The sequence below is a fragment of the Actinomyces bowdenii genome (assembly GCF_017592395.1).
Taxonomy (GTDB): Bacteria; Actinomycetota; Actinomycetes; order Actinomycetales; family Actinomycetaceae; genus Actinomyces; species Actinomyces bowdenii.
In genome coordinates, this window is the sequence record NZ_JAGFOU010000026.1 from 1 (window position 1) to 50,006 (window position 50,006).

Consider the following 50,006-nt stretch of genomic DNA (forward strand, 5'->3'; position numbering starts at 1 on the left):
GGTTCTTGGGCATCGTGGGACACTCCTAGTGATTCTTGGTCGAACAGCTGGGCTCCCACGATGCCCACCCCAGCCACCCTCGCCGGCCAGGCCCGCAGGAATTGCCACCACACTACGAGACGCACCCCAACCGGAGCGCCGCTGCACATCTTCAGCCCGCAGCAGGCCGCCCCGGACCAGACGAGCCCCGGAATCATGCGGATCGACCAGGTGGTCGATTCTTGAAGATGTGCAGCACCGGGGGCGCCTCAGGGCACGCCCCGCCGATCTGGACGACCCTCCCAGCGCTCCAGAGCACTCCGGCCAGCAGGCCGCGCGGAACACACCAGCAGGATGCGGGGGTCGTCGGCAGAACGCCGGGGTCGTCGGTAGAACGCATGCCTCCCCGGGGTGCGATGTGCCGGCATCCCCCGCGAACTGCGGCGCCAACGAGGACATGCCCCTGGTGGCCGAGGAGCTCGGGGCCTGACCTGAGTCCTGCGGAGCCGGGTCAAACGTTTCCTGCTGGGTCACCCGCATTCCGCCTGCCGATACCCGCGCATATGGCCCAGCGGGATGCGGGTAAGCCAGCAAGCAGCGCCCTATAGAACTGCCGACGGAGCCGGGGCGGAGGCGCCCACGCGGTCAACGGCTACCCTCCCGTGGGGGCCGCGGAGGGCTCTGCAGGAGTAGTCTGCGCATCGGCGGTGGGATGCGCGTAGGGCGGTCTGGCCTCCTCCATGGTTCTGCCCCAGCCCGGGACCGGCTCCTCCCCGCACAGCCATGGCAGAGCCGATTGCGTGAGATTGATCAGATTCACCTTCGGATCCCCCTTCATCAGCGACAAGTCATGAGCGCGCAAGGCCAGGTAGTGATCCCCGCATGTGAAGAGGGTCGACCCGTAACGGACATCCGGACCCTTATCCACATTCGCCCGACCACTGCCCTCAACACCCTCGAAGGAGAAATCACTACCATACCGACCCATGGCCAGTTGCGCAGTATCCCACGGATCACGGCCATCATAGATGTACCAGAACTTCACATAGAGAGCAGAGCCACGCTCCCCCCAACTTCATCCAGCAAACGTACGCATCCTGCCCATTCCTTGGATAAGTCGTGACGTAATACCGAGAGCCGAACATGGCCTCCAAGGCCTCATCGGGAATACCGGGGCACCTACTGTAGCTCCCCTCATCGGTGGGCGCCTGCGTGCTCACCACCGCCTGCGTCGAGCGAGCTGACGGCGACGCAGCCCCATCAGCCCAGCCATTACAGGCACTCAGCATCACGCACAGCGCAGCAGCCGCCACACCACGCACACCAGACCTCATCCGCATATCCTCAACGCGACCGACATACCGCTTCTTCTCAACTGCCCCACCTATGTGACGGAGGGGTCATCGATTCAGGCTCTGCAGCGTTATATCCCTCATCAAAAGCATCCGAAATACTATTTCGGAAATCAAGCTCAGGACGTAACGGACTGGTCAACTGGCCAGCGATGCGCCGCAAGCCGTCCTGCACGTCAGCAGAATTAAGTTGCTCAGGACTCATCTCAGAAGTCAAAGGCTTCCCACTCGAATCGACAATCTTATCAACATTCTCATTAAAGCGACCAAGACCCCCGCCCGTGCGTGACGCCGCACCTTGGAGATCCTCAACATTGTACAACCCACTATTGAGGAGAGCCAGAGCGACCTGCCTGGAATTACCGCTCTTCGCTTCACTCTCTATATCCACCCCCTTATCCCTCGCCCCATCAAGACCATCCACCGCAAAAGGCTTCCCCTCGGAGACAGCCAGAGAGGCCACCGGACCCGCCACCGGGATAAGTCCAGCCGCGAAAAAGGTGACCGTTATTTGCGGAGCCCCTAATTTACCGCTACGCTCCCCGTGGACCATCAGCAGGTGACTGATAGCGCCGGCGAAGAAGCCATTGGTAGCACTCTGCTTCTCAATAGCCTCTTGAATGAGCTCCGGATCCCCTGTGGCGTTATAGACGGCGACCGCTTCCTGGAGCCGCTTGTCATGGTGATTGGTCATCACCTCACCCAGGTGCGACGACGCCTCGGGGCTCTGGGAGATCTGGCCCACGAGATACGTCAATGCCCGGTCGGCCAGCAAGGGGTTATATGATTTTTCCCCCGTGGCGGCATCGACCAGGCCCTCGATCGCCCCAATAGGATTTCCTGGCTTCACGGAACGATCAACCGCCTCAGGATGGCGCGCCACTATATGGGAGACCAGTTGGCGCCCTTCCTCCGATAGCGGGGGCGCTTCATTACCTGACCCCAGCCCATTGAGAATACCGGACACTGCGGTCGCTGTCGCAGACTTATCGAAGTCCCCCGTCTTCTCGTCGGGCGGCACCAGGCTCAATGGAGCCCCGTCATGACGATCGATCCGGTCCCCCAGGCGAGCCCAGCCGGTGGTCCACTGCTCATCCGTTAAGGCACCTTTCTCAATGAGCTGTTGAATGCGGTTGGCATACACCACCGACCCTCCATCACTGATGGCGTCCGGAGTCGCAGGGGCCGCCGGGGTGGGAATCAGCCACTCGCGACCAGCCTCCGGATTCCCCGTCATCGCATGAACCACACTACTCAAAGGATGCAGACGCACTGGCATCGCACTGCTTCTGACCCCCAGGCCATGCCCGGACACCAGTGGAGGCTCAACGTTTTCGAGCCGCTGGGCCAAGGCCACGAGCATCACGTCGCTGTAGTCCAGCCCAACACTCTCCAGAAGTCCATCACCATCACTGTCGACCTCTCTGGAAGCGGACAGTATCTCAGTCACAGCAACAGCACGACCACCGCCCCTCAGCACAGCATCCGCAAGGCCACCTGCGAACTCCTCGGAGTCATCATCCGCCCACATCACCGACGCGCTGGACAGGATCCTCCCCATCACCTCAACTACATCATTTCCCGCCGCAGGCCTGGGAGACGGCACATAACTATGGGGCAGATCATTAGACGCGAACCTCCCGCTCACACCCACCACGCAGTCAACAACCCCAGCCGCCCCCAGGGCATCCACCACCCCGGTCGCATACTGAGCATCATCCCCACCAGCACGCAAAGCCCCCAGCACCTCATCCCACTGCTCACCGGAGCCGCCCCACCTCACACGATCCGCCAACCGCGCCGCATCACCCCAGCCCCGCTCCGTCACTGACGAGACCCCGTCCGGTGCGCCACCCCCAGCGACCACACAGCCCCCACCAGGCCGCCAGCCCACACCCACAACACCACCCACCACCAAAGCGACAGACAGCACCACCCACACCACGCCACGCCCACCAGAACTCACACTCATGCCGTCATCCTGATCCTCAACACGGCCAGCATCTCATTCCTCTGTATTCCATTTATGCGAAGGCGGAGCAGCTTCCCTAGGATTTGTTGCATCATACCCTTCACCAAAAGCACTAGAAATGACGCCTTGAAAATCAAGAGCCGGGCGTGACGGACTGCGCAGAACTCCACCAATATTTCGCCCTCCCCGTCACCACCGCTCTCTGACAGGCCAGGGCCCATGTAGCTGTAGTTCGGGCTGGTATTGCTGCTGTAGTTACTACTAGTGCTGCCGCCGCAGACGCTGCAGGACATCAACGACCCCCTCCTGGATCCAGGGATACGACCAGGGCCGGCCGTGATCTGAATGTTACGTAGGCCACCTACCCTTATGTCAAGGGACTCAACCGCAGCAGCGAGCACCGCCCCACGCCCATCCCAGGATCACCGGCCCGACGCACCACGGGCGTTCCTACTCCCCCTTGAACCTCATGCCCGCGGTGAAGCCCATGGGGTTGGCCTCGTAGTCGGCCAGGGTCTGCTCATCGAGGGCCAGGAAGTCGGCGTCGTCGGTCAGGGGCTCGTCGTTCTCCATCTCCCCGACGAGGATGGCCTCCATCTCCTGGGTGTCGCCGCCGAGGTAGGCCCGCTCGTCGCGGTGCTGGGGCAGGACCGTGTGGACGTAGTCGGCCACTGCCTCCTCGGTGCTCACGTCACGCTGCTGGGCCTCCGACATGTACCACCGGTGCTCCAGGACCTCATGGAAGATCTCCGCCGGCTCCAGCTTGCGGCGCAGTTCCAGGGGCACGGCCAGGATCGTGGGCTCGAAGACCTCGGCCAGCCAGGCGTGGGAGACCAGTTCAATGGGATCGTCCTTACGGCCCATGATCGTGCGGTAGGCCTCCAGGTCGTTGAGCATGCGCTGACCCTGCCGCTCCTGGACATCCAGGCCCGTCAGCCGCATCACCTGACGGTGGTAGTGGCCGGCGTCCACCACCTTGGGCTGGATCGACAGCCTCGCCCCCGACGCATCCGTGCTCATCGTCAGCTCACCGACGTCGTAGCCCAGCTCGTTGAGCTCCTCGATGCGCCGGCGCACCCGCCAGCGCTCCTCCATGGAGAAGGACTCCTCGGCGGTCAGGACCCGCCACAGCTCGCCGTAGCGGCCCACGATCCGGTCGCCGATCTCGATGGTGTCCACACTGGGCTCGAGCAGCGCGCCTGCTTGGAGGTCCATGAGCTCGCCGATGATGTTGGTGCGGGCGACGTCGATGTCGTACAGGCGCTTGCCCTCGGTGAGCCCCTCGGGGTGGAGCTCACCGGTCTCGGCGTCCACCAGGTAGGCGGCGAAGGCCCCGGCGTCGCGCCGGAACAGCGTGTTGGACAGGGACACATCGCCCCAGTAGAAGCCCAGCAGGTGGAGGCGCACGAGCAGCACGGCCAGCGCATCGATGAGGCGCGTGGCGGTCTCGGGGCGCATGTACTGGCTGAACAGGGCCCGGTAGGGCAGGGAGTAGGACAGGTGCTCGGTGACGAGCACGGAGTTGAGGGGATCGCCGGCCAGGTCGGTGCGCCCCGTGATGACCGCCGTCGGCTGAACGCAGGGCGCCCCCAGGCGCACCAGGTCCCGCAGGAGCTCGTACTCGCGGTGGGCGACCGACTCCCCGATCTCCTTGACGGCGATGACGCGCTCGGAGAGGTTGACGAAGCGCACGATATGCCGGGACAGCCCGCGGGGAAGGGCGGCGAGGACCTCGGAGGGCCACTGCTCCAGGGGGATCTCCCAGGGCAGGTCGAGCAGCGCAGGGTCGATCGTCGCCGCGGTGATCTGCATGGACTGAGGCATGGCCCCATTGTCCCACCTCTCCACGCCGGGCGCCCTCCGACGGCCCCGAGGCATCAAGGCGTGGATCCCCTCACCCCCGGGCCGCTCCCCCGCCCCTCATCCCTCTCGCGCCGGTGCCCCGCCGCTGCACGAGGCAGCGACGGGGCACCGGGAATCAGGGCGGAGCCGGATCACACGGGCAGGCGCTCACCGGTGGAGGCCGAGAAGATGTGCTCCTGGCCGGGACGGATGCGCACGTAGACGGTCTCGCCGGGCTCGGGGGCGGTCCGCGGGGGAACGCGCACGATGATCTGGCTGGAGTCCTCACCGGAGCCGAGCTTGGCGTCGGAGGTCTCGGCGCCCACCAGCTCGCCGTAGATGTAGGCGTCCGAGCCCAGCTCCTCGACGAAGGACAGGCGCACCGGGATGGAGTGCTCGTCCTCGGCGGAGACCACATCCAGGGACTCGGGGCGGAAGCCGATGGTCACCTTGCCGCCGTCCTCGGGCTTGATCGCATCCAGGGTGGCGCGGGACAGCTGGATCCTGGCCGCGCCGATGGTGGCCACATCCCCCTCCACCGTGAACTGCCCCAGGTTCATGGCCGGGGAGCCGATGAAGCCCGCGACGAAGTCGTTGGCCGGCTTGTCGTACATCTCGCGGGGGGTGCCGACCTGCTGGAGCAGGCCGTCCTTGAGCACCGCGATGCGGTCGCCCATGGTCAGGGCCTCGGTCTGGTCGTGGGTGACGTAGACCGTGGTCACGCCCAGGGAGCGCTGCAGGGAGGCGATCTGGGTGCGGGTCTGGACGCGCAGCTTGGCGTCCAGGTTGGACAGCGGCTCGTCCATGAGGAAGACCTTGGGCTTGCGAACGATGGCACGGCCCATGGCCACGCGCTGGCGCTGACCGCCGGAGAGGGCCTTGGGCTTGCGGTCCAGGTACTCGGTGAGGCCCAGGATCTTGGCGGCCTCCTTGACCCGCTTGTCGATCTCGGCCTTGGGCGTGCCCGCGATCTTCAGGGCGAAGCCCATGTTGTCGTGCACGGACATGTGCGGGTACAGGGCGTAGTTCTGGAAGACCATGGCGATGTCGCGGTCCTTGGGCTGGACGTCGGTGACATCGCGGTCCCCGATGAGGATGCGGCCGGAGTTGACGTCCTCCAGGCCCGCGAGCATGCGCAGGGAGGTCGACTTCCCGCATCCGGAGGGGCCGACCAGGACGAGGAACTCCCCATCGGCGATCTCAAGGTTGAGGGCATCCACACTGGGGCGGTCATTGCCCGGGTAGATGCGCGTGGCATTGTCAAAGGTCACTGTTGCCATGAGGCCCTTCCCTTCACCGGCAGGTACGTGCCGGACGATCCGTGGTGAAAGGTGCCGATGCGTGTCCGCACTGACACATGCCACCCGGGGAGGTCGTCCCGGGTGACGGACACATGCTGTCACACAATCACCTCGATCACCAAGTGCTGCGCACCATCGATCAGCCCGGATCCCGGCCCGCGCCATTGCCGCGCCCGCGGCACTGCGACCCTCCTCACGGCCGGAGACGCCCAGGGGCCGGCCCTGCCCTCCTCCAGCCCTCCTCGCGACCGGTACTGTGGGGGTCATGACGCAACACCCAGATGCGCGCGGCAGCGGGCTGACCATGCTCAGCGGCCTGCGCGCTGGCACCCATCTGGGTGGGTACCGGCTCCTGCGCCGCCTGGGCGCCGGCGGCATGGGCGTGGTCTGGGAGGTGGTGGACGACGGCGGCAGGCATGTGGCCATGAAGATCCTCCACCCCCAGATCGCGGCGGACCCGATGGCCAGGCGCCGCCTGGACCGCGAGGCCGCCGTCCTGGCCCGCGTGCGCGACACCCGCGTGGCCCGCATCCTGGACATCGAGACCGGGGACGGCGAGGCCAGCCAGGGCGTCACCTTCGTCATCACCGAGCTCGTCGACGGCCCCACCCTCCAGCACGAGGTGGACCACGAGGGCGTCTACGACCTGGGCACCGACGCCCGGGACCTGGCCGATCTGGCCCACGGGCTGGTCACCGCCCTGCGCGCCGTGCACAGCGCCGGGGTCATCCACCGCGATCTCAAGCCCTCCAATGTCATGCTCGGGGCGCATGGGCCGGTCCTCATCGACTTCGGCATCGCCCAGGTGGCCGACGACGTGCGACTGACCCAGACCGGCCAGGTCACCGGCACGCCCGGCTTCATCCCCCCTGAGATGCTCGACGGCGGCGAGCCCACCCCGGAGGTGGACTGGTACGCCTGCGCCGGAGTGCTCCTGTTCACCGTCACCGGTCGGGCGCCCTTCGGCTCGGGCCCCTGGCAGGCGGTCTTCCGCCGCGTCTACGCCGGGACCCCGGAGCTGGGCTCCCTGGAGCAGGACTGCCCGGCCCTGGCCCGCGCCTTCACCGCGGCCCTGGCGCCCCGGGTGGAGGACCGCCTGTCCCCCGAGGGCCTCCTGGCCGTCCTCGACGAGATCGCCGAGGGCGGCAGCGGGCAGGAGGCGGTCCTCGAAGCACTGGGCCCCCAGTCCGACGATGGCCCTGCCGAGGACGATCCCGCGGCCTATGGCCAGCCGGCGTCCCACCCGGGAGCAGGCTACGGGTACGCCCCCGCCTCCGGCGCTCCCAGCGCCAGCACCGGGAGCCCGGCGGCCGCGGACGGCAAGAGCCCCTCCTCCGGCGCCTACGGGTACATCGGCTCCCCGGGCACCAGGAGCTCCTCAGCCGCATCCGCGCCCTCGGCCCAGGCGCCGGCCCCACCGCAGGCGCCGCCCGCTACCCCTCCCCGGATCACCCCCACCTCCCAGCAGTTGAGGGCGCCCGCGCCTCCGCCCTCCATCGCGCCGCACACCGCGCAGCGGCCCACCACCCCGCCCCAGGGCCTGGTTCCGCCCGAGGTCAGTGCGCCGCCGTCCAGCGGCTTCAGCAGCGGGGCGCAGGCCTCCTATCCGGGGGCCTACTCCAACCTCCTGTCCTCGGCCTACACGCCCGCCCCCGGCACCACGGGGGGCTACATGGCCGCTCCGGCCATCAGCCAGCCGATCCCGCAGCCGCCCCCGGTCGCCGTCCCCCTGGAACCGCGCCCCGGCACAGCCGCCCTGCCCCAATGGGCCCAGGAGCCGCGCAGGCACCCCGGGGTCATCGCCGCCATCGGGGCGCTCGTCCTCACCCTGGGCAACTTCGCGCCATTCTGGATGATGATCATCCTCACCGTGGTGGTCGTCCTGATGGGAACGGTGGGCCGGGCGCAGGATGCGCGCCGCTGGAGCCGCCTGCAGCGCGGCTCGGTCTCGCCCGGCGACACCTCGCGCATGTGGGCGGCCAGCCCCTGGTACTTCCTGCGCTCCCTCATGGCCACCGCCTTCGGCGCCGCCATCGCCGCCGTGGTCACGACAATGGTGATGATCAGCCTCATGAATCGCTTGGGCCTGCCCGAGGGCCAGGCCGAGCCCACCGTGCTGGTCTCCTGGTCCTTCGCCCACCGCATGATAATGGCCCTCATCTGCTGGGAGCTGGCCTACCTGGTCACCCTGTGGTTCATCCCCTGGGGGACCCCGGCCCGGCGCGGCGCGGCGGCCCTGGTCGAGCTCGTGGCGCCGAGCCGCGGGGCCCGCCTGCTGTGGATCAACATCCTGCTCATCAGCGCACTGGTCATCGCCTTCCTCCGCTTCACCGGGATCGCCACCTTCCTGACCATGGGGCCCTTGTGGTGAGCGCCCCGCACCTGGGGGCCCTGTCACCGGGCCGATCACGAACCGGTCCCCACAGCAGCGGCGGGGATGCTTCCCAGGGCCGTATCAGGCACAATGCGGACGATGGTCCTATCGTCCGGCAGTCGCCCGGCGGCTGTCCGACGACCGTCTCCCGACCGCCCGTCACCCCGATCACCGCCAGGTAGTCACTGGATCATCGCAAGACAATCGCAGCACGATCACCACCATGTGAGGAGCACAGCGTGGCCCCCAATGAGCCCCGTCCCACCAAGGCGCAGCGCCGCGAGGCCGCCAGAGCCAAGGCCAAGGCGCTGCGCGAGGCCGAGGAGCGCCGAGCCAGGCGCAGCATGATCACGCGCCGCAGCCTCATCGGTGCCGGCGCGCTCACCGCAGTGGGCACCACCGGCTGGCTCGTCTACGACCGCAGGCGCGACGCCGCCGAGGCGGCCGCCCGGGCCAGTTCGCTGCCGCCGGCCGGCGGGGGCATCGTGGAGGAGAAGGCGGCGAAGAAGGGGGTGCCCTCCCCCGTCCTGGCCGACGGCTCCTGGACCTATGGCAAGGCGAGCGCACTGGACTCCATCATCCAGGGCGCTCCGGTTCTCGACGTGTACTTCGACTACTCCTGCCACTTCTGCGCCGACTTCGAGACGCTGCACGCCCAGGAGATCAGCGCGCTCCTGGACGCGGGCCGGATCACCCTGGCCCTCCACCCCTCCGACATCCTCACCCAGGACTGGACCGATATGGTCATGAACGCCATGGGGCTGGTGCTCGACGAGGCCCCGGACACCGCCCTGGCCTTCCACACCGCCGCCCTGGGGTTCTTCTCCGAGGTCTTCGCCTCCAAGGACGGCAGCCGGCTCACCGTGGAGAACCTCGTGACCGCTGCCACCTCCGCAGGGGTGCCCGCCGATATCACCGGCAGATTCGACAAGACCTACAAGAACAACACCTACGGGCCCTGGACCGTGCTGGCCCAGGAGTCCTTCCAGAGCCGCGGGCTCGAGGGCACTCCCACGGTCTTCCTCGGCGGTGAGAAGATCGACCTGTCCACGCTGTCCTCCCCCACGGCCCTGACCGATCTGGTCGACGGCCTCGACGGCGCGGGCGCCGCCGGGGGGTCGGCGGGAGCGGGCGAGCCGGCGTCACCGGCCGCCGGCACCGGCGAGGACCCGGCATCCGCGGCGCCCACCGAGTAGGGCCCCGGCCGCCGACCCCGGCGGCCTCCGGCTTTCCTCGGCCGGTCGCCTGTGCCACACTGTCCCACGCATGAGCCCCGTGGGGCCCCGCCGCTTTAGCTCAGTTGGTAGAGCAGCTGTCTTGTAAACAGCAGGTCGTCGGTTCGAGTCCGACAAGCGGCTCCACCCAGCCCGGGACTCTCAGCGATCCAAGACGCCCAGCCCATGACCAGCACTGCGGTTCCCGGAGACAATCGAAGGGATGACTGACGAGGGCGGGCGCGGCATACGGGGTCCGTATCGCGCCGGCTCCCTCATCCCGCCCGGTGACGGTGGGGCGGTTAGGCTCCCACCATGAGCGGGCCGTTGTACCTCCTGCATGTCACCCAGGCCGATCGCTGGCCAGCAGTCCTGAGCAATCTGGCGAACCTGGCCGATCTGGGCTGTGCCGGGCGAGTCCGGGTGATGATCAACGGCACGGCCATCTATGTCCTCCAGGGCGATAACGACTGGACTCGCGCCATGCACCGCGCAGCCGAGGCGGGCACCGTCCTCGAGGTCTGCCAACGCTCCTTGGCCAACCATGGGATCGACCCGGGGAGCCTGCCGGAGTGGATCACCCCGGTGCGGGCGGCCATCCCCGTCATCGCCGAGCACACTGCGGCAGGCTGCACCTACATCAAGCCCTGACCGGCAGGCAGGGTGCGGAGGATAGGCTGTGCCCCCGCACCGACGCCCACGGCCGCCCGGGAGGATGAGATGCCGGTAGTGACAGGTACCCGCCAGTGACGGCGGCCGCCCGCCCCTCCCCGTGCGCCCTGCACGACGCCGGGGCCTGCGGCTCCTGCCCGTCCCTGGGCATCGCCCTGCCCGAGCAGCTGGCCGCCAAGCAGGCGCGCGTGTCCACGGCCCTGCGCTCCCGCGTTCCAGCCGGCGCCTGGCTGCCGCCCTGCGCGAGCCGGCCCCTCGGCTTCCGCAACAAGGCGAAGATGGCGGTCGCGGGCACCGCCGCCCACCCCGCCCTGGGGATCCTCGACGGCGCCGGGCACGGCATCGACCTGCGCGCCTGCCCCCTGCACGTCCCGGCCATCCGGGCCGCCCTGCCCCACCTCGCCCGCCTCATCACCGACCTGGGACTGACCCCCTACGATGTGCCGGCCCGCAGGGGCGAGCTCAAGCACATCCTGGCGACGGCCTCCCCCGATGAGGACCTCATGGTGCGCTTCGTCCTGCGCTCCCACCGGCACCTGGACGACCTGCGCTCAGCCCTGCCCCGGCTCCAGGAGCACCTGCCCCAGCTGGCGGTGGTCAGCGCCAATATCCAGCCCGTCCACCGGGCCGTCATCGAGGGCGATGAGGAGATCATCCTGACCCGCGAGGACCGGCTCCTCATGCGCCTGACCCTGCCGCCGACGCCGTCGGGATCCGCCACCGGCCGGGACACGCCCGCGGCGGGCATCGAGCTGCCGCTCCACCTGCCCACCCGCTCCTTCTTCCAGACCAACACCCCGGTGGCCCAGTCCCTCTATGCCACGGCCCGCCACTGGGCGGGGCAGGACCGGGCGGCGGGGCGGGTGTGGGACCTGTTCTGCGGGGTGGGCGGATTCGCCCTGGCCCTGGCGGGCCCCGGTCGCGAGGTGCTGGGGGTGGAGGTCTCCGCCCCTGCGATCACCGGGGCGCGCGACGCCGCCCGGCTCATGGGCCTGCCGGCCGAGCAGGCGCGCTTCGAGGCGGGTGACGCCCGCATCCTCGACCCGGCGGTGGCTGAGGGCCCGGACCTGCTCGTGGTCAACCCGCCCCGCCGCGGGATCGGCGAGCTGTCGCAGCGCATCGAGGCCTGCGCGGTGCCCCGCCTGCTGTACTCCTCGTGCAATCCGACGAGCCTGGCGGCGGACCTGGAGCGAATGCCGTCGCTGCGGGTGGTGCGCGCCCGCCTGTTCGACATGTTCCCGCACACCGACCACGCCGAGGTCCTGGTCGAGCTGGCCCGGGCCTGATCAGCCCGGCCTGATCAGCCCCGGGGCGGCGGCCCCGGAGCGCGGCGGCTCAGGCCTGCAGCTCGGCCAGGGCGGTGCGCACCTGGTCCAGGTGGGCGCCGGTGCGTTCGGCCTGGTAGGGGATGCTCACCTGGCGCAGGCTGGAGGCGAGGTCGGCCAGGCTGCGGGCCTCGGGGAAGCCGTCGCGCACCAGGGAGCGGGCGGTGCGCACGGAGGTCTCCTGGGCCGCGCCCGCATCGGCGGCCGCCCCCAGCAGTTCCATGAGGGGCGCATGGGTCAGGGTGAGGGACTCGGCCACCACGTCCAGCTCCCCGCCGACCAGCTCCCCTCGGGCCTCGAGCAGCTCGATCTGCTCGGTCAGGCGCACCGCGTCCTCCCCCAGGACCGTGCACAGCTCCTCCAGGGAGCCGACGGCATCATTGGCACCCACCTCATCCTGGCCCTCGATGATCTGGACGGCGAAGGTGCCGGCGGCCAGGTTGTGCAGGCGCGTCAGGGCGATGTCGAAGCGCACCGCATCGACGTCGCTGCGCAGCTCCTCGACCTGCCCGCGCAGCGGCCGCAGCTGCTCGACGCACTCCAGGATGAGGGCGTCGACCTCCCGGTAGCGCTCCTCCACCTCCTCGGCCTCCGGCCCGGCGCCCAGCGCCCGCACCTCGCCGCTGACGGCGCGCAGCGTCTGGCGCAGCCGGCCCAGGCGCTCGGACAGGCCGTTGATCTCCTCGGCCCTCCTGCCCAGCAGTCCGACCAGGCGCTTGCCCTCCTCCAGGACGCCCACCAGGCCGGCGGTCTCCTCCTCGATGGCGTGCATGGCCGCCAGGATCTGCGCCACCGGCCCCCGGGTCCGGGGCACGCCGGGGATGGCGGCGCCGGAGGCGAGCAGGGCGGCCACCTCATCGGGCAGGACCCGGCGGGTGAAGTCGGCGGCATCGCGGTAGCCCATCTCGGACAGCTCGCGCAGCAGCGCCGCCTGTCCCGCGGCGGCCGCCTCCCGGCGCGAGGAGCCGGCCCGGGCCGAGCTCCGCTCCACCTCGCGCACCCGCTTATAGGCCTGCTCGACGTCGTCGCGCAGGCCGGTCATCATCGGCAGGGTGCGCACCGACAGGTAGCCCCCGCCCGAGGGGACGATCGTGGCGAAGACCCGGTAGTGACCGCCGTCGGCGGAGCGGTTGGTGATGTAGGCGCATACGGGAGCCTGCTCCTCGATGCCCTCCCATACCGCTCGGAACAGTCCCGCGGGCATGTCGTCGTGGCGCACCACGCTGTGGGCCCGCCCCACCAGTGCGCCGCGCGGGTACCCCGACAGGCGCATGAAGGTGGAGTTGGCGCGGCGGATGCGCCCCTGAGCATCGGTGGTGGAGAAGAAGAGCTCGCCGGAGCCGAAGAGGTGCTCGACCATGAGTGACCTTCCGAGTGGATGTGTACCCGGTACCGAGGATCCAGGCTACCCGCCCCCGCCCCGGCGAAGGGCTCCTTCCCGGCGCGGGCCTCGCGCCCCTTGCCTCGCCACAGGCCTCAAGCCACCCCTACCCCTCCTTACTCCTTTCGACAATTTGCATGAGATCGTACTTCTCCAAGCCCGGAAAACGCCGATCTCATGCAAATTGTCGAAAGGAGGGGGCGGGGGCCTCTCTGCGACAGGTCCGGACGCCGATCTCCATCCGATGATCCTGCACGAGGCCAGCTGCGATGCGCTCGGTGGGTCGGGTCCGGGACCCCCAAGGTGTTGGGGCTGCCTGTTCTTGCTGCTGGGCGTTCCCCGTGATGGCAGGCCGGGCCTGTCCTGCTGCTGGCGGCCGGCGGGGCGCGGGGCCCGACCCGGTGCAAGAAAAGCGTCGTTTCGCGGAAAGAGCGTCACTTCGCGACTTGGACGACACCTACAAGGTACGTTCATTCCGCGACGTGACGCCCAAGTCGCGAAGTGAGGTCGAACTGGCGAGGAGGCGCTCTTCCTGCTCCCACCGATCGGCTGGCCCGCGCCGAGTCGGCCTGAGTCCTTTCCCGCAGGACGAGCTGGAGGGGCGGGGCCGAGCGATGCGGAGTCGCCGAGCCATCCCGCGGGTCGTGAGCGCCTCGGGTTCTCCCGGGGGCCTTGGAGTCTTCACCTACCGGCCCGCGCCCGGGGCGACACCGCCTCTGAGCCGGTATCGACCCGGGCTCGGGCTGACAAGGCGGGCCCGAGGACCCCGATGCTCTCACCACTGGTGGTGCTCAGCCGGCTCAACGGGCCGCGACCGTGCGGGTCCGGGACGGTGGTACCGGGGCGCCCCGCCCTCCCCGGGTTGCACATCTTCAGCGCCCGCGCCAGCCACCGGGACCCGACTTTCCCGCATGATCCCGTCGCCACCCGCGCTCAGGTTGGACTGAAGATGTGCAACACCACCACAGCTGCACATCTTCACCACCCCACAACCGGCCACCGACCAGAAGAACCGCAGGATGACGCGGATCCACCAACCCGCCCCCGTGATCCCCGCTATCGCAGGAGCCGAGCCGACTCATCACCGACCCCGATGAGACCATCTCAATCGATCCACACCACTGCTCCGCCACCGCGGCAGGATCCCGCTGGTCTCAGCGGCCATGTCGCTGGCCCGCGCCCCGGATACGGGACCTTCAGCACGGCGCCTCCCCCGCCCGGTCCCTAGGATGCTCCTATGAGTAGTTCCCGCATCCCCTCCCCCTCCTCTCCCTCCCGCCGCCGCCTCATGGCCGCCGCCGCCCTGGCCCCCTTCGCCGCGGGCCTGCTGGGCGCCTGCTCCACCAGGGCGGGGGCCGCACTGGGCTCCAGCGTCACCCACGAGACGATCACGCTGCCCGAGGTCTCCGACTCCCTGCCCGGTGCGCTGAGCGCCTGCGACGAGCTCGGCGCCGCCCTGCTCGCCCACCGCCTGCAGGACGAGCCCCACCGCAATGCCATGTCCTCGGGGCTGAGCCTGTCCCTGCTCCTGGCGATCCTGGCCGACGGCGCCACCGACCCCGCGGCGCAGGGCTACGACGCCCTCCTGGGCGCCTCGGGTGAGCAGCGCGACCGCACCTGGTCGGCGCTGCAGACCTCCCTGGGCCGCAACGACCGCGACCTCAAGGGCTTCTCCCCCGATGAGGTGCCCGCCGAGCCCCTGGTCCACCTGGCCAACCATGTGGTGGTCGTCGACGGCTTCGAGGTGGCGCAGTCCTACCTCGATGCGGTGATGAGCCTCTTCGCCACCGAGATCGAGCAGGTCTCCCTGAGCGCCATGAAGGGCAACCTCGATACCTGGGCCTCCCGGAACACCGCGGGCCTCATCCCGGAGAGCGCCATCGAGGTCCGTCCGGATCTCCGCCTGGTCGTGCAGAGCGCCCTGCTCTTCGCCGCCCGGTGGGAGACCCCCTTCCCGGCGGAGGACTCCAGCCCCCAGCCCTTCACCCTGGCCGACTCCTCCACGGTGGAGGCCACCTTCATGCATGACACCCGCTCCCTGCGCCACGCCCAGGGGCAGGGCTGGTCGGCGGTGCGCCTGCCCTACAGCGGTGGGCACGAGGGCTCCCAGACCCCTGACAGCCCTGAGGTCCCCGACCAGCCCGCCCTGGCCCTGGATGTCATCCTGCCCCAGAGAGGGACCCTGCCCGCGCAGATGGATGCGGCCTCCTGGGCCCAGGCCTCCGCGGCACTCGATAAGGCCCAGCTCGTGGATGTCGAGCTGTCCCTGCCCAAGGCCGACCTGACCACTGGCCCCATGGGTCTCCTGGAGGTCATCACCGGCCTCGGCCTGGACCCGGTGGGACTGGACCGCATCGCCCAGGATCTGAAGATCGACCAGATCGTCCAGCAGGTCCGGCTGACCATGGATGAGGAGGGGACGGTGGCCGCGGCCCTGACCGAGGCGGAGGCCATCGCGCTCTCGGCGCCGCTGCCGCCCGATGTCACCTTCACCGTGGACCGCCCCTATGTCCTGCGGCTGCGGGACCTGGTCAGCGGCATCACCCTCCTGGAGGCGGCCGTCATGAATCCCGCGGACAGCGAGGGCTGAGACCCGCAGGACGGCCGTCGCAGCGGCCGGGACGGCAGACCGCCGCGACGGCGAGCCCACCGGCCGGGGCGGGGGTACGGTGGTGGCACGAATTCACACGACCCAGGAGGGATCCCATGACCGTTGAGCTCCTCACCGCCTCCAGCCCGGAGGTCGTCGAGGCGATGGAGCGCCTCATCCCCCAGCTCTCCCGCAGCGCCCCGGCCCTGACAGCGGAGCAGTGCGAGGCGCTCATCTCCCAGGAGGGCGTCTACCTCTTCGCCTTCCGGCCCGATGCGCCCGACGGCGAGCCCGCCCCGATCCTGGGCATGCTCACCCTGGCGACCTTCACGATCCCCACCGGCCTGCGCGCCTGGGTGGAGGACGTCGTCGTCGACGCCGAGGCCCGTGGGCACGGCGCGGGCCAGGCGCTGGTGGAGGCGGCGGTGGAGCATGCCGCCCAGATGGGGGCCCGCACCGTGGACCTGACCTCGCGCCCCTCCCGGGAGGCCGCCAACAGGCTCTACCAGCGGGCGGGCTTCAAGCTGAGGGAGACCAACGTCTACCGCTACGCGCAGGACTGAGCCCTCCGGCAGGCGCCGGGCCCGCGCCCCCGGGAAGCCCGGGCCGCGTGCCCGGCGGGCTCCCCGGGGACGCGGCCTCAGGACTCACAGGAGGCGGTCCACCAGCTCGGCCAGGCCGCCCACGGTCCCCTCGCAGCACTGCGCGACCTCCGGCGGGGCCCAGGGCAGGGCGTAGGCGTGGTCGGTGGCCCGGTGCATGGGGATGTCGTTCCAGGAGTCGCCGATGGAGAAGGTCTCGATCCTGTCGCCCGTATAGGGGCCCTGCGGCCCCTGGAGCCGCTCCAGCAGGCTGCGCAGGCTCCCGCCCTTGGAGGCCCCGGCGGGAACGACGTCGATGAAGTCCTGGTTGCGGAAGCCCACGGCCTGCTCCGCCCAGCTCCGCTCGAGGTGGTCCATGGTGCGGGCCGCCAGGTCCTGGTCGGTGAAGCGCAGCGGCACGCCGATGAGCTGCTGCCCCTGGAGATCCTCACGGCGGGCGGGGGTGTAGAGGTTGAGGATCGCGGTGCCCGAGCCGATGGTGTCGTACAGGAGGAGGTCGCCCTCCAGGGTGGTGGCGAAGACCGTGACCCCCTGCTGCCCATCCAGGTGGTCCAGGAGGTCGTCGACCACCCCGTGGGGCAGGGTCGTCGCCTCCAGCACCTCCAGCCGGGAGTCGGTGACGACCGCCCCGGTGTACAGGATCATGTAGTCGAAGACGGCTCCTACCGGCGCGGCCACCTGCGTGAACGCGCTCCGGGAGCGCCCCGTGTTGGCGACCAGGATATTGCCCGCGGCGCGCCAGCGCTCCATGGCCTCCAGGTCGCGCTCGCCGATGCGCCCATCGAAGACGACGGTGCCGTCCATATCGCAGGAGATGAGTCGAGCAGTCACCGGTGCGCCTCCATTTCTTCCATGATGCCGCGGCCGTGGGCCTGTGGCGCTGCACTCCGCCCGATCCTGTCAGACGCGCCCCGCCACCGTCTCGCGATTGCCGCGCGATCCTCGGCGCGCCATGGCCAGGGCCGGGCCCCGGGGCGGCCGGGCGGGGCGGCCGGGCCTCACTGCCGCGGGACGTTGCGCTCCAGCTCGGCCAGCCAGGCGGCGCCCGAGGCGTCGGAGGGCATGCGCCAATCGCCCCGGGGGGACAGCGACCCACCGGCCACCACCTTGGGCCCGTTGGGCAGGGTGGAGCGCTTGAACTGGTTGGAGAAGAACCTGCGGTGGAAGACCTCCATCCAGTGGCGGATCTCGGGCAGCCGGTAGGCCACCCGCTCGGAGGCGGGCAGGCCCTCGGGCCACAGCCCCACCGAGGCGTCCGACCAGGCCTTCTCCGCCAGGAAGGCGATCCGGGAGGGGCGCGCGCCGCGGCGCAGCACATGCCACAGGGTGAAGTCCTGCAGGGCGTAGGGGCCGATGCGCGCCTGGGTGGACTGGATGGGCTCGCCCTCGGTGGCAGGCACCAGCTCGGGGCTGATCTCGGTGCCGAGGATGGACAGCAGGGTCTCCCCCACCGCCTCACCGAACAGGTCCTCGGCCACCACCCAGCGGATGAGGTGGGAGATGAGGGTCTTGGGGATCCCGGCATTGACGCCGTAGTGGGACATCTGGTCGCCCACCCCGAAGGTGCACCAGCCCAGGGCCAGCTCGGACAGGTCCCCGGTGCCCAGGACGATGCCGCCGCGCTGGCCCGCGATGCGGAAGAGGAAATCGGTGCGCAGCCCGGCCTGGACGTTCTCGAAGGTGACGTCGTAGACCTCGGGGCCGCGCTCGCCCCGCCCGTAGGGGTGGCGCATCTGGGCGAGCATCTGGGTGGCGGCGGGCCGGATGTCCACCTCCTCGAAGGTGCAGCCCAGTCCCACGGCCAGGGCCTCGGCGTTGGCGCGGGTGGTGGCACTGGTGGCGAATCCCGGCATGGTGATGGCGTGGATGTCGCTGCGGGGGCGCCCGGCCCGGTCCATGGCCCGGGTGGCCACGATGAGGGCGTGGGTGGAGTCCAGCCCCCCGGAGACACCGATGATGAGCCTGGGGCCGCCGATGGCCTCCATGCGCTGGACCAGGGCGGCGACCTGGATGCTGTAGGCCTCGTAGCAGTCCTGGGCCAGGCGGGCGGGGTCGTCGGGGACGAAGGGGAAGCGGTCGATCTCGCGGCGCAGCCCGATGTCGGTGCGGGGGACGCGCAGGTCCTGCCGGCCGACCGTGGTGGTCATGAAGCCGTGGGGGTGGGAGGCGTCGTCGTCCCCGATGCCCAGGGCGAGGCGGTTGTCGTCGAAGCTGCCCTGGCGCAGCCGCTCCGCCACGAGCCCCTCGATGTCGACGTCGACGACGGTGGCGCGCGGGCCGTCCGGGAAGCGCTCGGTCTGACCCAGCAGGGCGCCATTGTCGTAGACGAAGGTCTGGCCGTCCCAGGCCAGGTCTGTGGAGGACTCGCCCTGGCCGGCCGCGGCGAAGACGTAGGCGGCGAGATTGCGCGCGGAGGAGGCGCGCGCCAGGGCCATGCGGTCCTCGGCCCTGCCCACCGTGATCGGTGAGCCTGAGAGGTTGACGAGCACGGTGGCACCGGCCAGGGCCGCCAGGGAGGAGGGGGGCACGGGCACCCACATGTCCTCGCAGACCTCGACGTGCACCACCATCCCGGGCACGTCCTCGACATCGAGCAGGAGGCGCGTGCTGAAGGGGACGCAGGCGGGGCGGCCGGGCCGGGGACCGTCCCCGGAGTGCTCCGCGGGATCCGCCGCCCCATCGGCCACGCCTGCCAGCTCGATCCAGGTGTGCACGCCGGCGCCGGAGGCGAAGTACCGCTTCTCGTAGAACTCCCGGTAGGTGGGCAGGTGGGCCTTGGGCGCCACGCCGCGCACGGCCCCGCCCTGGATGACGACGGCGCAGTTGTACAGGCGGTTGCGATGCCGCAGGGGCGCGCCGATCACGATCATGGGCAGCAGGTCCTCCGATGCCGCCCGGATGGTCTCGATGGCGGTCAGGACCTCGGCGATCAGGACGTCGGCCAGGAGGAGGTCGTCGATGGAGTAGCCGGTCAGGCTCAGCTCGGGGAAGACGGCCAGGGCCACGCCCTGCTCGGACAGCTCCCGGGCCTGGGCGATGATCGCCCGGGCGTTGGCGGCCGGGTCGGCCAGGGCCACGGGCAGGGTGGCGGCGGCCACCCGTGCGAAGCCCTGGTCGTAGGCGGAGTGGAAGCTGATGGCGGGGCCGGTGGAGGCGGCTGCGCCGGAGGCGGCGGGGCCCGGCATGCTCTCGGTGCGCGCGGCGGTGATCGACATGCACCTGATCCTCCCATGCCTCCTCACGCCCTCCCACCCCCACTCGCGCCGCGCCCCGGATACGGGCACGGGCCAGGCGTGCCCGGGACGCCTGCCGGCCCGCGCGCGAAGGGCCGGTGGGGGCGCACCTGTCGGGTGCGCGCCCTCACCGGCCCTCCACGATTCCGCCGGGGCCGCCCGGCCTGCCCCTCAGTGCCGGCCAGAGCCCCGGAGATGCCGGGCTCAGCGCTGGTTGATCCAGGCCTGGCGGTCGCCCGACCAGGAGAAGACCGGCTTGTACAGCAGGACGTACTCCCCCGATCCCAGCTGCCCGTCGAAGCAGACATCCGCCGTCAGGGAGCCGCCGTCGATGATGCTTGAGGCGCTCAGGATGCTGTCCGATCCGAGGAAGCCCACATCGTTGATGACGCCATTGGGGTCCTGGAGGGACCAGTCGAAGGCGTTGACATCGATGGCGGACCCCGAGCTGTTGCTGATGGTGATGGTGGAGCAGGCGGTGGGGCCCAGGGTGGCGTCGCCGGGGGTCAGCGGGGTGGCGGTGATGGTCACGCCGTCGGTGGTGAGGGACTCGCCGGCCTGGACCGCCTTGTCCTTCGACTGCTTGCCGGCGAAGGCCGGTCCCTCGCCGGCCTGGTCGGCCTGAGCGGGCTCGCCCGCCTGGGGCTCCGGCTGCCCGCTCTCCGACGCGGCCCGCGCCTCCTGGGACCGGGTGACGGAGGGCGTGTCCGAGCCGGCCTGGCCGGCCTGGGGCGATTCGTCACCCGAGCCGCCGCCGAGGGCCTGGACCACCACGACGAGGGCCACCAGGGCACCCAGTCCGGTGAGGATCTTGTGCCGGGCGAACCAGGATCGCCGGGGAGCCGGCCCCTGAGCGCCGTGAGGCGGGCCCATGGGCGGGCCGTAGGCCGGCTGCATCGGCACCGGGCCGCCGGGGACCGGGGCCCCGTGGGGCCCGGGCTGGGCTCCCGGCTGGGGGATGGGCTGAGGATCGGGGATGCTGGCGGAGGGTCCTGCGGGGGCGTGGGAGGTCATGGGTGTTCCTTCTTCTACGGGGAGCCGGAGTGGCGCCCTGGACAGGCACAACTGTGTGCTCCCGCGCTGCGGCCCGGCATCGGCCGTCCCGGTGCGATGCGGCGCCGTTCGGTCATCGCGCCCTGGCCGAACGGCCGATGATGAGGTCCGAGCCGGCGGCTACCGTACGACCATGCCCCCTTCCTACCCTGCACCCTTCGCCCCGCAGGGGCAGGGCCCCATGACGGCGCCCGGCGCCTCCGCCCCGCCCGGCGTCCCCCAGCCGCCTGCCCAGATGCCCTCGCAACCGCCGGTAGCACCCCGGGCCTATGGTCCCCCGGCACCACCCGGGGGCCACTACCAGGCCCTCTCCGGGGCGCCGGGGCAGCCGATGCTCCCCGCACCGGGCGCCTACCGGCCCGCACGCCCCACCTACGGGCCTCCCCGGTCATCGGTGCTCCACCCCCAGCACCACCCCTCCCACTACCCGGCCCCGCAGGCGCCCCAGCCGCGGATGCTCCACCCGGGCGCCCCTCCAGGCCCCTATCCCGTCGCCATCCCCGGGGCGCATCCCCTCGCCTCCCCCAGTACGTATCCCCTCGCCTCCCCCTTCCAGCAGCAGGCCCCGCCGCAGCAGCCGGCATCCCGGTGGGACCCGAGGCTCACCCACTGGATCCTGCGCACCCTGGCCACGACCGGGGTCCTGGCCCTGAGCCTCCTGGCGGCCCTGATCTCCCTGGGCGGGGGCTGGGCCCTGGACCAGGCGCGGGGCACGGAGAGGCCCTCCCTGCAGATCCTGGAGCTCCTTGTGGCCCTGGCCCTGGTCCTGTCCCTGGCGGTGCGACGCCGGGCGCCCCTGGTGCTCATGGTGTGCTCGAGCCTGGCGGGCATCATCCTGGGCCTGGACACGACAGTGGGCCTCATCGCCTCGGTCACCTTCCTGGCGAACCGGCCCCCATGGCGCGCCGGCAGGCGCCAGTCGGCCCTCATCCTCGGGGCTCTGGCACTCCTGGCGGCGGGCACCGGCGCGGCCGTCCACCACGATGCGATGCGCGCCCCCTTGGGCATGTCCATACTCGCCATCTTCGTCCTGCCCAGCGTCGACGGCGATCCTGTGCGCGGGGAGATCGGCTGGTCGGCCCAGCTGGTGGCCACGGTGCTCATCGTCTCGATCCCCCTCATCGTGGGCACCGTCCTGGCCGCGCGCCGGGGCGAGGCCCAGGCGGCGGCCCAAGTGGCCGACGCCCGGGCCCAGCGGGCCCGCGCCGAGCACGAGGCCGCACAGGCCACCCGGACCACTGAGGCCCTCATGGACCAGGTCGAGCTGCGTGAGGAGCGCGAGCGCATCGCCCACGAGGTCCATGACGGCCTGGGGCACCGGCTCTCCCTGCTGGCGATGCAGGCCGGTCTTCTGGAGCGCAGCGCGGATGCGGCCACAGCGCAAAGAGCCCGGGCGGTGCGCCAGACCTCGCAGGAGGCCATGGGTGAGCTGCGCAGCCTCCTGGAGGTGCTGCGCGACCCGGGCGGAAGCGCCGGGCAGCCCGCCCCCAGGCTGGAGGAGCTGGCCGCAGTGGTCGACTCCATGGTGGAGGCGGGCACGCCCCTGAGCTCCTCCATCGTCCTGGACCGCCCCGCCCAGGCGGGCTCCGTGCTGTCCCACGCGGTCTACCGCATCGTCCAGGAGTGCCTGACCAATGCCTCCAAGCACTCCCCGGGCGAGCCCATCCGCCTGCGCGTGGAGGGCTCGCCGGAGACGGGCATCCACCTGCGCTGCTCCAATCGCCTCGCCCCGGCCGAGGACCGGCCCGAGGAGCCGGGCTCGGGCACCGGGCTGCGAGGGATGGCCCACCGGGTGCAGATCTGCGGGGGCCGCCTGCGGGCGGGCCCCTCACCGGAGGGGGAGTTCATCGTGGAGGTCGACCTGCCCTGGCTGCCGGGGCCCTCGCCGCAGCAGTGAGGGCCGGGCCGCGAGTGGTGCTCCCCCCTCGGGCACCCCCATCCTCCCCGCGGGGCGCGGCGCCCTGGAGGGGACCCCGCTTGGGCACTGGCGCGCCTGCCGTCTTCTACGCTGTGCACATGCCCGACTCCCTGCGCGTCCTGCTCGTCGACGACGACCCCCTGGTGCGCCAGCTCCTGCGCTCCCTGCTGGAGGACGATGCCGGCCAGCCGCCGATCACCGTCGTCGGCGAGGCCGGTGACGGCGGCGAGGTCGGCCCGCTGGTGGCGGGCCTGGGCCCGGAGGTCGTGCTCATGGACCTGGGCATGCCCCGTGTTGACGGGATCGAGGCAACGCGGCGCCTCCGCTCCCTGCCCGGGGCGCCGCATGTCATCGCCATGACCACCTGGGACCTGGACGACGCCGTGGCGCGGATGGTGGATGCCGGCGCGGAGGGCTACATCCTCAAGGCCGAGGCGCCGCAGGATGCGGCCCGGGCGGTGCGGGCCGTGGCCGCCGGGGAGATCGCCATGTCACCCCAGGCCCTGCGCAGCCTGGTGCGGCGCATGCGGGGCGACAGGGGCGAGGGCGACCGGCGCCGCGCGGCGATCGAGGCCGTGGGGCGCCTGACCCAGGCGGAGCGGGAGGCAGTGGTCCAGGCGGCCTTGGGGCTGTCCAATGCGGAGATCGGGGAGCTGCTGTTCCGCTCGGCCTCCACCGTCAAGGCCCAGCTCGCCAGCGCCCAGCAGCGCTTGGGGCTGAAGAACCGCACCCAGTTGGCGGTGCTGGCCGAGCGCGCCGGCCTCCTGCCCTAGATGGTTGATCGCGGGGTTGTGATCAGTGCGGGACGGGGCCGGCGGCATCGGCCTCCCCACCGACCGGGCCTCCCTGAGCGGGGGCCCCGTAGGCGGGCCCGGAGTGGAGGGGCTCCAGGGGCATGGCCGCCCAGGCCAGTGCGTAGGCCACCCACATGGGGCCGGGCAGGAGCGCGAGGGCGATGGTGGCCAGCCTCACGAGTCCGGGCGAGCGCCCCCACTGCCGGGCCAGGCCGCCGCACACCCCGCCCAGGATGCGGTCGTGGCGGGAGCGGGCGGGCAGCCCGTTGAGGAAGGAGGTGAAGGAGCTCCCATTGCGGGTGGTGCGGTCGGGGCCCGAGGGGTACTGCTGTGCCATGCCCCCAGTGTGCTGCGCCTCTGCCGCCACGGCTATCGGGGAGGGCCCTGATCCTCCCCTGAGAGCCTCCCAGCTCCCGCGTCGATACCGGTCCTCGCGCTCAGGCGGAGTGGCGCCTGATGAGGCGCCCAGGCAGAAAGGTGCGGGCCGGGACCTGCTCGCCCGCGATAAGGGCCAGCAGGTGCTCCGCACCGACTCGGCCCATGTCCTCCCAGGGCAGTGCCACCGTGGTCAGCGCGGGGCGGAGCTGGTCGGCGATGAGCCCCTGGTCGTCGATGGCGATGACGGCGACGTCCCCGCCCACCCGCAGGCCGCGGTCCCGCAGCGCCTCATAGGCGCCCATGGCCATGAGGTCGTTGCCGCACAGCAGCGCCGTCAGCCCGGGGGACTCCTCCATGAGGGCGCTGGCCGCCGCATGCCCCCCGCGGGCGGTGCCGTCCGCCCGCGCCGAGCGCACCGCCTCCCAGGGGATGCCCGCCTGGGCCAGGCCCTCCTCGCAGCCGGAGCGCCGCCCGGGCGTCGCCCCGCCGTCGTCGGGCAGCTCGATGACGCCGATGTCGCGGTGGCCGCCCTCCAGGAGGGCCTGGGCCCCCAGTCGCCCCAGGGAGTGCTCGTCAGGGCGGACCTCGGGGAGGCCCAGGGAGGGATCAGTGCCGTGCACGAGCACGGTGGGGATCTCACGGGCCTGGGGCGGCAATGAGACCCGGCGGTTCCGGCCGGTGGCGTAGACGATGCCCTCGATACAGGTTCTCAGGAGGGTCTCGAAGGCCTGGGGGTCCTCCTCCCCGCCGGCAGAGGTGGGCGCGATGAGCAGGGAGCACCCCGCCTGGCGGGCGGCCGAGCGGATCCCGCGGATGGTGGCCGAGCCCAGGGGGCCGGTGACGATCTCGGAGACCAGGCCCAGCTGCCCGGTGCGCTGGGAGGACAGGGCCCGGGAGCCGCTGTGGGGCCGGTAGCCCAGCTCTCGGGCGGCCCGCTTGACCCGCTCCCGGGTGGAGGCGGGGATGCGCACATCGGGGCGGTCGTTGAGGACGAAGGACACCGTGGTCCGCGACAGCCCGACTGCGCGGGCCACATCCTCCATCGTGGTCCTACGGGGGTTCTTCACCGCGTTCTCCTCGTGCATCGCTGCCGCCCCGCATCCGGCAGGGTGGGAGGGCGTGGGGAGGACAAGGAGGGAACTGGACCCTGCGGAACGGCTGAACCATGAACCATACCGCCATCGCCCCGGCCCGGGGCCCAGGCCCCTGCCCGGCCGTGCGGCGCCGCTTGTGCCACAGGGCCCTGCCCTGGGCACCGGGCGGGGGCTAATCTGCCCGGGTGACACCACCCAGCGCCCCCTCCTCGCCACGTTCCACCGGCTTCACCGTCCGCGCCGTGCTGTGGGACATGGACGGCACCCTCATGGACTCCCAGCCCCTGTGGGACGCCGCCTTCATCCGCTGCTGCACCGACCTGGGAGCCGTCCCCTCCTCCGGCCTGGTCGCCGAGCTCACCGGCGCCTCGATCCGCCGCGCGCGAGAGCTCATCGCCGCCGCCGGCGTGGCAGCCTCCTGGGAGGACCCCCTGACCGAGCGCGTCTTCGAGACCATGTCCGGCCAGGTGCGCGAGGCGGTGTCCGCTGAGCCCCCGCTGCTGCCCGGGGCGCGGGAGATCACCTCGGCGCTGGCGGAGGTCGGGCTGGCCCAGGCCATCGTCTCGGCCTCGCCCCGCCCGATCGTCGAGCGGGTGGCCGATGAGCTCGGCGGCGTCTTCGTCACCCTGGTCACCGGTGACGACGGCGTGGGGGCCAAGCCCGATCCGCTGCCCTACGCCACCGCCGTGGAGCGGCTGGGGCTGACTCCTGAGGAGTGCGTGGTGGTGGAGGACTCCCCCACGGGGGCGGCCTCCGCGCGCGGCAACGGGCTGCATGTGGTCCAGATCGGGCGGCGCAAGTACTTCCCGGCCGACCCGGGCCTCGTCGTCGTGCCCGATCTGGCCTCGATCACCCCGCACATGCTCCTGTGGGAGGAGCGCTGAGCCGGGCGGCAGGCGGCGCCGGCGCCGGCCACCGACGGGCGGGGGCTCAGGCGGGCGCGGACTCCTGGGCGCGCGGGGCTCCGTGGGAGCGCCCCCACTGGCTCTTGAGGCCCTGCACGTAGAGGCGGATCTCCTCGGTGATGCTGGTCCCCAGTCGGTCGGGGGCCGCGGCACCGGGGGTGGTGGCGCACAGCCACTGGAGCTGCAGGCCGTCGCACAGCGCCACGAGTGTGCGCGCCACCAGCCGTGAGGGCATGCCGGGATCGACGACCCCGGAGGCCTTGCCGGCCTCGAAGCTGGTCTCGAAGCTCTCCACGGCGCGGTCCATGCGCTCGGCCGTCCACCGGTGGGCGGGGTGCTGGACGTCGAGGACGGAGACGGAGGTGGCCGCGTAGATCGCCACGAGCTCGCGGCGCTGGACGCTGCCCTCCAGGCGCTCCACGTAGCGCTCCAGGTGCTCCCAGGGGTCGAGCCCCTCCTGCGCCCCGTCCTGCGCGGCAGCCATCGCCTCCTGGTCCCGGCGCTCGAGGACCTTGGCGAACAGGGCGTCCTTGGAGGAGAAGTGGTGGAGCAGGCCGGCCTTGGAGATGTCGGCGGCGGCGGCGATGCGCGCCAGGGAGGTCCCGGCGTACCCGCGCGCCCCGAACAGCGCCACCGCCTCGTTGAGGATGCGCTCGCGCTTGTCCTCGCTTCCCGCCCGGGGGCGGCCGGGGCCACGACGCCGGGGCGCGGCGGCCGGGGCGGGGGCATCAGTGCTGCTCATAGGCGCATTGTGTCATCCTTATGCAAAGTTGCTGCAACAACAGGCCTCCCACATGACGAGATCTTGAGCGGAAGCTGCGCGCACGGTGGGCTCGGGGCGCGTGGAGCTGGGACGGGGGCTCCGGGAACCGTGGGGTCGGAACCATCGTCGGGGGCCGGGGCCTGGCGGGCGTCACCCCTGCGCCTCCCCGATCCGCGGGGCTCCAGGGGCAGCCGGGCTCCACAGGCGCGGATCTAGCGCCCGTTGTCCACAGGGCCGATGGCCGGGCGCGCACTCCGGAGCGCTCATCGGCGACTCTGCTGGCATGAGCACCGCCCGGTGGCTGCCGCACGCCATCGGCACCGAGCCCCCGCACCACGCAGGACCGGACCGGGCCACCACAAGAGCCGGGCCCGCACCGCCCACACACGTGGGCCCGCGCAGGCCCGGCTCCCGCCGCCCCACCGGACAGAGGCCTCAGCCCTACCTACTGGGCGGAGGCCGCCGAGGGAGCACTGGCCGGCCGGCCCTCGGCCCTCAGGCGCAGGCCCGGCTCGCCCTCGATGTGGTCGACCACCACGCTCTGCCCATCAGCCGCCTCCCCGGCCAGGATCATCCGGGCCAGGGCATCACCGATCTCGCGCTGCACCAGACGGCGCAGGGGCCGGGCCCCATAGGCGGGGTCGTAGCCCTCATCGGCCAACCAGGCCCGGGCCCCATCGGTGACCGACAGCGACAGGCGCCGCCCGGCCAGGCGCGCCCCCATCCGGGCGAGCTGGATATCCACGATCCTGCCCAGCTCCTCCTTGCTCAGGGCGTCGAAGATGATGATGTCGTCGAGCCGGTTGAGGAACTCGGGCTTGAAGGAGGACTGGACCACGCTCATGACCTCGTTGCGCTTCTCCTCGGGGCTGGTCAGCGGGTCGATGAGGAACTGCGAGCCCAGGTTGGAGGTGAGCACCAGGATGGTGTTGCGGAAGTCCACGGTGCGGCCCTGGCCATCGGTCAGGCGCCCGTCGTCGAGGACCTGCAGGAGGATGTCGAAGACCTCGGGGTGGGCCTTCTCGATCTCGTCGAGCAGGATCACCGAGTAGGGGCGGCGGCGCACCGCCTCAGTCAGCTGGCCGCCCTCCTCGTAGCCCACGTAGCCGGGGGGAGCTCCCACGAGGCGGGCCACCGAGTGCTTCTCGGAGTACTCGGACATGTCGATGCGCACGATGGCGCGCTCGTCGTCGAAGAGGAACTCGGCCAGGGACTTGGCCAGCTCGGTCTTGCCCACGCCCGTGGGGCCCAGGAAGAGGAAGGAGCCCGAGGGGCGGTCGGGGTCGGAGATCCCGGCCCGTGAGCGCCGCACCGCGTCGGCCACGGCGCTCACGGCGGCGGCCTGCCCGATGAGGCGCTCGCCGATGGCGTCCTCCATGGTCAGCAGCTTCTCGGTCTCGCCCTGGAGCAGCCGCCCCACGGGGATGCCGGTCCAGGAGCCCACGACCTCGGCGATCTCACCGGCGCCGACCTTCTCGGCGATCATGGGCTCGCCGGAGCGCCCGGCGGCCTCCAGGGCGGCGTCGTCGGCCTCGGCCTCACGGATCTGGCGCTCCAGCGCGGGCATCTCGCCGTAGCGCAGGCGGCCGGCCTCCTCGAAGTCGCCCTCGCGCTCGGCCAGGTCGGCGCGGGTGCGCATCTCGTCCAGGGCGGCGCGCAGCTCCCCGACGCGGTTGTGCCCGGCCTTCTCGGCCTCCCAGCGGGCGCTGAGGGCGGCCAGCTCCTCGGAGGCGTCGGCCAGCTCGGCGCGCAGGCGCTCCAGGCGCTCGACGGAGGCGGGGTCGGCCTCGCCCTCGCCGACGGACTCATCGAGGTAGGACTCCTCCATGCGCATGCGGTCCACGCGGCGGCGCAGCTCGTCGATCTCCACGGGGCTGGAGTCCAGCTCCATGCGCAGGCGGGAGGCGGCCTCGTCGACCAGGTCGATGGCCTTGTCCGGCAGCTGGCGTCCGGTGATGTAGCGGTCGGAGAGGGTGGCGGCGGCCACGAGGGCGCCGTCGGAGATGGTCACCTGGTGGTGGGCCTCGTACTTGGGGGCGATGCCGCGCAGGATGGCGACGGTGTCCTCGACGCTGGGCTCGCCGACGAAGACCTGCTGGAAGCGGCGCTCCAGGGCGGGGTCCTTCTCGATGTGCTCGCGGTACTCATCCAGGGTGGTGGCGCCCACCATGCGCAGCTCGCCGCGGGCGAGCATGGGCTTGAGCATGTTGCCGGCGTCCATGGCGCCCTCGCTCCCGCCGCCGGCGCCGACGACGGTGTGGAGCTCGTCGATGAAGGTGATGACCTCGCCGTCGGAGTCCTTGATCTCGGCCAGGACGGCCTTGAGGCGCTCCTCGAACTCGCCGCGGTACTTCGCGCCGGCGACCATCCCGGACAGGTCGAGGGCGACCAGGCGCTTGCCGGACAGGGAGTCGGGCACGTCCCCGGCGACGATGCGCTGGGCCAGGCCCTCGACGACGGCGGTCTTGCCGACGCCGGGCTCCCCGATGAGGACGGGGTTGTTCTTGGTGCGCCGGGACAGGACCTGGATGACGCGGCGGATCTCGGAGTCGCGGCCGATGACGGGGTCGAGGCGGCCGGAGCGGGCGGCCTCGGTCAGGTCGGTGCCGTACTTCTCCAGGGTCTTGTAGGTGCCCTCGGGGTTGGGGGAGGTGACGCGGGCCGAGCCGCGCACCTGGGGCAGGGCCTGGGTGAGGCGCTCGGGGGTGGCGCCGGCCTCGGACAGGGCGGCGGCGATGGTGCCGGTGGTGGCCGTGCCGGAGGCCAGGCCGATGAGCAGGTGCTCGGTGGAGATGTACTCGTCGCCCAGGTCCTTGGCACTGGTGGAGGCCGCCTCGAGAGCGGCCAGGAGGGCGCGGGAGGGCTGGGGCTGGGTCATGGTGCTGCCCGAGGAGGCGGGCAGCTGGGTCAGGAGGCGCCGGGCGGCGGCGCCCACGCCCTGGCGGGCGGCGGCGTCGGGGACGACGGCGGCGAGCAGGCCGGCGGCCACGCCCCCCTCCTGGGAGAGCAGCTCGACGAGCAGGTGGGCGGGCTCGATCTGGGGGTTGCCGGCCGCTGCTGCGGCCTGCATGGCCCCGGAGATCGCCTCCTGGGACTTGGTGGTGTAGTTGGTGTCCATACGGATCTCCTTGTGGATCTGCGGGGTTCTGTCGACGGCGCGGGGCGGGCGGCCCCGGCATCTTCCGCTGAGTCCAACCGCATCAGGGTTGAGTCTATTCCGCTCAACCTTGACGCCCCCCGTTTGTAGCGCATGTCACACCCTCGCCTCGCCGTGCCCCGGGGGAGCCGGGCGCGACACGGGTGTGCCGTGCCTCCCGGCGCACGGTACTGTCACGGCCAGGTCGCAACACCGCCTTGAGGAGCCCTCCATGACACGAATGACCACCACGGCGCGCGCCACGCGCTCCGCCCTGGCAGTGATCACGATGGCCAGCGCCGCCCTGGCCCTGAGCGCCTGCAACAGCCTCGGGGGAGGGGACTCCTCCGCGGCCAGCACCAGCGCATCAGCCTCCGCCGAGGCCGAGGGCACCGCCACCACCGGGGGCAACGGCAACGGGGTGCGGTCCAAGCCCTCATCCGATGCCACCACCCCCGCCGCCGACAAGAGCCCGAAGGCCAGTGCGAGCGCCAGCACCGGTGGGCTCGCCGAGCCCGCCACTCCCCCGGAGGGCTACCAGACGGCCACGGCCGAGCAGGCCGGCATCACCTTCGCCCTGCCCACGGACTGGCACATCTACTCCACGCTGGACAATGCCGAGATCACCGAGATCGCGGCGAGGCTGGAGGCCGACATCGCCACCGTGAGCTCCTCGGCCCGGCTGCAGGACCTCCTGGCCATCGCCGACAGCCGCGACGGCAATGGCCTGCTGGAGCACGCCACCTGCGTCTCGATCACCATCCCCCTGGGCGTGGTCGATGAGGAGATGATGAGCCGCAATGTCACCGAGGACGGCGGCACAGTCGAGAAGTACTCCACAGTCGAGACGGCCAACGGCACCGGCTCCTACATCATCTACACCGATGCCGCCTACGAGAGCACCGTGAAGACCGCCGACCTCTACCTGCCCAACCCCTCGGGCGGCATGGCATTCATCCAGCTGTCCACCAGCACGACTGAGCGCACCCAGCAGCTCGTGGACACCGTCGCAGCCACCCTGCGCTGAGGAGCCGGGCCCGCGGCCCCGGGGCCCGGCGGGATCAGGCGCACGGATCGCGTTTCGGCGCCGAACCTGGCAGCATGCCTCCTGAGGCCGACGTCGCCCGACGCCGCGCCACCCGAGGGAAGGAGAAGGCACATGGGACTTGGTGACCTGACGAAGAAGGCCAGCGAGGCTCTCAACTCCGACAAGGGCGAGGAGATCAGCGACAAGGCGCTCGACGCCGCCGCCAGCGCGGCGAAGAAGGCCACTGGCGGCAAGCACGACGCCAAGATCGACTCCGCGCGCGACGCTGCCGATGGCAAGCTCGGCAACGCCTGAGCTGTGAGCCGTTCACCGCGGTTCTTCTGATCGCAGGAGGAGCCCCGCACCCGCACCGGGTGCGGGGCTCCGCGCGTTGGGGGCGGCGCCCGGCGCATCGCCCGAGACCGGATGCCCGGGCCGGGGCCCGGCCATCCCCGCCCGGGCACATCGTGCGTGATCCAATGGGGGCATGCACGACCACGCTCCCGACGTCAGCCCCGCTCCCGCCCCCGCTGCGGGGGCAGCACCCGATGCCGGCCCCGGGCCGGCCGCAGGGGATCGCTCCGGGGGCGGGCCCCTGCCTGCGGTGCCGGCCTGGCTCGATGAGGTCGAGGGGGAGCGCGCCCTGGCGTGGGTGGAGCGGCGCAATGAGGAGACGCGGGCCGCCTACGCCTGCGATCCCGGCTTCACCGCTGTGGCGGGGTCCATCGAGTCGATCCTGGACTCCCCCGATCGCATCCCCATGGTCGCCGAGCGGGCCGGCATGCTCTACAACTTCTGGACTGATGCGGAGCATCCGCGCGGGCTGTGGCGGCGCACCACCTGGCTGGACTACGCCGGCAGCGCCCCCGCAGGATCCGCGGGATCGGCGCAGGACCCCGACCTCCAGGAGCCGGACTGGGAGGTGCTCCTGGACCTCGATGCGCTGGGGCGCGAGGAGGGCCGCACCTGGGTGTGGCACGGCGCGCAGGTCCTGGACACCGGCCCCCGGGCGGGGCGGCGGGCGCTGGTGACCCTCTCGGAGGGGGGCTCGGACGCGGACACCACGCGGGAGTTCGACCTGGATCGGCGTCGCTTCATCCCCGTCCAGGAGGGCGGATTCCTCCGCCCGGCCTCCAAGGGCTCGATGAGCTGGGCCGATGAGGAGGGGGAGTCGGTCCTGCTGGTCACCGACCTGGGCGAGGGCTCCCTGACCCGCTCGGGCTATCCGCGCCAGGTCCGCCGCATGCGCCGCGGGCAGCGCCCGGAGCAGGCCGAGGTCCTGGGCACCGCGGCCACCGGCGCGGTGCTGGCCTTCGCCTCCTACGACCGCTGGGGCCGCACCTGGTTGGAGACGGCCCCCGACTTCTACTCCACCCGCATCTGGCTGGTCGACGACGGCACCGGTGACGGGCAGGGCGGAGCGCCGCAGGGCGGAGGGGGCGGAGGCGGCGATGGCGCCCGGGGAGGCGCCCCGCGGGCGGGGGCCGCCGCCCCGGGGGGTCTGGGCAGTGAGGAGGAGAGCGTGCCCCGCGGGGTGCGCCTGGAGGTGCCCGAGTCCGCACAGGTGGGGATGAGCCGGGACTGGCTGACCATCGAGCTGCGCGAGCCCTGGCGGGTCGGGGGCCGCACCTACGCCCAGGGCAGCCTCCTGGCCGCACCGCTCCAGGACTTCCTCCAGGGCGGCCGCAGCCTGACCGCCCTGTTCGAGCCCACGTCGAGCACCTCCCTGGCCAGCGCCTCCTGGAGCCGCAGCCACCTGATCCTCACGGTGCTCGACGACGTCGTCCCCCGACTGGAGATCCTCACCCCACCGCCGATCGGCTCCGGCCACCGGCCCTGGGGGCGCCACGAGCTGGACCCGGCGGTGCTGGGCGAGGTGCCGCACTCCCCCGCCTCGGGCTCCGCACCGCTGCGGCCGGGGCGGGCCCTGGTGGCGCTCTCGGCAAGCCCGGTCAATGCGCGCCGCGGCGACGAGCTGTGGCTGAGCCTGTCGGGATGGACCACCCCGGCCACCCTGGCCGTGGCCTGCATCGGCGGCTCGGGCCGGGTCGAGGGGTGCGCGGTGCTGCGCCGGGCGCCTGCGCGCTTCGACGCCGAGGGCGTGGAGGTCAGCCAGCATGCGGCCATCAGCCGGGACGGGACGCGGGTCCCCTATTTCCAGGTGGGCAGGCCCGCGCCGGAGGGCGCTCCCGCTCCGACGATCCTCTACGGCTACGGGGGCTTCGAGCACTCGCTCCTGCCGCACTACCAGCCGGTGATGGGCAAGGCGTGGCTGGAGCGGGGCGGGGTGTACGCGGTGGCCAATATCAGGGGCGGCGGGGAGTACGGGCCCGCCTGGCACCAGGCGGCCCTCCAGGAGCGCAGGCCGCGCGCCTACGAGGACTTCGCGGCGGTGGCCCGCAGCCTGAGCGAGCGCGGGGTGACCTCCCCCGAGCGCCTGGCGGTGCACGGCGGCTCCAACGGCGGCCTGCTGGCCGGGGTGATGCTCACCCGCCACCCCGGGCTCATCGGGGCGGTCGTCTGCGAGGTCCCGCTGCTGGACATGAGCCGCTACCACCGGCTCCTGGCCGGGCACTCGTGGATGGCGGAGTACGGGGACCCCGATGACCCGGCCCAATGGGAGTTCATCCGGGGCTTCTCCCCCTTCCACCTGCTGCGCGCGGGGCGGCGCTACCCGCCGCTGCTGCTGGTGACCTCCACGCGCGATGACCGGGTGCACCCGGCCCATGCCCGCACCATGGCCCACCGGATGCTCCAGCTGGGACAGGAGGTCACCTACTTCGAGAACTCCGAGGGCGGGCACGGGGCGGCCTCGACCAATGCGCAGCGGGCCTTCATGAGCGCCCTGACCTACGAATTCTGCTGGCGCGCCCTGGGGACCGCTCCCCGCGGCTCAGGCCCGGGGGCGGCGCATGCGCGAGATCCCCACCACGGTGACGGCCAGGCCCGCGATGCCGCACAGGAAGGCGCCCACGACCATGAGTGAGGCGGTCATGAGCCGACTGGGGCGCATGGGCGGGCCGACGATCAAGCCCTCGGTTCCATTGGGGCAGCTGATGGTGTAGCTGCCCGCCCTGGAGGCGGTGAAGGAGGCGTAGGGGAGCGACTCGTGCCCCGCGTCCTTGAGCACCGCCGCGCCCTCGGGGCTGGTGATGGTGCAGTCGATGGTGGGCTGCCCCGAGCCGGAGTAGAGCATGGCGTGCGCGCCCTGGTCGAGGTAGACGGCGCCGGAGTCGCCCACGACCGCGGAGCGGGTGCCCGACCAGTCCACGGACACGTTGATGGCTCCGACGATGAGCAGGGCGGGCACCAGGAGCATGAGGACCAGGCCCACCACCAGGATGCGCCACCTCCGGGCGGGAGGGGCCGCCGCCCGCCCGGAGGTGGCCGACCGCCCCCGGCGGCGTCGTCTCCGGGCGGAGGGATCGCTCCACCGCTCCAGGCTCACCCCTCCCTCGGGGGCCTTCCAGCCACTGCTGGGGCCCTCCGGCAGATCGATGGCCGGACGCGGGGCAGGAGATGGGGGCACCGGGTCGAGCCCCTGCTCGGCGCGCACGGCGGCGAGCTCCTCGGGACTCACGCGCTGGCCGTAGCGGGGCTGGCCGTCAGTCTCATAGAGGCTCGCCATCATGGGGTCCTGTGGTGGTGATCTCAGGCCGTCGGGGTGAGGGCTCAGCCCTGGGTGCGCTTGGCCGAGTTGGCCACCAGCTCGATGAAGAGCCGGACCAGGCCGATCTGCAGCACAGCCCAGGGGGCATTGACCAGGAGGCTGACGAGGAACTCGCCGAAGGCGAAGGACCTGCTGCCCGTCTCCACGTTGTACTCCCCGCCGATGTCACCAGAGGTGTAGGCGGCGTAGAGCCAGTTGAGGATGAAGGCGACAGTGGCGACGATGAGGATGATCTTGCCGAACCTCTCCACGAATCCCTTGGAGGTGTCGAACAGGTTGCCGACGAAGGAGTCGCCTGCCGGGGCCTGCGGCGGATAGGGCTGCCCGGGGGCGGGGCCTCCCATGGGCGCGCCCGGGACCTGCTGGCCCGGCATCTGGGGCGGGTAGGGCTGGCCGGGGATCGGCGCGGAGGGCGCCGAGGGCTGCTGGGGGTAGTAGGGCTGGCCGGGAGTCTGGGGCTGTGTCATCAGGATGTCTCTTCCGTCAGGGTCCGGGACGCCGGAAGACTACAGGGCCGGTCTCACCGATGTCATGGACCCGTCCTATGAGCGAGAAGTCCCACAGGCAGTTCCCGAGGCGCTCCCCGTGCCGCCCGTGCCCGGCGCCGAGGGGCTCAGGGGAGGCCTCAGGCGCCATCCAGCGGAGGTCAGCGGCGCTCGGCGAGCGCGCGGGTGTTCATCTCGGTGCGGATGATCGCGACCACGAACTCCAGGAGCATCCGCCCGGCGATCGCGTGGAGCAGGGCGGGGATGAGGCCGAAGATGAGGGCCACGATGAAGGCGGCCCCGTCGATCTCGCCGCGGTGGGTGGTGGAGCCAGACACGCTTCCGAGGCCGTAGGCGGTGAGGAGCCAGGTCAGGACCACACCGATGAGCCAGAGGATGTAGATGACCTTGGCCCAGGTGATGGTGATGTACTTGGTGAAGCTCATGTCGAACAGGGCGCCGAAGAATCCCCCCGAGGCCGTGCCGGGCGCCTGCCCCACCGTCTGGCCGGGGTGGGGCTCGGCGGTATGGGCCAGGTCGGGCAGGGGCGCGTAGAGAGCGGTGCCCGGGGTGTAGGCCTGCGCCGGCGGAGCGGGCGGGGGCGGCGGCACCCGGCTCGGATCAGGGTTCATCGGCTGGGGCATCATCAGACTCCTCATCAATGGGGGACGGCCGCAGCCTACTGGCACCCGCAGGCGCCATGGCCGCTGCCGGGGCTCACGAGCGGTTGCGGCACCGGGAGAGCGGTCCGTGGCCTCCCAGTGCCTCACCGGAGGCCCTCGCACGGGCCCGGCATGATCGCGCCCCGCCCTGATCCACGCCTCCTCGCACCGACGCCTATGCCGCGGGCTCGCTCTGCAAGGGCATCGGGGGCGGGGCCGGGATGCGCCGCCGCCTGGCGCTGCGGGCCACAGCGGTGCGCAGGAGCGTCTCGAAGGGGCCGGGGCGGCCGCGCCGCTCCAGGGCCGCGCACAGCACGACGGTGATCAGCCACACCCCCACCGCGATGACGGCGGCCACCGCATCGCCCGGGCGCAGCTCGGTGCCCAGCAGCCAGGGGATGACGGCGAAGATGAGGCCGAACAGGATCGTCTGGGACAGGTAGGCCGTCATGGACCGCCGACCCACCGCCGAGGCCACCCACCGCAGGCCAGTCAGATCGCCGCCCGGCCGCGGGCCACCGGCGTACAGCGCCAGGAGCGCCAACCAGCCGCAGGCGCCCAGGGGGCCGGTGAGCTCGGCGGCCATGACATCCGTGACAGCCGGCTGGGCCCAGCCCCCGTAGGCCAGCCCCGCGTGCAGCCCGCCCGCCGCCCCCAGGGCAAGCCCGCCCGCGCCCACGCCCACCAGGAGGCGGCGATGGCGCTCGGGGTGGGAGAGCAGATCGGTGTCGGCCAGGCGCGCACCGATGAGCATCGCCGGGATCGCCATGCTGGAGGTCAGGACGATGAGGGTGACGAAGATCCAGACGAGGTGGTTGTGGAGCATCCAGGGAAGGCTCCCGCCACCGGTCATCTGCTCGGTGTACTGCCCCTGGTGCCGGCCCTGGAAGTGGGTGGACATGACCACCCACAGCAGGACGGCGAGGCCGGCGGCGATGGCGCACTTGCGGTGCTTGCGGGCCAGCCAGCCGGCGAAGAGCACGGCCATGAGCCCGTAGGTGCCGATGATGTCCCCGTAGAAGAACACGCCGTGCACCGCGCCGAACAGCACCATCCACCATCCCCGGCGGCGCACCAGGCGACGGGCGTCAATAGTGGCCTGCTCCCGGGCCCAGGCCCGCAGCTCGGGGGTCGCCCGCTCCGGGCCGCCCCCGGTGACCGACTCCAGGTAGGCCCGCTCCCCCGAGGCCACACGCCGGTTGATCATGGTCACCAGCCCGAAGCCGAAGAGCATCGCGAACAGCGGGTAGGCCCGGCGGTCCACCAGCATGGTGCGGATGAGCACCCACACCGAGTCGGCGTCGGACATCCGCGCATGATCCGGGAGCACACCCCCCGCCAGCGAGGTGTCAATCCAGACGGGCACATTGGCCAGGGCGATGAGCAGCAGCATGAAGCCACGGGCGACATCGGGAGCGGGGAACCGAGCTCCACGGGTGAAGGAGGTCACGAGGCGCATCACCCCATTGTATGGAGCGCACCACACTCTGGGTGTCGTCTGAATGGCTGACACCGTTCGGCCACCGCGGGCGCTATCGCCACGGCAACGGCCCAGCCCTGCGGGCCCGGCGCACAGTGCTGACGCGGGCCCGGGAGGACGGTCCGTGCCGACGCTTATGCCGCGGGCTCGCTCTGCAAGGGCATCGGGGGCGGGGCCGGGATGCGCCGCCGCCTGGCGCTGCGGGCCACAGCGGTGCGCAGGAGCGTCTCGAAGGGACCGGGGCGGCCGCGCCGCTCCAGGGCAGCGCACATCACGACGGTGATCAGCCACACCCCCACCGCGATGACGGCGGCCGCAGCCTGCCCCACCTCGATCCCGCGCCCCAGGATCCAGGGGGTGACGGCGAAGATGAGGCCGAACAGGATCGTCTGGGACAGGTAGGCCGTCATCGAGCGCCGCCCCACCGCCGAGGCGAGGCGGCGCAGGCCGTGCAGCTCGCCGCCCGGCCGCGGGCCACCGGCGTACAGCGCCAGCAGGGCCAGCCAGCCGCAGGCGCCCAGCAGCCCCGCCCACTCCGAGACCATGAGGTCGGTGGGGAGCAGATCCGTCCAGCCCGCAAATGCCAAGCCGCTGTGAAGACCCCCCAGGGCCCCCAGCCCCAGGCCGCCCACGGCCACGCCCACCAGGAGGCGGCGGTGGCGCTCGGGGTGGGAGAGCAAGTCGGTGTCGGCCAGGCGCGCGCCGATGAAGACCGCGGGGATCACCATGGACAGGAAAGCGGTCCCAGGGGTGCCCATGATCCACTGCCCGGGGTTCCTCAGGAACCAGGGCAGGCCCGACCCCCCGGTGGGGTCGCCAGTGCCCGCCACACCCATGCCCTGCACCGCCCCCGAGGTCACGACCCAGCCCATGCCCAGCATGACCAGCCCCGCCATCACGGTGATGAGCACACTGACGGCGATGGCGCGCTTGCGGTGCTTGCGGGCCAGCCAGCCGGCGAAGACGACGGCGACGAGCCCGTAGGTGCCGATGATGTCCCCGTAGAAGAACACGCCGTGCACCGCGCCGAACAGCACCATCCACCATCCCCGGCGGCGCACCAGGCGACGGGCGTCAATAGTGGCCTGCTCCCGGGCCCAGGCCCGCTGGGCGGCGGTGGCGCGCTCCACCTGGCCGCCGGTGATCGACTCCAGGTAGGCGCGCGTCCCGGAGGCCAGGCGCCGGTTGATCATGGTCACCAGCCCGAAGCCGAAGAGCAGGGCGAAGAGCGGGTAGGCCCGGTGGTCCACCAGCATGGCGCGGATGAGCACCCATCCGCGATCCGCCGTGGACAGTCCCTCGGCTGCGCCGGCATGAAAGGGGCCGACGGTGCTGCTGGTCCAGACGGGCACATTGGCCACGGCGATGAGCAGGAGCATGAGACCGCGGGCGACATCGGGAGCGGGGAACCGCTCACCGCGGGTGAAGGATGTGATGAAGCGCATGGCGGGAGCGTATGGATTCGCGCAGTGGCGCACTTCCTCCCGGGGAATGAGGCCGGTCCCGCACGATCTCGTACCCTCGACGCCGATCTCGTAGGTCTCAGTGACGAGATCGGCGTCGAGGGTACGAGATGGCACTCAGGGGCGCGGGCCGCGGGCGGGGCGCCCCAGCACCACCTGGACCTCGCCGTCGGCGGCGGCGGCGAAGATCCGCTGCACGGCGGCCTCGCGGGCCCGCAGCCCCGCATTGGCCGCCTCCAGCTCGGCCACGCGGGCCTCCAGGTCCAGGATGCGGCGGATGCCCTCCAGGTTGACGCCCTCCTGGCTCAGTGCCTGGATGCGGCGCAGGCGCTCGACGTCCCGGTGGGAATAGCGCCGCCCCCGGCTGCGGGTGCGGGCCGGGCGCACCAGGCCCAGACGGTCGTACTGGCGCAGGGTCTGGGGATGCATCCCGGCGAGCTCGGCGGCCACGGAGACCACGTAGACCGCCCGCTCCCCGGCGTCCTCCGCCAGGAAGCCCAGGCCCTGACCGGCACGACGGCGCGCGCTCATCTGCCGGCCTCCTCCATGAGCGAGGCGCGCGGGTCGTGCCCCATGGCCTCATCGAAGGCCTCCAGGGCCTCCCTGGCCGCCTTCGACAGCTTCCTGGGCACGGCCACCTGCACCGTGACCAGCAGGTCCCCGGTCTTCTTGGAGGTGGTCACGCCCTTGCCGCGAAGGCGCAGGACGGTGCCCGAGGGGGTTCCGGGCTTGATGCGCACCTTGGAGCTGCCCCCGTCGAGCAGGGGGACCTCGACGGTGGCGCCCAGGGCGGCCTCCTTGAGGGTCACGGGCAGGTCCATGCGCAGGTTGGCGCCGTCGGCGGGGTCGATGGAGTACACGGGGTGCTTGGCCACGGTGATGGTCACCACCATGTCCCCGTTCTCCCCGCCGTCCCTGCCGGGGCGGCCCTTGCCTCGCAGGCGGATCTTCTGACCCGAGTGGACCCCGGCGGGGATGCGCACGTTCATGGTGCGCCCATCGGCGGTCAGTTCCACGGTGGTGCCCGCCGCGGCGTCGCGCAGGTCGAGGGTGGCCGAGGTGACGACGTCGGGGCCCTTGACGGGCTGGGGCTGAGCGCCGAACCCGCCGAAGCCGAAGGGTCCGGGGCGCGCGCCGGAGCGGGTGGGGCTGGGGGTGCCGCCGAACATGCGCAGCAGGTCGTCGAGATCGGGCTCGCCCGCGCCCCCGGAGGTCTGGAAGCGGACCGATCCGCCCTGACCGCCGAACATGGAGGAGAACAGGTCCTCGAAGCCCGCGGCGCCCGCGCCGCCACCGGGGCCGCCGGCGGTGAAGCGGGGGCCGCCCCCGGCCATGGACCGGATGGCGTCGTACTGCTGACGCTCGGTCTGGTCGGACAGGACCGCGTAGGCCTCCCCGATCTCCTTGAACCTCTCGGCCGCGGCCTTGTCATCGGGGTTGCGGTCGGGGTGGTACTTCTTGGCCAGTGTGCGATACGCCTTCTTGATCGCGGCGGCGTCGGCGCTCTTGTCAACGCCGAGGACCGCGTAGAAGTCCTTGGTCATCCAGTCCTGGCTGGCCATGTATCACCGCCTCCTTATCGTTGTGATCGTTGGTGTGTCCTTGGTGTGATGCTCATTGATGACGATTCACTCCGGTTGATGCCGGGGCGCGTCCCGGGGCCGGGCGCCGGACGCGGGGCCCCGGGATCGGCCGGGCCGGGGCGGTGCCGATGAGGGCGGGCCGCCCCGGCCCGGCGCCCCGGCCTCAGGCCGGGTTGGCCACCTGGACGCGGGCCGCGCGCACCACGCGCTCGCCGAGCCTGTACCCGGGCTGGAGGACCAGGGCGATGGTGGGCTCGCCGACCTCCTCCGACTCCGTGGCCATGAGGGCCTCGTGGATCGTGGGGTCGAAGGGCTCGCCCTCGGCCCCGAAGCGCTCCAGGGAGAACTTCTCGCTCAGGAGGGCCTCGAGCTTGCCGGCCGTGGTGGCGAAGGGCCCGGTGAGGTCGCCGTGCTGGCGGGCCAGCTCGATCTCGTCCAGGACCGGGATGAGGGCCTCGACGACGCCGGCGGCGCCGTCGGAGCGGTGCCCGGCCGCCGCCTCGCGGGAGCGGCGCACGAAGCCCTGGTACTCCTGCTGGAGGTTGTACAGGTCGGCGCGGGCGCGGGCCAGGTCGTCCTGGGCCTGGGCGGCCTGGGCCCTGGCCTGGGCCAGGGGGTCCTCCTCCGGGGAGGGAGCCCCCTGGCCCTCGGGGTCCGGGGCCTCGGGGCCCTGGGCCGCGGCCGAGCCCTCCCCCTGGGCCAGCTCCTCGCGGACCTCCGGCGGGACGTCGTCGAAGGCCGACTCGACGGCGGCCGCGAGCTCGGGGTCGACGCCCTCGTCGCCGGGGGCCTGTCCGGCGGCGCTCACTTGGAGTCCTCATCGTCGACGATCTCGGCGTCGACGATGTCCTCGTCCTGCGAGGCGTCCGCGGCGGCGGAGTCCCCGCCCGGGGCGGAGCCGGCGGCCTCGGCGGCCTGGTCGGCGGCGTAGAGGGCCTCCCCGACCTTCTGGGCCACCGAGTTCAGCTTCTCCTGGGCAGTCTTGACCGGCTCGATGTCCTCGCCCTCCAGGGCCTTCTTGAGCTCATCGACGGCCCCGGAGACCTCGGAGTGGACGTCCTGGGGGAGCTTGTCCTTGTTGTCCTTGAGGAGCTTGTCGATGGAGTAGGCCTGCTGCTCGGCGGCGTTGCGGGTCTCAGCGTCCTCGCGGCGCCTCTTGTCCTCCTCGGCGTGGGCCTCGGCGTCCTTGACCATGCGGTCGATGTCCTCCTTGGGCAGGGCCGAGCCGCCGGAGATCGTCATGGACTGCTCCTTGCCGGTGCCGCGGTCCTTGGCCGAGACGTGCACGATGCCGTTGGCGTCGATGTCGAAGGAGACCTCGATCTGCGGGATGCCGCGGGGCGCCGGGGCGATGCCGGTGAGCTCGAAGGTGCCCAGCGGCTTGTTGTCCCGGGCGAACTCGCGCTCGCCCTGGTAGACCTGGATGAGCACGGAGGGCTGGTTGTCCTCGGCGGTGGAGAAGACCTCGGAGCGCTTGGTGGGGATGGCCGTGTTGCGCTCGATGAGCCTGGTCATCACCCCGCCCTTGGTCTCGATGCCCAGCGACAGGGGGGTGACGTCGATGAGCAGGACGTCCTTGCGGTCGCCCTGGATGACGCCGGCCTGCAGGGAGGCGCCCACGGCCACGACCTCATCGGGGTTGACGCCCTTGTTGGGCTCCTTGCCGGTCAGCTCGCGCACGACCTCGGTGACGGCGGGCATGCGGGTGGAGCCGCCCACCAGGATGACGTGGTCGATGTCCTTGAGGGAGACGCCCGCGTCCTTGATGACGTTGTGGAAGGGGACCTTGGTGCGCTCGAGCAGGTCCTTGGTCATGTCCTCGAACTGGGCGCGGGTGAGCTTCTCGTCCAGGTGGATGGGGCCGGACTCGCTCATGGACAGGTACTGCAGGTTGATGTTGGTGCTGGTCGCGGAGGACAGCTCCTTCTTGGCCTGCTCGGCGGCGTCCTTGAGGCGCTGCATGGCGATCTTGTCCTTGGACAGGTCCACGCCGTCCTTGCTCTTGACCTGCTTGACCAGCCAGTCGACGATGCGGGCGTCCCAGTCGTCCCCGCCCAGGCGGTTGTCGCCGTTGGTGGCGCGCACCTGGATGGTGGAGAAGCCGTCCTCGTCCTTGCCGACCTCCAGCAGGGAGACGTCGAAGGTGCCCCCGCCCAGGTCGAACACGAGGATGAGCTCGTCCTCCTTGCCCTTGTCCAGGCCGTAGGCCAGGGCGGCGGCGGTGGGCTCGTTGACGATGCGGTCCACGGTCAGGCCCGCGATGGTGCCGGCCTCCTTGGTGGCCTGGCGCTCGGCGTCGTTGAAGTAGGCCGGCACGGTGATGACGGCGTTGGTGACGGGCTCGCCGAGGTAGGACTCGGCGTCGGCCTTGAGCTTGGCCAGGATGCGGGCGCTGATCTCCTGGGCGGTGTACTTCTTGCCGTCGATGTCGACGGACCAGTCGGTGCCCATGTGGCGCTTGACCGAGGAGATGGTGCGGTCCACGTTGGTGACGGCCTGGCGCTTGGCGATCTCGCCGACCAGGACCTCGCCGGACTTGGAGAAGGCGACGACGGAGGGCGTGGTGCGGCCCCCCTCGGCGTTGGGGATGATGGTGGGCTCGCCGCCCTCCAGGACGGCGATGGCGGAGTTGGTGGTTCCGAGGTCGATACCGACGGCGCGTGCCATGCGATGTGCTCCTTCGTGGTGGGTGGCGCCGCGGGGGCGCCGGGTGGTTGTCATGTCGCGTGTATGTGATGTCTGTGGTGGCCGCGCCCGGGGTCAGCGGGCGGGGTCGGCCGGTTGAGTCATGCAGGCTCAGGATTGTGGTTGAGCCCGACCTTGTCAACTTCAACCTTGAGTCCGACTCACTCAACCCTATTGGAGCGGGGTTCATTCCGGGGGAGCCACGTGACCCCCCTCACTGCCAGGCCCGCATTCCTGCTGGGTGAGCCGCATCCTGAGCGGTGAGCGGGCGGGGAATGGGCCAGCGGGCAGCGGGTCGCCCAGCAGGAAGCGCCTGGGCCCGCAAGACCTTCGGGCCTGTAGCCTCGCCGGCATGAGTGCCCCGCACCCGTCGCAGACCGGCCGCCCCGCGCCCGAGGACGCCTTCGACCACCTGCGCCGCGAGGACGGCGAGCATGTGGGGTACATCGAGATGAGCGGCGATGGGCGGTTCATCCCCTACGACCTGCTGTGGGTCCGCAGGGGCGAGGCGATGGATCTTCACGAGGCCGAGGCGGTCCTGGACGAGGCCGGCCTGCGGCTGCTGGCGCAGGACTGGCTCCTCCAGCAGCAGGACGGGCAGACGGGTGAGGAGGCATGGGCACGGGTGAGGATCCGCGAGATCCATCGGGACCGCGTCGTCGTTGCCAGAGCGATGGAGGAGCTGTCCGCCGGCGTCGCCAAGTCAGTGGATCTCGTCGGCGGCATCGAGCTGCCCCTGCCGACGACGCGGCTGCGCGCAGCCCACTGAGCGGCAGTGGCCGGCAGCCGGGGCGCCTCTGCGAGGTTGCACATCTTCAACAATCTCCCGGTCGGTTGATTGGCGGGATTCCGGGGCTCCTCATCGGCCGGGACTGCCTGGGGGCGCTGAAGATGTGCAGGAGGGCGTGGGGCCCGGCTCCCGGGACGGCGATACAGGGCAGATGCAGGACAATGGGGCGGTGAACCCCCAGACGATGACCGAGCCGCCGTGGCACCGCGATCTCCTCGCACGCGAGCCGATCCTCGACCGCCCCGAGCGCATCTGGGACGAGGCGTCCTTCATTGCGGAGATCGCCCCAGACTTCCAAGAGATCGGCGCCTCGGGCGCGCGGTACGACCGCGAGGAGATCAAGGGGGCCACCCAGCAGAGGCGGGCGCGCCGGCCCTCGGGCCGCTCAGGGCAGTATCTCCATCAGCCGTGACCGGATCGAGACCCGGTGCTATCCTTCGGGTTGTTCTGCACTAGATGGAGGGGGCTTCAGACAATGGCCGGTTTGAAGTGGAGCCAGGGTCAGGCATCATCCGCGTGCGCGAGCTTCTACTCGGCGAGCGCCACTATCGGTGGGGATGCGGTGAGCTCCCCGTCGGGATGCAGCTGGCCCTCCTCAGCGGCCGCCGCTATGGTCTCCACCCTTCAATCAGCCCTGTCCGGCCTGCAGTTGATCATCCCTTCATTGTCCCGCAGCGTATCGGCGGCGGGTAGCGGCCTATCGTCAGCGGGTTCCCAGGCTGCCGTGTGCACACCCGCATTGACACCGATGATGCTGCGGCTCACGACGCCGTCCGCCACACCCGCGAGTCCGAGCCGCTCCACCGGCTGCTCGGCTCCTCCGCTCGATGACTGAGCGGGGGCGCGCATGATCGTCAGCCCGGGCCGCGACCGGAAGGATGAGAAGCCATGAGTATCGATACACATCTTGATGCCACCCCTAGCGATATCAGGTCCTCCGCGACTGATATCGGAACTATCAAGACTCATGTGGATTCCTGTGAGGACAACCTCATCAGTGGCCGTATGGCCCTGTATGATCTCGATGGCGCCTCCGCTGGCGGTGCCGTGTTCGCCGCCAGTAGAGCGATCACCTCATGTGAGGATCTCGTTGCGGATTTGGGGAGTTACCAGACCGCCCTAGATGATTTCGCCTCATCGATGGATGGGATCAAGACCAGTCTTGCCGACATTCGGGACCGGGCGAGCGAAGGAGGTCTCATCGTGTCCGGGGAGGTCATCAATGAGCCTACCAGCTCCTTCCCCGACGGTCCGGATAAGGATGACCCTCAGCAGGTTCAGCAGCATCATGACGAGCAGGCGAAGATCACCCTGTACAACGCACTGGACACCGAGACCTCCGATATCCGCACCAAGGAGGCCGAGGCGCGTCAAACCTTCTCGGACGCCTGCGCAGCCATCACTGGACAGGACAATCCCCTCACGAGAGCCCTGCTGCCCTCCACCAGCGGTGGCGACTGGACCGCAGCGGCGAGTGTCGCCGGATGGGGGATCAGCCGAACACGCAATGCCGCAACTTTAGCGCAGGGTTTCGGCCTGCACAACGGCGGAGCACGCCTGGAATGGACAGGACCCAAGGGCAGGCCGATCGCTCACCACGGAGCCAGCAATGGACGGCCCATTGGCAGGATTCGCCACGCATTGAGCGACAGCAAGCTGGAGAACTGGAAACTCCCCACCAGTGCGCAAGGAACGACCGCGGCGAAAGTTGTCAACGCAGCCCGAAACGCCCAGCCGGCCCTGAAGTGGGCAGGCCGGGCAGGCACCGCCATATCGTTCGCCACCAGCGCCTACGACCAGTGGCAGAAGGATTCTCATAACCCCTCACTAGGAGAGGGAGAGAAGGTAGCACGTGCAGGCGGAAAGGGCGCAGCAACAGCCGGCGGAGCCTGGGCCGGCGCCACACTCGGGGCAAAGGGGGGTGCAGCGATTGGCGTATGCATCGGCGGCCCCGCCGGCGCAGCAATCGGAGGCGTCATCGGTGGAATCGCTGGAGGTATCGCCGGATCATTTGCTGGAGAAGCTCTAGGCGACGGACTATTAGGCCTGTTCCGCTAGACAACCAGCACCCACGAAGCACTGACCGAAGCTTCTGATGATAGACGAGGATCGGGTGTTATTCATCCGCTTCGGTAAATGTCTCTTGACCTACGGCAACATGGGAAATCGCTACGTCTGTAAGTAACACCTCGAAGTCCCGTAAGTCCAACACAGACATAACTTGGCACAGCTGATATACGCCACCTTCACACACGGGGAACAATTCAGTGACTGATGACACAGTATACGGAATCATGTGCACAGCGATCGGCGCGGGAACACTAGTCAATTGGTGGTTCGAGATGTTCTCCGACTCGCCTTATGCAGACCTGTGCCGATCAATGATGGACTCCACGTTCGATCTGGGGCGCAACACCATCGCCCTCATTGAGCCCGCCATCGGAGGGATGATGTTCTTTGGAGGACTATTTTTGCTGAGCGAAACGGACAGCCCCCTAGGGAGAACAACTGGATGGCTATGCTTATCCTTCATGGCCCTGGCAATGTTAGGCCTTATCCCTTTCCCCCTGCCCAAGCCCATGTATCCTGAGTGGCAGATGGAGAAACGGCGCCGGCGCAGAGCGCAGGCTCGCGGGCAAGAGCTGGCCACCAATCAGAAGGACACCCCCACCCCCTCTTCCCACCACCCGACTATCCCCTCCCCGCACCCGGACCACACCGATCCGCCCATTCCAAGCGGCAGTCTCCCACCCCGAACCCACCTTCGAGACAACAACCCACCAAGCCGCGAGATGCAGCCACCGACAAACGGCCCCCGCCACAGCGACAACTGAGCCGACATGCCCAAACATTCCCAAAGAGAAGGACAGACAGGCCGAGCACCACGTCATATCGTTCGCCACCAGCACCTACGACCAGTGGCAGAAGGATTCCCATAACCCTTCACTAGGAGAGGGGAAGAAGGTAGCAAGAGTTGCAGCTAGCGGTACAGTCACAGCCGGATCAGCGTGGGCTCTCGGTTTTGCCAGGGCTAAGGCCGGGGCCGCCGTAGGGGCCTGCATAGGAGGACCACTGGGAGCAGCCATTGGAGGAGTCGCTGGCGGCATAATTGGCGGCGCCATAGGATCAGAACTCGGGAAAGACCTTACAGCCAAAGCTCTCAGTTGGTTTAGTTAGAGATCAATGAAATGGTAGCCAAACTATGAGCAGTGACTTTTGGTCCGGCATCATCGCCCTGATCGGCGGCAGCCTCGTTATGGTGAATTGGTGGTTCGAGATGTTCTCGGACTCAGGCTACGCACAATTGTGTCGCTCCATTATGGAATCCCACAACCTCGGACGCAACACAATTTCCGTAATCGAGCCCTCCCTGGGGATGATGCTGCTTTTTGGGGGCATGATGTTGTTGACTAACGAAGAGAACCCCCTAATGTGGATATTCGCGCCGGGGTTCTTGTGTTTTCTGACTCTGGCAGCATTAGGCCTCATTCCTCTTCGGCTTCCTGGCCCAATGTATCCTGAGTGGCAGATGGAGAAGCGCCGCCGGCGCAGAGCTCAGGCTCATGGGCAAGAGCTGGAGACAAATCCGACCAATAGCTCCTCCTCCCACCTGCCGGACCACACCGATCCGCCCGCCCCAAGAGACAGTCTCCCACCGCGAGCACATCACCAGGACAGCAGCCCACCAGGCCAAGAGAATCAACCACCGACAACAACGAGCCACCGTAGCGCGCAGTGAGCATGAAGCACAGTATCGGAGGAGTAGTACAAGCACCGCCATATCGTTCACCGCCAGTGCCGGCGACCAGTGGCAGAAAGACTCCCATAACCCCTCACTAGGAGAGAGCGAAGGTAGTGTGTGCAGGCGGAAAGGGCGCAGCAACAGCCGGCGGAGCCTGGGCCGGCGCCACACTCGGAGCAAAGGGGGCGTGCAGCGATTGGCGTATGCATCGGCGGCCCCGCCGGCGCAGCAATCGGAGGCGTCATCGGCGGCATAGTCGGAGGAGCCATCGGATCGGGCATCGGGAGCTCCTTGGCAGACACAGCGTTCAATCTGTTTAAGTGACAGCCTGCCAATACACTACTAAGAGCACCCTCGATGCAGGTACTTTTACCGCTTTGATAGCGAGACACAGAGGTCAAGTAGACGATATTTCGCAGACGTCGCACCAGATGAAACTGATAGCGCTTTGATATACGGGCCATCTCAACTCAACTACAGGGAGAGGCAATAATGTCGCAAGAGGCACTCTATGGCATAGGTGGTCTAATCATAGGCGGGGGAGCCCTCCTCAACTGGTGGTTCGAGATGTTCTCCGACTCGCCTTATGCAGATCTGTGTCGTTCAATGATGGACTCCACCTTCGATCTGGGGCGCAACACCATCGCCCTCATTGAGCCCGCCATCGGAGCATCGATGCTCACCGGAGGAGTGATGATGTTCACTGATAAAGAGAACCTCTTAGCCACATTCCTGGCCCGAGGATTTTTCTTCTTCTTGGCTGTAGCCGCTATAGGCTTGATTCCCTTCCGGCTTCCCAGCCCAATGTATCCTGAGTGGCAGATGGAGAAGCGCCGCCAGCGCAGAGCACAGGCTCGCGGGCAAGAGCTGGCCACCAATCAGAAGGACACCCCCACCCCCTCTTCCCACCACCCGACTGCCCCCTCCCCGCACCCGGACCACACCGATCCGCCCATTCCAAGCGGCAGTCTCCCACCCCGAACCCGCCTCCGAGACGACAACCCACCAAGCCGCGAGATGCAGCCACCGACAAACGGCCCCCGCCACAGCGACAACTGAGCCGACATGCCCAAACATTCCCAAAGAGAAGGACAGACAGGCCGAGCACCACGTCATATCGTTCGCCACCAGCGCCTACGACCAGTGGCAGAAGGATTCTCATAACCCCTCACTAGGAGAGGGAGAGAAGGTAGCACGTGCAGGCGGCAAGGGTGCAGCAACAGCCGGATCAGCGTGGGCTCTCGGTTTTGCCGGAGCTAAGGCCGGGGCCGCCGTAGGGGCCTGCATAGGAGGACCACTAGGAGCAGCCATTGGAGGAGTCGCTGGCGGCATAATTGGCGGCGCCATAGGATCAGAACTCGGGAAATCGGCTGCAAATAAGATTCTCAGTATGTTCGATTGAAGGAATCAATAACATGAGCAACGATTTCTGGCTCGGCATTGCCGGCATCCTGGGCGGCGGACTCATCATGGTGAACTGGTGGTTCGAAATGTTCTCAGACTCAGCTTATGCTCAATTATGTCGCTCCATCATGGAATCCCACAGCCTCGGACGCAACACTATCGCCATTATCGAGCCCGCAATGGGTGCAGTGGTGCTACACTGCGGCCTTATACTACTGACCGACAAAAACAACCCCCTCATGCAGATACTCGTGCCATCTTTCTTTGTTTTCTTAGTCATTGCCATACTCGGTCTCGTTCCCCTTCGGCTTCCTGGCCCAATGTATCCTGAGTGGCAGATGGAGAAGCGCCGCCGGCGCAGAGCTCAAGCTCATGGGCAAGAGCTGGAGACAGATCCGACCAATAGCTCCTCCTCCCACCTGCCGGACCACACCGATCCGCCCGCCCCAAGAGACAGTCTCCCACCGCGAGCACATCACCAGGACAGCAGCCCACCAGGCCAAGAGAATCAACCACCGACAACAACGAGGCACCGTAGCGCGCAGTGAGGGTGTTATTCATGGGGGTTTGTTCGTGTCGTTAGTGGGCGCATCGGCCGTCTCGAGAGAGAATTGGGTTACCACACTCGATTCTCATGGGGAGACGGCCGATGCGTTATCAGTCTACCACGGGGCTGTGCGATGAGGATGTCGATGAGCTTGTCCGGCGTATCGGTCAGGTGCTCGAATCGCGGGGCCAGAGCCTGCTGGGCTACCGCCTGGGGCTCAGGCAGCAGGTGGAGCTGACCTTAGTTTTGGCGCGTCATAACATCTCCCAAGCCCTGGCCGCCGAGATGTACGGTATTTCTCAGCCCACTGTCTCCAGGGTCGGCAGGCGCATGGTGCCCCTGCTGACTCATGTGCTGGCCATGACTGGGATCTGCCTGGCCCAGGCCGTGGCCCAGGGCAGCCTCCTGCTCGTGGATGGCACCCCGATCCCCACTGGCAACAGGCCCGCAGCCGGCAGGCAGGTCGAGAAGGCCAACTATTCAGGCTCTTCGCATTTGAGGGTGTGGTAGGCAAGATTTATTGGTGTGTTTGGGGTGGGGCTGGGTGGGTGCGTCGTTGCTTGGGTGGGGGTCGAGGTCCCCCGATGATG

Annotated in this window: 38 protein-coding genes and 1 tRNA gene; 18 read left to right on the forward strand and 21 right to left on the reverse strand. The window is 70.2% G+C overall.

Annotated features, from left to right (window positions below; all coding sequences use genetic code 11):
• Positions 1 to 1,350: 1,350 nt before the first annotated feature.
• The 4 genes from J5X07_RS10700 to J5X07_RS10715 form a co-directional block, all read right to left on the reverse strand.
• Positions 1,351 to 3,303, reverse strand: coding sequence for a DUF6571 family protein (locus J5X07_RS10700; protein WP_208479794.1), 1,953 nt, complete (start codon positions 3,301 to 3,303; stop codon positions 1,351 to 1,353).
• Positions 3,300 to 3,596 (reverse strand): hypothetical protein, encoded by a 297-nt coding sequence (locus tag J5X07_RS10705; RefSeq protein ID WP_208479795.1) that lies wholly within the window; start codon positions 3,594 to 3,596, stop codon positions 3,300 to 3,302. Before J5X07_RS10705 ends, J5X07_RS10700 begins: the two co-directional genes overlap by 4 nt.
• Before the next feature lie 157 nt (positions 3,597 to 3,753).
• Positions 3,754 to 5,127 carry a DUF4032 domain-containing protein gene (locus J5X07_RS10710; protein WP_124933857.1) on the reverse strand — a complete coding sequence of 458 codons (1,374 nt, stop codon included), beginning with the start codon at positions 5,125 to 5,127 and terminating at the stop codon, positions 3,754 to 3,756.
• Between the two features lie 170 nt (positions 5,128 to 5,297).
• Positions 5,298 to 6,425, reverse strand: a complete 1,128-nt coding sequence (locus J5X07_RS10715) for an ABC transporter ATP-binding protein (RefSeq protein ID WP_124933856.1) — start codon at positions 6,423 to 6,425, stop codon at positions 5,298 to 5,300.
• Between the two features lie 286 nt (positions 6,426 to 6,711).
• Between J5X07_RS10715 and J5X07_RS10720 the strand changes: the two genes are divergently transcribed.
• The 5 genes from J5X07_RS10720 (at position 6,712) to J5X07_RS10740 (ending at position 11,992) form a co-directional block, all read left to right on the forward strand.
• On the forward strand, positions 6,712 to 8,817 hold the full coding sequence (locus tag J5X07_RS10720; RefSeq protein ID WP_208479796.1) for a serine/threonine-protein kinase: 2,106 nt from the start codon (positions 6,712 to 6,714) through the stop codon (positions 8,815 to 8,817).
• A gap of 242 nt (positions 8,818 to 9,059) precedes the next feature.
• Positions 9,060 to 10,016, forward strand: a complete 957-nt coding sequence (locus J5X07_RS10725) for a DsbA family protein (protein WP_208479797.1) — start codon at positions 9,060 to 9,062, stop codon at positions 10,014 to 10,016.
• 89 nt (positions 10,017 to 10,105) lie between these two features.
• Positions 10,106 to 10,181, forward strand: a tRNA-Thr gene (locus J5X07_RS10730).
• A gap of 168 nt (positions 10,182 to 10,349) precedes the next feature.
• Positions 10,350 to 10,685, forward strand: a complete 336-nt coding sequence (locus tag J5X07_RS10735; RefSeq protein ID WP_124933853.1) for a DsrE family protein — start codon at positions 10,350 to 10,352, stop codon at positions 10,683 to 10,685.
• 95 nt (positions 10,686 to 10,780) lie between these two features.
• Entirely contained in the window at positions 10,781 to 11,992 is a 1,212-nt protein-coding gene (locus J5X07_RS10740; protein ID WP_208479798.1) for a methyltransferase domain-containing protein, read from the forward strand.
• Between the two features lie 49 nt (positions 11,993 to 12,041).
• Here the strand turns inward: J5X07_RS10740 and J5X07_RS10745 are convergent, their stop codons facing one another.
• Complete coding sequence (locus tag J5X07_RS10745) at positions 12,042 to 13,391, reverse strand: PAS domain-containing protein (RefSeq protein ID WP_208479799.1); 1,350 nt, start codon at positions 13,389 to 13,391, stop codon at positions 12,042 to 12,044.
• Positions 13,392 to 14,649: 1,258 nt separating this feature from the next.
• On the opposite strand from J5X07_RS10745, the gene J5X07_RS10750 reads away from it, so the two are divergent.
• Together J5X07_RS10750 and J5X07_RS10755 are read left to right on the forward strand one after the other, a co-directional pair.
• Positions 14,650 to 16,002 (forward strand): serpin family protein, encoded by a 1,353-nt coding sequence (locus J5X07_RS10750; RefSeq protein ID WP_208479800.1) that lies wholly within the window; start codon positions 14,650 to 14,652, stop codon positions 16,000 to 16,002.
• 116 nt (positions 16,003 to 16,118) lie between these two features.
• Positions 16,119 to 16,565: a GNAT family N-acetyltransferase gene (locus J5X07_RS10755; protein ID WP_208479801.1), complete on the forward strand. Its 447-nt coding sequence runs from the start codon at positions 16,119 to 16,121 to the stop codon at positions 16,563 to 16,565.
• A gap of 84 nt (positions 16,566 to 16,649) precedes the next feature.
• Here J5X07_RS10755 and J5X07_RS10760 read toward each other — a convergent pair whose 3' ends face one another.
• The 3 genes from J5X07_RS10760 to J5X07_RS10770 form a co-directional block, all read right to left on the reverse strand.
• Positions 16,650 to 17,435, reverse strand: coding sequence for an HAD-IIB family hydrolase (locus J5X07_RS10760; protein ID WP_208479802.1), 786 nt, complete (start codon positions 17,433 to 17,435; stop codon positions 16,650 to 16,652).
• A gap of 167 nt (positions 17,436 to 17,602) precedes the next feature.
• Positions 17,603 to 19,789 carry an NAD(+) synthase gene (locus J5X07_RS10765; protein ID WP_208479818.1) on the reverse strand — a complete coding sequence of 729 codons (2,187 nt, stop codon included), beginning with the start codon at positions 19,787 to 19,789 and terminating at the stop codon, positions 17,603 to 17,605.
• Between the two features lie 252 nt (positions 19,790 to 20,041).
• Positions 20,042 to 20,851, reverse strand: a complete 810-nt coding sequence (locus J5X07_RS10770) for a DUF4352 domain-containing protein (protein WP_243896763.1) — start codon at positions 20,849 to 20,851, stop codon at positions 20,042 to 20,044.
• Positions 20,852 to 21,023: 172 nt separating this feature from the next.
• Between J5X07_RS10770 and J5X07_RS10775 the strand changes: the two genes are divergently transcribed.
• Positions 21,024 to 22,787, forward strand: coding sequence for a sensor histidine kinase (locus J5X07_RS10775; protein WP_208479803.1), 1,764 nt, complete (start codon positions 21,024 to 21,026; stop codon positions 22,785 to 22,787).
• 119 nt (positions 22,788 to 22,906) lie between these two features.
• Positions 22,907 to 23,581 carry a response regulator gene (locus J5X07_RS10780; RefSeq protein ID WP_124933847.1) on the forward strand — a complete coding sequence of 225 codons (675 nt, stop codon included), beginning with the start codon at positions 22,907 to 22,909 and terminating at the stop codon, positions 23,579 to 23,581.
• Positions 23,582 to 23,603: 22 nt separating this feature from the next.
• Here J5X07_RS10780 and J5X07_RS10785 read toward each other — a convergent pair whose 3' ends face one another.
• On the reverse strand, positions 23,604 to 23,939 hold the full coding sequence (locus J5X07_RS10785) for a PspC domain-containing protein (protein ID WP_208479804.1): 336 nt from the start codon (positions 23,937 to 23,939) through the stop codon (positions 23,604 to 23,606).
• A 100-nt stretch (positions 23,940 to 24,039) separates the two neighbouring features.
• The gene (locus J5X07_RS10790; protein WP_208479805.1) at positions 24,040 to 25,047 is read right to left on the reverse strand and encodes a LacI family DNA-binding transcriptional regulator; all 1,008 of its coding nucleotides are present in this window, start codon (positions 25,045 to 25,047) and stop codon (positions 24,040 to 24,042) included.
• A 212-nt stretch (positions 25,048 to 25,259) separates the two neighbouring features.
• Between J5X07_RS10790 and J5X07_RS10795 the strand changes: the two genes are divergently transcribed.
• A complete protein-coding gene (locus J5X07_RS10795; RefSeq protein ID WP_341769456.1) occupies positions 25,260 to 25,958 on the forward strand; it encodes an HAD family hydrolase in 699 nt (232 codons plus the stop codon).
• Positions 25,959 to 26,004: 46 nt separating this feature from the next.
• On the opposite strand, the gene J5X07_RS10800 is transcribed toward J5X07_RS10795, so the two are convergent.
• Positions 26,005 to 26,721: a TetR/AcrR family transcriptional regulator gene (locus J5X07_RS10800; protein WP_243896758.1), complete on the reverse strand. Its 717-nt coding sequence runs from the start codon at positions 26,719 to 26,721 to the stop codon at positions 26,005 to 26,007.
• 466 nt (positions 26,722 to 27,187) lie between these two features.
• Positions 27,188 to 29,860, reverse strand: a complete 2,673-nt coding sequence (gene clpB / locus J5X07_RS10805; RefSeq protein WP_208479806.1) for an ATP-dependent chaperone ClpB — start codon at positions 29,858 to 29,860, stop codon at positions 27,188 to 27,190.
• A 250-nt stretch (positions 29,861 to 30,110) separates the two neighbouring features.
• Between clpB and J5X07_RS10810 the strand changes: the two genes are divergently transcribed.
• The 3 genes from J5X07_RS10810 to J5X07_RS10820 all read left to right on the forward strand — a co-directional run bounded on the left by J5X07_RS10810 (position 30,111) and on the right by J5X07_RS10820 (position 33,891).
• Positions 30,111 to 30,905: a hypothetical protein gene (locus tag J5X07_RS10810; protein WP_124933843.1), complete on the forward strand. Its 795-nt coding sequence runs from the start codon at positions 30,111 to 30,113 to the stop codon at positions 30,903 to 30,905.
• Between the two features lie 132 nt (positions 30,906 to 31,037).
• Complete coding sequence (locus J5X07_RS10815; protein ID WP_124933842.1) at positions 31,038 to 31,220, forward strand: Rv0909 family putative TA system antitoxin; 183 nt, start codon at positions 31,038 to 31,040, stop codon at positions 31,218 to 31,220.
• 172 nt (positions 31,221 to 31,392) lie between these two features.
• Positions 31,393 to 33,891 (forward strand): prolyl oligopeptidase family serine peptidase, encoded by a 2,499-nt coding sequence (locus tag J5X07_RS10820; protein WP_208479807.1) that lies wholly within the window; start codon positions 31,393 to 31,395, stop codon positions 33,889 to 33,891.
• Here the strand turns inward: J5X07_RS10820 and J5X07_RS10825 are convergent.
• From J5X07_RS10825 to dnaK, 9 genes are all read right to left on the reverse strand, one after another.
• Entirely contained in the window at positions 33,799 to 34,533 is a 735-nt protein-coding gene (locus J5X07_RS10825) for a hypothetical protein (RefSeq protein ID WP_208479808.1), read from the reverse strand. The genes J5X07_RS10820 and J5X07_RS10825 overlap by 93 nt on opposite strands.
• Before the next feature lie 44 nt (positions 34,534 to 34,577).
• On the reverse strand, positions 34,578 to 35,042 hold the full coding sequence (locus tag J5X07_RS10830) for a collagen-like protein (RefSeq protein WP_124933839.1): 465 nt from the start codon (positions 35,040 to 35,042) through the stop codon (positions 34,578 to 34,580).
• Positions 35,043 to 35,221: 179 nt separating this feature from the next.
• Positions 35,222 to 35,704, reverse strand: a complete 483-nt coding sequence (locus J5X07_RS10835; protein ID WP_208479809.1) for a DUF4282 domain-containing protein — start codon at positions 35,702 to 35,704, stop codon at positions 35,222 to 35,224.
• Between the two features lie 193 nt (positions 35,705 to 35,897).
• Entirely contained in the window at positions 35,898 to 37,181 is a 1,284-nt protein-coding gene (locus tag J5X07_RS10840) for a DUF418 domain-containing protein (RefSeq protein WP_208479810.1), read from the reverse strand.
• 155 nt (positions 37,182 to 37,336) lie between these two features.
• Complete coding sequence (locus J5X07_RS10845; RefSeq protein ID WP_208479811.1) at positions 37,337 to 38,647, reverse strand: DUF418 domain-containing protein; 1,311 nt, start codon at positions 38,645 to 38,647, stop codon at positions 37,337 to 37,339.
• 135 nt (positions 38,648 to 38,782) lie between these two features.
• Positions 38,783 to 39,196: a heat shock protein transcriptional repressor HspR gene (locus J5X07_RS10850; protein WP_124934140.1), complete on the reverse strand. Its 414-nt coding sequence runs from the start codon at positions 39,194 to 39,196 to the stop codon at positions 38,783 to 38,785.
• Positions 39,193 to 40,227 (reverse strand): DnaJ C-terminal domain-containing protein, encoded by a 1,035-nt coding sequence (locus J5X07_RS10855; protein WP_124934139.1) that lies wholly within the window; start codon positions 40,225 to 40,227, stop codon positions 39,193 to 39,195. Before J5X07_RS10855 ends, J5X07_RS10850 begins: the two co-directional genes overlap by 4 nt.
• Positions 40,228 to 40,411: 184 nt before the next feature.
• The gene (locus J5X07_RS10860; RefSeq protein WP_124934138.1) at positions 40,412 to 41,056 is read right to left on the reverse strand and encodes a nucleotide exchange factor GrpE; all 645 of its coding nucleotides are present in this window, start codon (positions 41,054 to 41,056) and stop codon (positions 40,412 to 40,414) included.
• Positions 41,053 to 42,915: a molecular chaperone DnaK gene (gene dnaK, locus J5X07_RS10865; RefSeq protein WP_208479812.1), complete on the reverse strand. Its 1,863-nt coding sequence runs from the start codon at positions 42,913 to 42,915 to the stop codon at positions 41,053 to 41,055. The genes J5X07_RS10860 and dnaK overlap by 4 nt, the downstream gene beginning before the upstream one ends.
• 370 nt (positions 42,916 to 43,285) lie before the next feature.
• Between dnaK and J5X07_RS10870 the strand changes: the two genes are divergently transcribed.
• The 5 genes from J5X07_RS10870 (at position 43,286) to J5X07_RS10890 (ending at position 49,926) form a co-directional block, all read left to right on the forward strand.
• Positions 43,286 to 43,702, forward strand: coding sequence for a serine/threonine protein phosphatase (locus tag J5X07_RS10870; RefSeq protein ID WP_208479813.1), 417 nt, complete (start codon positions 43,286 to 43,288; stop codon positions 43,700 to 43,702).
• Positions 43,703 to 43,892: 190 nt separating this feature from the next.
• Entirely contained in the window at positions 43,893 to 44,135 is a 243-nt protein-coding gene (locus J5X07_RS10875) for a hypothetical protein (RefSeq protein ID WP_208479814.1), read from the forward strand.
• A gap of 476 nt (positions 44,136 to 44,611) precedes the next feature.
• The gene (locus J5X07_RS10880; protein ID WP_208479815.1) at positions 44,612 to 45,781 is read left to right on the forward strand and encodes a hypothetical protein; all 1,170 of its coding nucleotides are present in this window, start codon (positions 44,612 to 44,614) and stop codon (positions 45,779 to 45,781) included.
• A 3,099-nt stretch (positions 45,782 to 48,880) separates the two neighbouring features.
• Entirely contained in the window at positions 48,881 to 49,417 is a 537-nt protein-coding gene (locus tag J5X07_RS10885) for a hypothetical protein (RefSeq protein ID WP_208479816.1), read from the forward strand.
• Positions 49,418 to 49,518: 101 nt separating this feature from the next.
• A complete protein-coding gene (locus tag J5X07_RS10890) occupies positions 49,519 to 49,926 on the forward strand; it encodes a helix-turn-helix domain-containing protein (protein WP_208479817.1) in 408 nt (135 codons plus the stop codon).
• Positions 49,927 to 50,006: the final 80 nt, after the last annotated feature.

What these genes read in the sequence shown, in the direction of transcription:
- J5X07_RS10750 (WP_208479800.1), top strand. Translation starts at nt 14,650, where the DNA reads ATGAGTAGTTCCCGCATCCCCTCCCCCTCCTCTCCCTCCCGCCGCCGC.
- J5X07_RS10890 (WP_208479817.1), top strand. Translation starts at nt 49,519, where the DNA reads ATGCGTTATCAGTCTACCACGGGGCTGTGCGATGAGGATGTCGATGAG.
- J5X07_RS10835 (WP_208479809.1), bottom strand. Translation starts at nt 35,704, where the DNA reads ATGCCCCAGCCGATGAACCCTGATCCGAGCCGGGTGCCGCCGCCCCCG.
- J5X07_RS10815 (WP_124933842.1), top strand. Translation starts at nt 31,038, where the DNA reads ATGGGACTTGGTGACCTGACGAAGAAGGCCAGCGAGGCTCTCAACTCC.
- J5X07_RS10850 (WP_124934140.1), bottom strand. Translation starts at nt 39,196, where the DNA reads ATGAGCGCGCGCCGTCGTGCCGGTCAGGGCCTGGGCTTCCTGGCGGAG.
- clpB (WP_208479806.1), bottom strand. Translation starts at nt 29,860, where the DNA reads ATGGACACCAACTACACCACCAAGTCCCAGGAGGCGATCTCCGGGGCC.
- J5X07_RS10755 (WP_208479801.1), top strand. Translation starts at nt 16,119, where the DNA reads ATGACCGTTGAGCTCCTCACCGCCTCCAGCCCGGAGGTCGTCGAGGCG.
- J5X07_RS10765 (WP_208479818.1), bottom strand. Translation starts at nt 19,789, where the DNA reads ATGCCGGGCCCCGCCGCCTCCGGCGCAGCCGCCTCCACCGGCCCCGCC.
- J5X07_RS10705 (WP_208479795.1), bottom strand. Translation starts at nt 3,596, where the DNA reads ATGTCCTGCAGCGTCTGCGGCGGCAGCACTAGTAGTAACTACAGCAGC.
- J5X07_RS10780 (WP_124933847.1), top strand. Translation starts at nt 22,907, where the DNA reads ATGCCCGACTCCCTGCGCGTCCTGCTCGTCGACGACGACCCCCTGGTG.
- J5X07_RS10800 (WP_243896758.1), bottom strand. Translation starts at nt 26,721, where the DNA reads ATGAGCAGCACTGATGCCCCCGCCCCGGCCGCCGCGCCCCGGCGTCGT.
- J5X07_RS10785 (WP_208479804.1), bottom strand. Translation starts at nt 23,939, where the DNA reads ATGGCACAGCAGTACCCCTCGGGCCCCGACCGCACCACCCGCAATGGG.
- J5X07_RS10720 (WP_208479796.1), top strand. Translation starts at nt 6,712, where the DNA reads ATGACGCAACACCCAGATGCGCGCGGCAGCGGGCTGACCATGCTCAGC.
- dnaK (WP_208479812.1), bottom strand. Translation starts at nt 42,915, where the DNA reads ATGGCACGCGCCGTCGGTATCGACCTCGGAACCACCAACTCCGCCATC.
- J5X07_RS10735 (WP_124933853.1), top strand. Translation starts at nt 10,350, where the DNA reads ATGAGCGGGCCGTTGTACCTCCTGCATGTCACCCAGGCCGATCGCTGG.
- J5X07_RS10700 (WP_208479794.1), bottom strand. Translation starts at nt 3,303, where the DNA reads ATGAGTGTGAGTTCTGGTGGGCGTGGCGTGGTGTGGGTGGTGCTGTCT.
- J5X07_RS10870 (WP_208479813.1), top strand. Translation starts at nt 43,286, where the DNA reads ATGAGTGCCCCGCACCCGTCGCAGACCGGCCGCCCCGCGCCCGAGGAC.
- J5X07_RS10880 (WP_208479815.1), top strand. Translation starts at nt 44,612, where the DNA reads ATGAGTATCGATACACATCTTGATGCCACCCCTAGCGATATCAGGTCC.
- J5X07_RS10775 (WP_208479803.1), top strand. Translation starts at nt 21,024, where the DNA reads ATGCCCCCTTCCTACCCTGCACCCTTCGCCCCGCAGGGGCAGGGCCCC.
- J5X07_RS10840 (WP_208479810.1), bottom strand. Translation starts at nt 37,181, where the DNA reads ATGCGCCTCGTGACCTCCTTCACCCGTGGAGCTCGGTTCCCCGCTCCC.
- J5X07_RS10715 (WP_124933856.1), bottom strand. Translation starts at nt 6,425, where the DNA reads ATGGCAACAGTGACCTTTGACAATGCCACGCGCATCTACCCGGGCAAT.
- J5X07_RS10745 (WP_208479799.1), bottom strand. Translation starts at nt 13,391, where the DNA reads ATGGTCGAGCACCTCTTCGGCTCCGGCGAGCTCTTCTTCTCCACCACC.
- J5X07_RS10885 (WP_208479816.1), top strand. Translation starts at nt 48,881, where the DNA reads ATGAGCAACGATTTCTGGCTCGGCATTGCCGGCATCCTGGGCGGCGGA.
- J5X07_RS10830 (WP_124933839.1), bottom strand. Translation starts at nt 35,042, where the DNA reads ATGACACAGCCCCAGACTCCCGGCCAGCCCTACTACCCCCAGCAGCCC.
- J5X07_RS10825 (WP_208479808.1), bottom strand. Translation starts at nt 34,533, where the DNA reads ATGGCGAGCCTCTATGAGACTGACGGCCAGCCCCGCTACGGCCAGCGC.
- J5X07_RS10770 (WP_243896763.1), bottom strand. Translation starts at nt 20,851, where the DNA reads ATGACCTCCCACGCCCCCGCAGGACCCTCCGCCAGCATCCCCGATCCT.
- J5X07_RS10845 (WP_208479811.1), bottom strand. Translation starts at nt 38,647, where the DNA reads ATGCGCTTCATCACATCCTTCACCCGCGGTGAGCGGTTCCCCGCTCCC.
- J5X07_RS10810 (WP_124933843.1), top strand. Translation starts at nt 30,111, where the DNA reads ATGACACGAATGACCACCACGGCGCGCGCCACGCGCTCCGCCCTGGCA.
- J5X07_RS10820 (WP_208479807.1), top strand. Translation starts at nt 31,393, where the DNA reads ATGCACGACCACGCTCCCGACGTCAGCCCCGCTCCCGCCCCCGCTGCG.
- J5X07_RS10710 (WP_124933857.1), bottom strand. Translation starts at nt 5,127, where the DNA reads ATGCCTCAGTCCATGCAGATCACCGCGGCGACGATCGACCCTGCGCTG.
- J5X07_RS10855 (WP_124934139.1), bottom strand. Translation starts at nt 40,227, where the DNA reads ATGGCCAGCCAGGACTGGATGACCAAGGACTTCTACGCGGTCCTCGGC.